General features: G+C 34.0%; 62 protein-coding genes, 1 tRNA gene and 1 other annotated feature (1 of these 64 cut by a window edge). Of the genes, 48 read left to right on the top strand and 15 right to left on the bottom strand.

Features of this window, described 5'->3' with window-relative positions; genetic code table 11:
• The 20 genes from HMPREF0367_RS07725 to HMPREF0367_RS07630 all read left to right on the top strand — a co-directional run.
• Nucleotides 1–1,071: the 3' portion of an aminopeptidase gene (locus tag HMPREF0367_RS07725; RefSeq protein WP_035402987.1), read on the top strand. It extends 168 nt beyond the left edge of the window; the window shows 1,071 of its 1,239 coding nt (coding positions 169–1,239); the start codon falls outside the window, past its left edge; the stop codon is at nt 1,069–1,071.
• A gap of 43 nt (nt 1,072–1,114) precedes the next feature.
• Nucleotides 1,115–2,425: a DUF2812 domain-containing protein gene (locus tag HMPREF0367_RS07720; RefSeq protein ID WP_022356504.1), complete on the top strand. Its 1,311-nt coding sequence runs from the start codon at nt 1,115–1,117 to the stop codon at nt 2,423–2,425.
• Between the two features lie 88 nt (nt 2,426–2,513).
• Nucleotides 2,514–2,750 (top strand) — a binding site (T-box leader).
• Between the two features lie 35 nt (nt 2,751–2,785).
• Nucleotides 2,786–3,937 (top strand): ATP phosphoribosyltransferase regulatory subunit, encoded by a 1,152-nt coding sequence (gene hisZ / locus HMPREF0367_RS07715; RefSeq protein ID WP_051335222.1) that lies wholly within the window; start codon nt 2,786–2,788, stop codon nt 3,935–3,937.
• Nucleotides 3,900–4,547: an ATP phosphoribosyltransferase gene (hisG, locus tag HMPREF0367_RS07710; protein WP_022356506.1), complete on the top strand. Its 648-nt coding sequence runs from the start codon at nt 3,900–3,902 to the stop codon at nt 4,545–4,547. Before hisZ ends, hisG begins: the two co-directional genes overlap by 38 nt.
• The gene (hisD, locus tag HMPREF0367_RS07705) at nt 4,528–5,814 is read left to right on the top strand and encodes a histidinol dehydrogenase (RefSeq protein WP_035402984.1); all 1,287 of its coding nucleotides are present in this window, start codon (nt 4,528–4,530) and stop codon (nt 5,812–5,814) included. The genes hisG and hisD overlap by 20 nt, the downstream gene beginning before the upstream one ends.
• Nucleotides 5,811–6,830 (top strand): pyridoxal phosphate-dependent aminotransferase, encoded by a 1,020-nt coding sequence (locus HMPREF0367_RS07700; protein WP_035402981.1) that lies wholly within the window; start codon nt 5,811–5,813, stop codon nt 6,828–6,830. Before hisD ends, HMPREF0367_RS07700 begins: the two co-directional genes overlap by 4 nt.
• A gap of 4 nt (nt 6,831–6,834) precedes the next feature.
• Complete coding sequence (gene hisB, locus HMPREF0367_RS07695; protein WP_022356509.1) at nt 6,835–7,419, top strand: imidazoleglycerol-phosphate dehydratase HisB; 585 nt, start codon at nt 6,835–6,837, stop codon at nt 7,417–7,419.
• Nucleotides 7,416–8,030, top strand: a complete 615-nt coding sequence (hisH, locus tag HMPREF0367_RS07690) for an imidazole glycerol phosphate synthase subunit HisH (RefSeq protein WP_035402979.1) — start codon at nt 7,416–7,418, stop codon at nt 8,028–8,030. The genes hisB and hisH overlap by 4 nt, the downstream gene beginning before the upstream one ends.
• The gene (hisA, locus tag HMPREF0367_RS07685) at nt 8,027–8,746 is read left to right on the top strand and encodes a 1-(5-phosphoribosyl)-5-[(5-phosphoribosylamino)methylideneamino]imidazole-4-carboxamide isomerase (RefSeq protein WP_035402976.1); all 720 of its coding nucleotides are present in this window, start codon (nt 8,027–8,029) and stop codon (nt 8,744–8,746) included. Before hisH ends, hisA begins: the two co-directional genes overlap by 4 nt.
• Nucleotide 8,747: 1 nt before the next feature.
• Nucleotides 8,748–9,509, top strand: coding sequence for an imidazole glycerol phosphate synthase subunit HisF (gene hisF / locus HMPREF0367_RS07680; RefSeq protein ID WP_035402973.1), 762 nt, complete (start codon nt 8,748–8,750; stop codon nt 9,507–9,509).
• A complete protein-coding gene (gene hisI, locus HMPREF0367_RS07675) occupies nt 9,506–9,835 on the top strand; it encodes a phosphoribosyl-AMP cyclohydrolase (RefSeq protein ID WP_022356513.1) in 330 nt (109 codons plus the stop codon). The genes hisF and hisI overlap by 4 nt, the downstream gene beginning before the upstream one ends.
• On the top strand, nt 9,832–10,155 hold the full coding sequence (hisE, locus tag HMPREF0367_RS07670; RefSeq protein WP_035402971.1) for a phosphoribosyl-ATP diphosphatase: 324 nt from the start codon (nt 9,832–9,834) through the stop codon (nt 10,153–10,155). The genes hisI and hisE overlap by 4 nt, the downstream gene beginning before the upstream one ends.
• 63 nt (nt 10,156–10,218) lie before the next feature.
• A complete protein-coding gene (locus tag HMPREF0367_RS07665) occupies nt 10,219–10,992 on the top strand; it encodes a methyltransferase domain-containing protein (RefSeq protein WP_035403003.1) in 774 nt (257 codons plus the stop codon).
• On the top strand, nt 10,989–12,278 hold the full coding sequence (gene rlmD / locus HMPREF0367_RS07660; protein ID WP_035402968.1) for a 23S rRNA (uracil(1939)-C(5))-methyltransferase RlmD: 1,290 nt from the start codon (nt 10,989–10,991) through the stop codon (nt 12,276–12,278). Before HMPREF0367_RS07665 ends, rlmD begins: the two co-directional genes overlap by 4 nt.
• Nucleotides 12,279–12,310: 32 nt before the next feature.
• A complete protein-coding gene (locus HMPREF0367_RS07655; protein ID WP_022356517.1) occupies nt 12,311–12,856 on the top strand; it encodes a VanZ family protein in 546 nt (181 codons plus the stop codon).
• Between the two features lie 175 nt (nt 12,857–13,031).
• The gene (locus tag HMPREF0367_RS07650) at nt 13,032–13,664 is read left to right on the top strand and encodes a helix-turn-helix domain-containing protein (RefSeq protein ID WP_035402965.1); all 633 of its coding nucleotides are present in this window, start codon (nt 13,032–13,034) and stop codon (nt 13,662–13,664) included.
• Between the two features lie 75 nt (nt 13,665–13,739).
• A complete protein-coding gene (locus tag HMPREF0367_RS07645; protein WP_035402962.1) occupies nt 13,740–14,639 on the top strand; it encodes an ROK family protein in 900 nt (299 codons plus the stop codon).
• A gap of 94 nt (nt 14,640–14,733) precedes the next feature.
• The gene (locus HMPREF0367_RS07640; protein ID WP_035402959.1) at nt 14,734–15,648 is read left to right on the top strand and encodes a Ppx/GppA phosphatase family protein; all 915 of its coding nucleotides are present in this window, start codon (nt 14,734–14,736) and stop codon (nt 15,646–15,648) included.
• The gene (gene ppk1, locus HMPREF0367_RS07635) at nt 15,641–17,752 is read left to right on the top strand and encodes a polyphosphate kinase 1 (RefSeq protein ID WP_035402957.1); all 2,112 of its coding nucleotides are present in this window, start codon (nt 15,641–15,643) and stop codon (nt 17,750–17,752) included. The genes HMPREF0367_RS07640 and ppk1 overlap by 8 nt, the downstream gene beginning before the upstream one ends.
• Nucleotides 17,753–17,820: 68 nt before the next feature.
• Nucleotides 17,821–18,186 carry a hypothetical protein gene (locus tag HMPREF0367_RS07630; RefSeq protein ID WP_035402954.1) on the top strand — a complete coding sequence of 122 codons (366 nt, stop codon included), beginning with the start codon at nt 17,821–17,823 and terminating at the stop codon, nt 18,184–18,186.
• A 10-nt stretch (nt 18,187–18,196) separates the two neighbouring features.
• Here HMPREF0367_RS07630 and HMPREF0367_RS07625 read toward each other — a convergent pair whose 3' ends face one another.
• The 3 genes from HMPREF0367_RS07625 to HMPREF0367_RS07615 are packed head-to-tail and all read right to left on the bottom strand — an operon-like array spanning nt 18,197 to nt 21,610.
• Complete coding sequence (locus HMPREF0367_RS07625) at nt 18,197–19,180, bottom strand: aspartate-semialdehyde dehydrogenase (RefSeq protein WP_035402952.1); 984 nt, start codon at nt 19,178–19,180, stop codon at nt 18,197–18,199.
• Nucleotides 19,177–20,499, bottom strand: a complete 1,323-nt coding sequence (locus HMPREF0367_RS07620; RefSeq protein WP_022356524.1) for an aspartate kinase — start codon at nt 20,497–20,499, stop codon at nt 19,177–19,179. The genes HMPREF0367_RS07625 and HMPREF0367_RS07620 overlap by 4 nt, the downstream gene beginning before the upstream one ends.
• A gap of 4 nt (nt 20,500–20,503) precedes the next feature.
• A complete protein-coding gene (locus tag HMPREF0367_RS07615; RefSeq protein ID WP_022356525.1) occupies nt 20,504–21,610 on the bottom strand; it encodes a homoserine dehydrogenase in 1,107 nt (368 codons plus the stop codon).
• Between the two features lie 93 nt (nt 21,611–21,703).
• Between HMPREF0367_RS07615 and thrC the strand changes: the two genes are divergently transcribed.
• The 5 genes from thrC to HMPREF0367_RS07590 are packed head-to-tail and all read left to right on the top strand — an operon-like array spanning nt 21,704 to nt 25,715.
• Nucleotides 21,704–23,173, top strand: coding sequence for a threonine synthase (gene thrC, locus HMPREF0367_RS07610; RefSeq protein WP_035402949.1), 1,470 nt, complete (start codon nt 21,704–21,706; stop codon nt 23,171–23,173).
• Nucleotides 23,170–24,039, top strand: coding sequence for a homoserine kinase (thrB, locus tag HMPREF0367_RS07605; RefSeq protein ID WP_051335220.1), 870 nt, complete (start codon nt 23,170–23,172; stop codon nt 24,037–24,039). The genes thrC and thrB overlap by 4 nt, the downstream gene beginning before the upstream one ends.
• The gene (locus HMPREF0367_RS07600; RefSeq protein ID WP_022356528.1) at nt 24,032–24,466 is read left to right on the top strand and encodes an ACT domain-containing protein; all 435 of its coding nucleotides are present in this window, start codon (nt 24,032–24,034) and stop codon (nt 24,464–24,466) included. Before thrB ends, HMPREF0367_RS07600 begins: the two co-directional genes overlap by 8 nt.
• The gene (locus tag HMPREF0367_RS07595) at nt 24,466–25,158 is read left to right on the top strand and encodes a TIGR01906 family membrane protein (protein ID WP_035402946.1); all 693 of its coding nucleotides are present in this window, start codon (nt 24,466–24,468) and stop codon (nt 25,156–25,158) included. Before HMPREF0367_RS07600 ends, HMPREF0367_RS07595 begins: the two co-directional genes overlap by 1 nt.
• On the top strand, nt 25,155–25,715 hold the full coding sequence (locus tag HMPREF0367_RS07590) for a Maf family protein (RefSeq protein WP_035402943.1): 561 nt from the start codon (nt 25,155–25,157) through the stop codon (nt 25,713–25,715). The genes HMPREF0367_RS07595 and HMPREF0367_RS07590 overlap by 4 nt, the downstream gene beginning before the upstream one ends.
• Here HMPREF0367_RS07590 and HMPREF0367_RS07585 read toward each other — a convergent pair.
• Genes HMPREF0367_RS07585 through HMPREF0367_RS07575 form a run of 3 tightly spaced genes read right to left on the bottom strand, consistent with a single transcriptional unit; the run spans nt 25,712 to nt 28,220 of the window.
• Nucleotides 25,712–26,575: an aldose 1-epimerase family protein gene (locus HMPREF0367_RS07585; protein WP_035402940.1), complete on the bottom strand. Its 864-nt coding sequence runs from the start codon at nt 26,573–26,575 to the stop codon at nt 25,712–25,714. The two genes, HMPREF0367_RS07590 and HMPREF0367_RS07585, sit on opposite strands and share 4 nt — an antisense overlap.
• Before the next feature lie 3 nt (nt 26,576–26,578).
• Entirely contained in the window at nt 26,579–27,361 is a 783-nt protein-coding gene (locus HMPREF0367_RS07580; protein WP_081683661.1) for a Cof-type HAD-IIB family hydrolase, read from the bottom strand.
• Between the two features lie 25 nt (nt 27,362–27,386).
• Nucleotides 27,387–28,220 (bottom strand): AraC family transcriptional regulator, encoded by an 834-nt coding sequence (locus HMPREF0367_RS07575; RefSeq protein ID WP_022356533.1) that lies wholly within the window; start codon nt 28,218–28,220, stop codon nt 27,387–27,389.
• A 178-nt stretch (nt 28,221–28,398) separates the two neighbouring features.
• Here HMPREF0367_RS07575 and HMPREF0367_RS07570 point away from each other — a divergent pair, with 178 nt between their 5' ends.
• From HMPREF0367_RS07570 to gnpA, 6 genes are all read left to right on the top strand, one after another.
• Nucleotides 28,399–29,727: a carbohydrate ABC transporter substrate-binding protein gene (locus HMPREF0367_RS07570; RefSeq protein WP_035402934.1), complete on the top strand. Its 1,329-nt coding sequence runs from the start codon at nt 28,399–28,401 to the stop codon at nt 29,725–29,727.
• A 77-nt stretch (nt 29,728–29,804) separates the two neighbouring features.
• Nucleotides 29,805–30,686: a carbohydrate ABC transporter permease gene (locus HMPREF0367_RS07565; protein ID WP_022356535.1), complete on the top strand. Its 882-nt coding sequence runs from the start codon at nt 29,805–29,807 to the stop codon at nt 30,684–30,686.
• An 11-nt stretch (nt 30,687–30,697) separates the two neighbouring features.
• The gene (locus HMPREF0367_RS07560; protein ID WP_035402931.1) at nt 30,698–31,558 is read left to right on the top strand and encodes a carbohydrate ABC transporter permease; all 861 of its coding nucleotides are present in this window, start codon (nt 30,698–30,700) and stop codon (nt 31,556–31,558) included.
• A 12-nt stretch (nt 31,559–31,570) separates the two neighbouring features.
• A complete protein-coding gene (locus HMPREF0367_RS10575) occupies nt 31,571–31,744 on the top strand; it encodes a DUF6903 family protein (protein ID WP_015536396.1) in 174 nt (57 codons plus the stop codon).
• Nucleotides 31,745–31,755: 11 nt separating this feature from the next.
• A complete protein-coding gene (locus HMPREF0367_RS07555; protein ID WP_035402929.1) occupies nt 31,756–32,847 on the top strand; it encodes an ABC transporter ATP-binding protein in 1,092 nt (363 codons plus the stop codon).
• Between the two features lie 16 nt (nt 32,848–32,863).
• Entirely contained in the window at nt 32,864–35,008 is a 2,145-nt protein-coding gene (gene gnpA, locus HMPREF0367_RS07550; protein WP_035402926.1) for a 1,3-beta-galactosyl-N-acetylhexosamine phosphorylase, read from the top strand.
• Between the two features lie 28 nt (nt 35,009–35,036).
• On the opposite strand, the gene HMPREF0367_RS10105 is transcribed toward gnpA, so the two are convergent.
• Complete coding sequence (locus HMPREF0367_RS10105) at nt 35,037–35,981, bottom strand: HNH endonuclease (RefSeq protein ID WP_051335219.1); 945 nt, start codon at nt 35,979–35,981, stop codon at nt 35,037–35,039.
• Between the two features lie 41 nt (nt 35,982–36,022).
• Nucleotides 36,023–37,348 (bottom strand): class II D-tagatose-bisphosphate aldolase, non-catalytic subunit, encoded by a 1,326-nt coding sequence (locus HMPREF0367_RS07540; protein WP_035402923.1) that lies wholly within the window; start codon nt 37,346–37,348, stop codon nt 36,023–36,025.
• 202 nt (nt 37,349–37,550) lie between these two features.
• Between HMPREF0367_RS07540 and nagB the strand changes: the two genes are divergently transcribed.
• From nagB to HMPREF0367_RS07470, 14 genes are all read left to right on the top strand, one after another.
• Complete coding sequence (gene nagB / locus HMPREF0367_RS07535; protein WP_035402920.1) at nt 37,551–38,273, top strand: glucosamine-6-phosphate deaminase; 723 nt, start codon at nt 37,551–37,553, stop codon at nt 38,271–38,273.
• Nucleotides 38,274–38,363: 90 nt separating this feature from the next.
• Nucleotides 38,364–39,095 (top strand): class B sortase, encoded by a 732-nt coding sequence (gene srtB / locus HMPREF0367_RS07530; RefSeq protein ID WP_035402917.1) that lies wholly within the window; start codon nt 38,364–38,366, stop codon nt 39,093–39,095.
• A 38-nt stretch (nt 39,096–39,133) separates the two neighbouring features.
• Nucleotides 39,134–40,210 carry an undecaprenyldiphospho-muramoylpentapeptide beta-N-acetylglucosaminyltransferase gene (murG, locus tag HMPREF0367_RS07525; RefSeq protein WP_035402914.1) on the top strand — a complete coding sequence of 359 codons (1,077 nt, stop codon included), beginning with the start codon at nt 39,134–39,136 and terminating at the stop codon, nt 40,208–40,210.
• Nucleotides 40,211–40,225: 15 nt separating this feature from the next.
• Nucleotides 40,226–41,125 carry a UDP-N-acetylmuramate dehydrogenase gene (gene murB / locus HMPREF0367_RS07520; protein ID WP_022356544.1) on the top strand — a complete coding sequence of 300 codons (900 nt, stop codon included), beginning with the start codon at nt 40,226–40,228 and terminating at the stop codon, nt 41,123–41,125.
• Nucleotides 41,119–42,129: an FtsQ-type POTRA domain-containing protein gene (locus HMPREF0367_RS07515; RefSeq protein ID WP_022356545.1), complete on the top strand. Its 1,011-nt coding sequence runs from the start codon at nt 41,119–41,121 to the stop codon at nt 42,127–42,129. The genes murB and HMPREF0367_RS07515 overlap by 7 nt, the downstream gene beginning before the upstream one ends.
• 56 nt (nt 42,130–42,185) lie before the next feature.
• Nucleotides 42,186–42,545 carry an Asp23/Gls24 family envelope stress response protein gene (locus HMPREF0367_RS07510; RefSeq protein WP_035402911.1) on the top strand — a complete coding sequence of 120 codons (360 nt, stop codon included), beginning with the start codon at nt 42,186–42,188 and terminating at the stop codon, nt 42,543–42,545.
• Nucleotides 42,546–42,554: 9 nt separating this feature from the next.
• Nucleotides 42,555–44,183: a DAK2 domain-containing protein gene (locus HMPREF0367_RS07505; protein WP_022356547.1), complete on the top strand. Its 1,629-nt coding sequence runs from the start codon at nt 42,555–42,557 to the stop codon at nt 44,181–44,183.
• 492 nt (nt 44,184–44,675) lie between these two features.
• Nucleotides 44,676–45,449, top strand: coding sequence for a glutamate racemase (gene murI / locus HMPREF0367_RS07500; RefSeq protein ID WP_035402908.1), 774 nt, complete (start codon nt 44,676–44,678; stop codon nt 45,447–45,449).
• Nucleotides 45,446–46,825 carry an aminopeptidase gene (locus HMPREF0367_RS07495; RefSeq protein ID WP_428829655.1) on the top strand — a complete coding sequence of 460 codons (1,380 nt, stop codon included), beginning with the start codon at nt 45,446–45,448 and terminating at the stop codon, nt 46,823–46,825. The genes murI and HMPREF0367_RS07495 overlap by 4 nt, the downstream gene beginning before the upstream one ends.
• Nucleotides 46,826–46,836: 11 nt before the next feature.
• Nucleotides 46,837–47,658 (top strand): Cof-type HAD-IIB family hydrolase, encoded by an 822-nt coding sequence (locus tag HMPREF0367_RS07490; protein ID WP_035402903.1) that lies wholly within the window; start codon nt 46,837–46,839, stop codon nt 47,656–47,658.
• A complete protein-coding gene (gene thyA / locus HMPREF0367_RS07485) occupies nt 47,658–48,530 on the top strand; it encodes a thymidylate synthase (protein WP_035402899.1) in 873 nt (290 codons plus the stop codon). Before HMPREF0367_RS07490 ends, thyA begins: the two co-directional genes overlap by 1 nt.
• Before the next feature lie 8 nt (nt 48,531–48,538).
• Nucleotides 48,539–49,021 carry a dihydrofolate reductase gene (locus tag HMPREF0367_RS07480; RefSeq protein WP_035402896.1) on the top strand — a complete coding sequence of 161 codons (483 nt, stop codon included), beginning with the start codon at nt 48,539–48,541 and terminating at the stop codon, nt 49,019–49,021.
• A 70-nt stretch (nt 49,022–49,091) separates the two neighbouring features.
• Nucleotides 49,092–49,928, top strand: coding sequence for a patatin-like phospholipase family protein (locus HMPREF0367_RS07475; RefSeq protein WP_035402894.1), 837 nt, complete (start codon nt 49,092–49,094; stop codon nt 49,926–49,928).
• A 103-nt stretch (nt 49,929–50,031) separates the two neighbouring features.
• Nucleotides 50,032–50,107, top strand: a tRNA-Lys gene (locus tag HMPREF0367_RS07470).
• A gap of 44 nt (nt 50,108–50,151) precedes the next feature.
• On the opposite strand, the gene HMPREF0367_RS07465 is transcribed toward HMPREF0367_RS07470, so the two are convergent.
• Together HMPREF0367_RS07465 and HMPREF0367_RS10100 are read right to left on the bottom strand one after the other, a co-directional pair.
• Nucleotides 50,152–51,294 (bottom strand): site-specific integrase, encoded by a 1,143-nt coding sequence (locus tag HMPREF0367_RS07465; RefSeq protein ID WP_035402892.1) that lies wholly within the window; start codon nt 51,292–51,294, stop codon nt 50,152–50,154.
• A 186-nt stretch (nt 51,295–51,480) separates the two neighbouring features.
• A complete protein-coding gene (locus tag HMPREF0367_RS10100) occupies nt 51,481–52,167 on the bottom strand; it encodes a helix-turn-helix domain-containing protein (RefSeq protein WP_051335218.1) in 687 nt (228 codons plus the stop codon).
• Between the two features lie 191 nt (nt 52,168–52,358).
• On the opposite strand from HMPREF0367_RS10100, the gene HMPREF0367_RS07455 reads away from it, so the two are divergent.
• The 3 genes from HMPREF0367_RS07455 to HMPREF0367_RS07445 are packed head-to-tail and all read left to right on the top strand — an operon-like array spanning nt 52,359 to nt 53,355.
• On the top strand, nt 52,359–52,547 hold the full coding sequence (locus tag HMPREF0367_RS07455; protein ID WP_022356556.1) for a hypothetical protein: 189 nt from the start codon (nt 52,359–52,361) through the stop codon (nt 52,545–52,547).
• 1 nt (nt 52,548) lies between these two features.
• Nucleotides 52,549–52,830, top strand: coding sequence for a MerR family transcriptional regulator (locus tag HMPREF0367_RS07450; RefSeq protein WP_051335217.1), 282 nt, complete (start codon nt 52,549–52,551; stop codon nt 52,828–52,830).
• Between the two features lie 6 nt (nt 52,831–52,836).
• Nucleotides 52,837–53,355: a hypothetical protein gene (locus tag HMPREF0367_RS07445; protein WP_035402891.1), complete on the top strand. Its 519-nt coding sequence runs from the start codon at nt 52,837–52,839 to the stop codon at nt 53,353–53,355.
• A gap of 931 nt (nt 53,356–54,286) precedes the next feature.
• On the opposite strand, the gene HMPREF0367_RS07440 is transcribed toward HMPREF0367_RS07445, so the two are convergent.
• From HMPREF0367_RS07440 to HMPREF0367_RS10485, 5 genes are all read right to left on the bottom strand, one after another.
• Nucleotides 54,287–54,646 (bottom strand): hypothetical protein, encoded by a 360-nt coding sequence (locus tag HMPREF0367_RS07440; protein WP_035402889.1) that lies wholly within the window; start codon nt 54,644–54,646, stop codon nt 54,287–54,289.
• 90 nt (nt 54,647–54,736) lie between these two features.
• Entirely contained in the window at nt 54,737–54,973 is a 237-nt protein-coding gene (locus HMPREF0367_RS07435) for a hypothetical protein (protein ID WP_035402887.1), read from the bottom strand.
• A gap of 18 nt (nt 54,974–54,991) precedes the next feature.
• Entirely contained in the window at nt 54,992–55,237 is a 246-nt protein-coding gene (locus HMPREF0367_RS07430; RefSeq protein ID WP_035402885.1) for a hypothetical protein, read from the bottom strand.
• Between the two features lie 151 nt (nt 55,238–55,388).
• A complete protein-coding gene (locus tag HMPREF0367_RS07425) occupies nt 55,389–55,589 on the bottom strand; it encodes a hypothetical protein (RefSeq protein WP_035402883.1) in 201 nt (66 codons plus the stop codon).
• Nucleotides 55,590–55,783: 194 nt separating this feature from the next.
• Entirely contained in the window at nt 55,784–55,957 is a 174-nt protein-coding gene (locus tag HMPREF0367_RS10485) for a hypothetical protein (RefSeq protein ID WP_154654096.1), read from the bottom strand.
• Nucleotides 55,958–56,839: the final 882 nt, after the last annotated feature.

Raw genomic sequence — 56,839 nt, 5'->3', positions numbered from 1 at the left:
TATCAAGATGAGATCATTACACATAAACGATATCTTTATTCAGACCCAGAGGTTTTTAAGGACGTACCAGATTATGATGCAGAGTTTTATAATCAAACTTCAAAAGAAAAAGCTTGTTATCTTACTTTGGTTGGAGATGATCCGGATTTAATGAAAGATGTAGATCCTTCTCGCATGATGGATTATCAAAAAGCCTTTCGAGCTAAAACGAAACCATATCGCAATCGTTTAGATTATATGGAGTGTCAATGGTGTATTGGGGCTGTACCATCCTTAAATTGGGCAAAAAAGATTTATCCTGATCTTGATGATGAAGTTGCTATTGAAAAGCTATGGGATGCGATTTTTAAAGTATGTCGTATTGATGAAAAGGATCCAGTCGAAAACTGGAATCGACATCGTGCTTCTTTTGAGAAAAATGTTCGTCTCTTAAATGAAATGGATATTGATCATTTCGTTTACACGAATTTGCTAGGAACCAATTTAAAAGTTGGTATGCCAGAAGATTATATGTTTTGTGGAGGAGGATCGTATTTAAACGATGGAACATATTATTTTCCAAATATACCGACGGAAGAAGTCTTTAGTATGCCGCATCGCTTACAAGTGAATGGGCGTTTAGTTGCTTCCATGCCTTTAGTGTATAATGGAAATCGTATTGAAGATTTCTGGTTTGAGTTTAAAGATGGAAAGGTTATAGATTTCGATGCCAAAATGGGAAAAGATGTATTAGAAAATCTTTTGAATGCAGATGAGGGAGCACGCTATCTAGGGGAAATTGCGTTAGTTCCATATTCATCTCCAATTAAGAGTTTAGATACATTGTTTTATGAGACTTTGATCGATGAAAATGCATCCTGTCATTTTGCCTTGGGCCAATCATATCCTGAATGTATTAAAGAAGGATTGAATCAAACAGATGAAGAATTAAAGGAAAGAGGAGCCAATCAATCTTTGATTCATGTTGATTTCATGGTTGGAACGAAAGATTTACAAATCAAGGCTATTACAAGAAACAATCAGGAAATAGATGTTTTTACGCAAGGGAATTTCAGTTTAGAATTTGACTAAACTGTAGAAAAACTATAATATAAATATATTAGGGGGAAGTGTCATGCCAAATGAAACAAAAGATAAAACAACATTGGAAAAACTAAAAGAATTGCAGGAAAACGATACGATATCTTCTCTTGACTTTGAAGAGCCAGAATTAAAAACATTTGATGTTACAAATATTTTTGAAATAGATGATGAACAAAAAAAGCCAGAGAAGAAAAAGTTTACTTTTGGCAAACGAGCAAATCGCCATGCAAGCCAAGTAAAAATCAAAACGAATGAGTTCGATAATACTCAGCCAATTATTGAAGATATACGATTCTCGCAAGAATTAAAAGATATAGAAGGCGATTCGCCATCAGAACCAGAAGAAGTTGTAGAAAACCAACCAGAACCTGTTCAAGAACAACCTCTTGAAAAAGAAAATATACCAGAAGAAACAGCCAAACCAGTTATTGAAGATAAAGAAGTGGTTGAAGAAGTTATCACTTCAGAAGTAGTCGAAACACCAGAAACTATTGAAGAAGATGTCGAAGAAGTAGAAGAATTTGAAGAAACTGAAGACATCGATGAAGAACTTGAAGAATATGATGAAGAAGACGAAGTAGAAGAGGAAGAAATCAATGATTCCGACGAAACAGAGGCAGTCTTTAATGAAGAGGAAGATGAACTTTTCATGGAAAAGAAAAAATTCCTTTTATCTCAATATCAAAAACAAGAAGCGTATTTGGAACAAAAATCCAAAGAAGGGTACCATTTTGTTCGTCATGTAGGAAAGAAATTCTATTTTATCCAAGGGGAACCGGCAGACTATTATTATTCGATCAATTATTTTGCCGAAGAACCTGATGCTGACCAGTGGCGTGAATGGGAACAGGATGGATGGAAACTAGTAAGTCGTTCACCAGCTAAGAAAAAACGTGAAGCTGGATGGTTTATCTTTAGAAATACAGAGCGTAAAGGGGAGTATCGCAAAGAAATTGATAATGAAGAGGAAAAATATCGATTCTATCGCAAATATTCAAATTCATGTCGTTCTACGATGTTCTTGATCTTTATGTGTATGGCAATGTGTGCAGTTGCTGCTTATCTGCAGTGGGTGTTTAGAGGATATCTATGGGGATTTGCCTTGTGTGGTGTTGTATTCCTGATTGCCTTCATTGTCTTCTGTATGTATGGAAGAATGCTTAGAAATTCAAAGAAAACCGCAAGAATGTTACAGGCAAAACTTCGTACTAAAGAAAGACGTGCTGCTTTTTATGCCCAGCATTCTTTTGAAACAGATGAAACAGAAGAAGAATTGGATACAGATTGGAATACTTTGGAACAAACTTCGCAAACACAGAAATTACGTAGAAGAAGCAAATAGATGGTCAATAGATCATCTTTTTTTTTGTATTATGAAAATATTTTTCATATTTACATTGACATTTTCATACATTTTCATTATATTATCCATATAGGCTGGGAAGAGAAATAGTAAGATAGTTATTTTTTTAAAGAGAGTTCTTGGCTGGTGAAAAAGAATAAAGAAGACTATCTGAACACATCTTGGAGCTGTATGGGTGAATTGAGTAATCCATATCGGTCGTCACCGTTAAAAGACAAGAGTATGTTAGTACTTGATGAGGCAGATACCGTGAGGTATTTGTGAAAAAAGGTGGAACCACGTAAGTTAAACTTTCGTCCTTAGGATGAAAGTTTTTTTGTATAAATGGAGGTCAAATACATGAAAAAGATCTATTTACCATCGGGAATGCGAGACAATATCCTATCTGAAGCAAAGACAAAAAAAGAACTTCAAGTTTGTTTTGAAAAAGTTTTTGAAAGCTATGGATATTCAAAAATCTACACTCCTTCGATTGAATTTTTTTCAACGTATCAAAACGCTTTTAGCAATCTAAATTCCAACAGCATGTACAAATTCTTTGATCAAGATGGAAATATCTTAAGTCTTAGAATGGATATGACAGTACCAATTGCCCGTGTTTGTGCAACAAAGTTTAAAGACTACCAACTCCCTCTTCGATTTTATTATTCCTGCAATGTTTTTAAAGTCAGAGAATCTTTTGCGGGAAAACGAAATGAAGTTACAGATTGTGGTGTTGAGTTGATCGGGCTGGATAAAAAAAGCGATGTAGAAGTCTTGATGTGTGCTTTTGATGCCATGAAGGCTTTAAATGTTAAGACATATGCTATTGAATGTGGCGATAGTGGCCTTTTTAAAAAGGCATGCAAATTATTAAATATGGAAGATGAAACCATCGAAAAACTAGCTGATTTGATCGATCGAAAATCAATGGTCGATCTAAAGCTCTTCTTAGATACTCTAAATTTAGAGCCGAATCAAAAACAATTTATGATGGAACTTCCATTGTTGAATGGGGATGTCTCCATATTATCAAAAGCTAAGAAACTTTGTTTTGATGAAAGCTTAAAAGAAAAAATCGAAGAATTAGAAGATATATATACTTTACTAAGTAAACTAGACTATCACCAACATCTACGATTTGATCTAGGAAAAATTGCCCATCTAGATTATTATACCGGTCTTATCTTTGAAGGGTTTGTTGAAGGAGTAGGTGTCAGTGTTTTAAGTGGTGGACGATATGATAAATTGCTTAGTAAGTTTGGAATGGATGTTCCAGCTTGCGGCTTTAGTATAAAGATTGATTACCTGCTTGATATCATCAAACATTCAAGTAAAAAATCTTGTAAATTATTCTATCCACAAGACAAAGAAGTAGAGGCATTATTGATGGCTGCCAACTTGCGAAAAGAAAAAAATGTGGAATTAATACCATGGCAGAAAGAAAATATTTGGATCAAGGAGGAAGAGACGGATGTCATTATCGATAGCGTTGACGAAAGGTCGTCTTGAGAAAAATACAGTTGCATTGTTAGAACAATGTGGATATGGAATTGAATCATTAAAAGATAAGGGGAGAGCCCTTGTATTTCAAGATACAAAAAAAGATGTTCGTTATTTTTTAGTAAAATCGAATGACTGCATCACATATGTTGTTCATGGTGTCGCTGATCTAGGTATTGTTGGAAAAGATACGATCTTAGAGAATCCTCAAGATTATTATGAGATGTTGGATCTAGAATGTGGTAAATGTAAGTTTATCGTTGCCAGTCTTCCTGAAAATGATTTATTTCATAAAGTAGGGCATATAAAAATTGGGACAAAATATCCAAGTGTGGCAAAAGATTACTTTTTAAAAAGAAATATGGATGTTGAGATCATAAAGATTGATGGCTCTGTGGAACTGGCACCTATTCTTGGCTTGTGCGATGGCATTGTTGATATCATGGAAACAGGTACGACATTAAAAGAGAATGGTTTGGTTGTGTTGGATACAGTTCATGAAATTAGTGCTCGAGTAATCGTAAATAAAGCAGCATATAAATTAAAACGTGAAGAAATCATGAATGTACTACAAGATCTACAAAGGATGGTGAATCAAAATGTTAAAAAGGATCGATAAAAATAATAAGGAGCAGCTGCAGTCTTATCTGCAGAGTCGAAGTCAGGAAATTGAAAGTGATATTTTGATCAAAGTGTCTGAAATCATAAATGAAGTAAGAATGAAAAAAGATGAAGCTTTAAAAAAATACACGTATCAATTTGATAAAATAAAGGTAGATACATTTAAAGTTACAGAAGAAGAAATTGATGAAGCGATAAAACAATGTGATCCTGCATTTATGGATGCCATGAAGCAGGCAAAAGAAAATATTACATTTTTCCATAAGGCACAGAAACAAAATGATTATATACTTCATAAAGAATATGGGATTTATCTGGGGCAGTGTATACGTCCGATCGAAAGTGTAGGAATTTATGTTCCTGGAGGAAGAGCACAATACCCAAGTTCTGTATTGATGAATGTAATTCCAGCTAAGGTAGCTGGTGTTCAAAGAATTGTAATGGTGACTCCACCGGATCCAAGTGGACAGATACATCCCAATATTGCCTATGCCGCAAAATTGGCCGGGGTTCATGAAATATATAAGGTAGGAGGAGCACAGGCGATAGCTGCTTTAGCTTATGGCACAAATGAAATTCCAAACGTTGATAAGATCGTAGGACCAGGGAATATCTATGTAGCTGCTGCCAAAAAATTGGTTTTTGGAAAAGTCGATATTGATATGATTGCTGGTCCAAGTGAAATCTTGGTCATTGCGGATAAAAATGCTGATCCAAAGTATGTTGCAGCGGATTTATTAAGCCAGGCAGAACACGATCCAATGGCCAGCTCAATTCTTTTAAGCAATGATGAAAATCTTATATCAAAGGTAAATTGCGAACTTGAAAATCAGATCGTAGGTCTTCCTAAAATGGATATTACTCAAAAAAGTCTTGAGAATTATGGAAAATCCATCCTTTGTGAATCAATAGAAGAATGCATTGAGATTGCGAATATGATTGCACCTGAACATTTAGAATTAATGGTTAATGAACCAATGAACTATCTATCGCAAATCAAAAATGCTGGATCGATTTTCTTAGGGTATTATACTTGTGAGAGCATAGGGGATTATTTTGGCGGAACCAATCATGTCTTACCTACAAATGGAACAGCTCGATTCTCAAGTGCTTTAGGAGTCGATAGTTTTATTAAAAAATCAAGCTTTCTACATTATTCAAAACAGGCAGTGCAAGCCTATGGACATCAAATTGAGACCATGGCTGTACAGGAAGGCTTACAGGCACATGCCAATGCGATCAAAGTAAGGATGAATAAATCATGAAAGATGTCAAGGAATATAAAACGCATACACAACAAGGTATCTTACTAAATGCCAATGAGATGTCAGATAATTTATCTTCATCTATTTTAAAAGAAATCCAGGAGAAAATCGTAAATTTAGACTTCAATCGATATCCTGATAATGACTGTATACGACTAAGAGAGGCTTATAGCGCTTTATTAAACGTTCAAATTGAAAATGTTCTGGCAGGAAATGGTTCGGATCAAATTCTTGGATTGTTGATTGGATATTTTCTAAAAGAGGGAAAAACGTTATTGACCTTGGATCCAGATTTTAGCATGTACGATTATTATTGTGGTACTTATGATGCCAATTTACTTAAATACCCAACTAGAGATGATGGTAGTTTTGATGTAGAAAACTTTATTCGCTATGCAATAGATAATAAGGTGGATATGATTCTTTTCAGCAACCCAAACAATCCTACAGGATTTCTGTTAACAAATGAAGAAATAAAAGTTATGTTGAAACAATTGAATACTATCCCTGTTGTCATTGATGAAGCGTATGCTGAATTTGCCAAAGAAAGTGCAACTGAGCTGATTGATCAGTTCGATAACCTGTATATTACCAGGACCTTGTCAAAAGCTTATGCGTTGGCTGGAGCCCGTGTAGGATTTCTAGTTTCTAATGAAAAAAATATTAAACAGATCCATAAAGCAAATGTTCCATATGTGCTCAATTGTGTTTCTCAAATGATTGCGATGCTTACCTTGAAACATGTTGAAGAATTTAGAAACAGGATCGAGTCTATAAAAAAGAAACGAGATGAATTAATTCATTCAAATTATAAATCCATTCATATTTATGATAGTCAGGCTAACTTTGTCAAAGTAAAGTGTAAAGATCTAAAAAAAATGTATGCATACTTTGATAAGAACAATGTGATCGTACGAAAATATGAAGGAAAAGATTATTTTCGTTTGACCATTGGAAATGATCAGGAATACAAGCTGATCAAAAATATTTTTGATCAATATGAAAAGGAGGTGTAAGACAATGCGAAAGGCGCATTTGGAAAGGAATACAAATGAAACAAAGATCAATTTAACATTAAATCTAGATGGAAGTGGTGAATCTCACATAGATACAGGAATCGGCTTTTTTGATCATATGTTGTCTTTGTTGGCTTTTCATTCAAACTTTGATATTGATTTAGTTGCTCAAGGGGATCTAGAGGTTTGTGATCATCATACGATTGAAGATTGTGGGATCGTTTTAGGTAAGGCTTTTAAGGAGGCTTTACAGGATAAAAAAGGAATTCGTCGTTATGGTTCTTTTACGATTCCAATGGATGAAACATTGTGCAATGTGACATTGGATTTAAGTTCTCGCAGTTATCTTGTTTATCATTGCGAACTTAAACGAGAAAGAGTGGGGAGTTTCTCCTGTGAAATGGTTGAAGAATTTTTAAGAGCGTTTGCGTTTAATGCGGGAATTACGTTACATGTTAATGTTTATTATGGAACCAATGATCATCATAAGATCGAAGCTATATTTAAAGCTCTTGGACAGGCTTTAAAACAAGCGGTTATCGTGGATGGTGATAAGATATTTAGTTCTAAAGGAGTGCTTGAAGGATGATTGCCATCATAGATTATGGAATGGGAAACTTGTATAACGTAAAAAATGCCTTGGATGCTCTAGGAGTAGATTCAATGATCACATCTAAAAAAGAAGATCTGCAAAAAGCAGATAAACTTATATTGCCCGGTGTAGGTGCCATGCAGGATTGTATGTTGAATCTAGAAAAAAGTGGTTTAAAAGAAACAATAATAGATTTCGTTTTACATCAAAAAAAGCCTTTATTAGGAATATGTTTAGGAATGCAGGCTTTGTTTGAATCAAGTGAAGAAAATGGACATATCAAAGGATTTGGGTTTATCAAAGGAAATGTGATCAGAATGGAGGATACCAATGTAAGAATTCCACATATTGGCTGGAATAATCTTCAGTTTGTAAAGGATATGCCTTTAAAAGATAAATTTTCAAAAGCACCTTTTGTCTATTATGTGCATTCTTATTATGCAAGTGATTATGACAAGGAAGATCTGGTCGCATATTCAGAATATGGAAATATGAAAATTTGTGGTGTGATCATGCATGGTCATGTTATGGGATGTCAATTTCATCCAGAAAAAAGTGCTGAAGATGGGTTAAAAATCCTAAAATATTTTGTGGAGGAATTTGTATGATAGTGATACCGGCAATTGATATTTTAGATGGTGTAGGTGTACGTTTATATCAAGGTAAGTATGAACAAAAAGATGTGGTAGCTTCCAGTGTTGAAGAGATGGCTTTATATTTTGCGAATATGCAAGCGCCTTATCTACATATGGTTGATTTAAATGGAGCCAAATCCGGAACCAGGGAGAATGCGAAGATCATTGTCGAATGCGCTAAGAAAATAGATATTCCCATTGAAGTAGGTGGAGGCATTCGCACGATGGAAGATATAGCTTTTTATCTGGAACAAGGAATTGCTCGTGTGATCCTTGGAACCTCCGCTTTAAAAGATAGGATGTTTTTAGAACAGGCTTTAAACCGTTATGCCGATCGTATCGTAGTGGGTATAGATTGTAAAGATGGATATGTACAAGCACAGGGATGGCTGGAGTCCAGTGATGTATATTATCTTGATTTTGCCAAAGAAATGGAAAAATTAAATGTTAAGACCATTATTGTTACTGATATATCAAAAGATGGTACATTGGCAGGTCCAAATTATGAAATGCTGAAAAAATTAAAGGAAACAGTCAAGATAGATATTATTGCCAGTGGAGGTATCAAGAATATTGAACATATCAAGCGTTTAAATTCAATGTGTTTATATGGAGCAATTACGGGCAAGGCAATCTATGCAAAGACCTTAGATTTAAATGAAGCCTGGAAGATCTGCAAGGAGGGATGATATGCATACAAAAAGAATTATTCCTTGTTTAGATGTCAAAGATGGAAAGGTCGTTAAAGGAATTAATTTTGTTGGATTAAAAGAAGTTGGAGATCCAGTCCAACTTGCTAAACAATATTATGAACAGGGAGCTGATGAATTGGTATTTCTTGATATTACCGCCACACATGAGGCAAGAGATACGATGGTGGATGTGGTAAAACAAGTAGCCAAGGAAATCTTTATACCTTTTACAGTAGGTGGAGGGATACGAACCCTTGAAGATATTCAAAAAATGTTACATTCTGGTGCAGATAAAGTAAGTGTGAACAGTGCCGCAATCAAGGATTCAAATTTAATCAAAGAAGGAGCACGACTTTTTGGCAGTCAATGTATCGTTTTGGCAGTAGATGCCAAGAAGAGAGAAGATCAAAGTGGGTGGAATGTCTTTATTCATGGTGGACGAATTGATACAGGCTTGGACTTGATTGACTGGGTAAAACAGGCAACTGATTTAGGTGCCGGAGAAATCTTGTTGACAAGCATGGATGCAGATGGTACCAAGAAAGGCTTTGATATTGAACTTTGTAAAGCAGTTTCTAAAGAGGTTTTAGTTCCTGTTATTGCCAGTGGAGGATGTGGATCTTTAGAGCATTTTAAAGATGTATTTAAAGAAGAAGCTGCCGATGCAGCTTTAGCAGCCAGCTTATTTCACTATAATGAATTAACGATTTCCCAAATTAAGACATATTTAAAAGAAGAAGGGATCCCGGTACGAATATGATACAGATCGATTTTAAAAAGAACAATGGATTGGTGCCTGTAATCGTACAGGATGTTCATACCAATCAAGTACTTATGCTGGCGTACATGAATGAAGAAAGCTTGCGTTTAAGTATAGAAACAAAACTTGCGACCTATTACAGTCGCTCTAGAAAATCTCTTTGGATCAAAGGCGAAACAAGTGGTCACTATCAACACATTCAAGATATTTTAGTAGATTGCGATAATGATACCTTGTTGTTGAAAGTAGAACAAGATGGTGCAGCTTGTCATACAGGTAAATACAGTTGTTTTTATCGAAATATTGAAGGAGATGAAATTTTATGAGTGAGTTAAAATCTTTATATGCTACGATTCAAGATCGTAAAGAAAATCCTGAACAAGGTAGTTATACTTCATACCTGTTTGATAAAGGACTAGATAAGATACTAAAAAAACTGGGTGAAGAAAACACCGAAGTTATTATTGCTTCTTTGATGCAGTCTAAAGAAGATCTTATCAATGAGATTGGAGATCTTTTATATCATTTGATCGTTTTGATGGTCGAAAAAGGGATCACCTTAGAAGAAGTTGAAACAGAATTAGAAAAACGTTCGAAAAAGAGTCACAATTTAAAACCAGAAAGAAGACCCATTGAAAATCTATAGACACAAGTGGTCTTTTTTCTTTTCTTCCTTGTAAATAAAACGTATTTTTTTTATACTTTACGTATGCTGATTTGTCCTAAGTGTAAAAAAGAGCTAAAAAAAGAAGATCATTGTTATAGATGTCCTGAAGGACATTCTTTTGATATTGCTAGACAAGGCTATGTTAATCTCTCTTTGAAACAAAAGAAAAATCAAGGAGATAACCGTCTTATGGTGTTGGCTCGATCTAAGTTTTTGGAAGAAGATCATTATGATTTTATGCGTCAGTTTGTAAAGGATAAATTAGTTGATCACAATATACACACTTTGATTGATGGTGGATGTGGACAAGGTTATTATACAAAAGAGTTTAAACAAGTCGTGGATACAGTATATGGTATTGATCTTAGTAAAGAAGCTATTCGATATGCGGCGGCACATGATAAACAAAGTCAGTATTTTGTTGCTGGTATCTTTGATATGCCATTTTCGGATCACTCAGCTGATTGTATCACTTCTATTTTTACACCATTACCACATGAAGAAGTTTATCGTGTGTTAAGAGAAAATGGTATTTGGATCGTGGTTGGTCCAGGGCCTGATCATTGTATTGAGTTAAAAGAACTGATGTATGATCGCCCATACAAAAATGACTGGCCAGATAAACATATGGATCATTTTGAATGTGTCTCACAGGATTTAATTTCAAATAAAGCTGTGGTAGAAGATGTATGGTCTTTGTTGGAAATGACACCATATCGATATAATTCACCATCTTCTTCTTTAGATAAAGTAAAAGCTTGTAAATCGTTAGATACGACATTTGAATTTGTCGTTAGTATATGGAGAAAAATATGAAATCGGTAATAAAAAAATGGGGAATCAATGGAGAGGGAATTGTTTTTAGAAATAAAAAACCAGTCTTTATTGTAGGGGCGATTCCTACGGAAAGAGTTTCTTATCACATCGTTCAGGAACATAAAGCCTACTGTATAGGCGAGCTTGAAAAAGTTGAACAAGAATCCAGTCTTCGCAGATACCCGGTCTGCCAATATGCAGATAGATGTTCAGGTTGTTCTTTGATGCATGTTAAATATAAAGGACAGTGCAAGATGAAAGAACAAATTTTGAAAGAATCTTTAAAAAAATATGCCCAATATGATGGGCCTATCGAACCAATACGAAAGAATATCAATAATTTAGGGTATCGAAATAGCTGTAAGCTACCTTTAAGAGTCATTCAAGGCAAATTAGTGAGTGGAATGTATAAAAAGAACTCGAATGATTTTGTGGCGATTGATCATTGTTTGATTCATTCAAAATATATTGAACACGTTCGAAAACAAATCTTAGAAGTAATCAATAACTATGGATCAGCTTTGGATAAGACTTTGTTTAAAAGCTTTGTCATTAAGGAATTTAATGAAAAAATACAGGTTATCTTAGTAAGTGGGCCAATGGATTTTCCACAAAAACTTATTGATCAAATCTGTAATATAGAAGGAATTGTTTCTTTGTGGCAGAGTATAAAAACAGATCGTTCTGTTGATGTTTTTGGAAGTGAGATGAAACATCTGGCTTTAGAGATGAATATTACTCTTAACATTGAAGATTTACAGCTTTCTTTATTGCCACGATCTTTTTTTCAGTTGAATACCACACAGGCTGTTGAGATGTATAAATATGTAAGTAGTTTAGTGGATTCATGTAATCTTTTGGTCGAGGCTTATTGTGGAATTGGGGCAATGTCTTTATTCTGTGCTAAAAAAGTTAAACAGGTTATAGGTATCGAATATATTGATGATGCCGTAAAGAATGCTAAAGAAAACGCGAAGATCAACCATATTAAAAACGCATCTTTTATTTGTGGAGATGCAGGGCAAGTATTAAGAAATATATCAAAAGATCATGAAATTGATACTCTGATCGTTGATCCGCCAAGAACTGGATTGGATCGAGTTATGATCGATACGATCTTGTCATCTAACATAAAAAATATCATCTATGTTTCATGTAATCCAAGTACCTTGGCTAAAAATATAGATGCTTTAAATAAACGATATCATTTGGTGCAGGTACAGCCTTTTGATTTATTTTCGCAGACACAACATATAGAAACTGTATGCTTGTTTAAACGATCATAAACTTTCCTTAAGTGCAATAAAGGGGGAATTGTATGCTTGGAAAAATATATCGTCTTTTGATTGCATGTCTAGCAGCTGTTCCAATACAGCTGTATGTCATGCCTGTTCTTTTACAATATGTTTATATGCCTTCTTCTTATGGACAGATTATCATGTATATCATGATTGCGATCGTTATTTATGAGTTTTTGGTTACTTATAAAAAATGGAAGAAATGGGATTGGCATATTCTAACGGGAATTTACTATATAACACTGATTTATATTTTGTTCGCAAGACCGGATATGGGATATTCTTTATATGAACTAGACCCTTTTCAATTGGTCAATAGTATTCGATATGGTTCCTATGATGAATGGATCATAGCTCTATTTAATATTTTGATCTTTATTCCAATGCCAATCATGAACCATTATTATTTTAAAAAAGATTTAAAAGTATTATTCTCCTGTGTTTCCATTGGATTTTTGATTGAACTGATCCAGGCTATATCAAGAAGGGGTGTTTTTGATATTGGTGATATTATCTTGTATGGTGTAGGTATCTTAATTGGATATATCATCGAAAAGCGATTATGAGAATTCAGGAAAGTTTACGATATTGGTATAAAAATAGGAGAGAATTTTTGTAAGAATCTGCATTTTCAAATTATGAAATATGTGCAAACCTAGATGCAGATATCAAACGATTATGATAATTACATAGCTAAAAATAAATATATAATAGTATTTAAAATAGAAAGCAAAGTTAGTTATGGTTATTAATAATGGTATAAAAGAAGCAAGAGAAAAGAAAATGATGACACAAAACGATTTGGCAAATCGCATGGGTGTAGATGTTAATGTCATCAAAGATTGGGAAGAGAATAATACGATGATTTCTTTAAAAGATGTTCGACGTTTAACGAAGTATCTAGATGCAACTAGTGATCAGCTATTATTAGGCTGTACGAAGCCTCCTATTGATTTATCAGGTTTAACAGAAGATCAAATCGAAGAGATTTTTTCTTTATTTATTACAAATTTAAAGAAATTAAACCGTCATCATCGAAAGATCAATATGAAGACAAATAGATCTACAGTACGAGACTTTGGCTCTAAAGTCTATTATATACGTGTACGTCTTTTAGGAATTTCTCAAGAGGAATTAAGTTATAAATTAAATATATCACGAACATCGGTTCAATCGTATGAAAGAAGCAGTGAGGTTGATTTGGTGAATCGAATCATCTCTTTATCTAAATTATCTAAGGTATCAACTGACTATTTGATCTTCAATGATTGTCCACTTCAACTTTCCAGTTATGAATTGGATAATGAAAGATATTCGATCTTAAAACAGTTGGTGCAATTTTATGTAAAATACAATACGATCCACAATCGATGACAACGCTTACATTTTTCGGTTGAGTTTCTTCTTCAATAATTCTACAATAGAGATGAGGATTGTGAGGATTTAGAAATGAAAACATTTATTGGTGTAGACCTTGGTGGAACGAATATTCGTGCAGCCAAAGTCGATGAAGAAGGAAATATTCTTCAAATGGTAAAAGATGTCAGTGAGCCGGATAAAGGGGCTGAACATGTGATGTCTAAGATGATCGAACTAATCGAGCGAATTGATGGATATGAAGAATGCGAAGGAATTGGAATGGGAATACCAGGCCCAATTGATACGATACATGGCAAGATCATTGTTTCAACCAATTTACCAAAACTTGTTGGCTATCCTATCGTAGAACATATTTCAAAACATTTTAATAAACCAACATTTATTGATAACGATGTAAAAGTGGCAACACTCGGAGAAGCGTGTTTAGGTGCTGGAAAAGAATATCCAATTGTTTATTATGTAACCATTTCTACTGGAATTGGTGGAGCTTTATCTATTGATAAAAAAGTATTGAGTGGACAAAATGGTCATGCGGGTGAAATTGGAAATATTTGTATTGATCGCAATCGAAACAAGTACAATATTTTAAATGTAGGTGCTGTAGAAAATGAGGCAAGTGGAACAGCCATTACAAGAAAAGGAAAAGAAGTATTTGGCGATACGATCCAGCATGCTGGAGATGTTTTTGAACTAGCTCGTCAAAAGGATGAAAAAGCTTTAGAAATTGTAGATAATATGGCTTATGATCTTGCGATGATGTTTAGTGCGATTGCTCATGTATGTGATCCTCATGTATTTGTCGTAGGTGGAGGAGTCATGAAAGGCAAAGATGTATTCTTTGATAAGATGGAGAAGTATTATCGTGATATGATCCATGTGGGAATGCAGCCAGTTGTATTTAAAGAAGCGATGTTAGAAGAACCTGGTATCATTGGCGCAGCTATGTTGCCAATGACAAAAATTGCGTAATCACTAACCTCTTTTATAGAGGTCTTTTTTACAATTAACAGAGAATTTACATTTATATAAGTTAGAAGAATTATAATAATATGGGGGTTTGAGTATGATACATGGAATCATTGATATCGGATCAAATACGATTCGATTAAATGTATATCAAATTAATGAAAATAATAATTTTGAAATCTTGTTTTCAAAAAAGGAAGCGGTTGGGATCGTTTCCTATGTTAAAAAGCGCATTATGTCTGAAGAAGGTATTCTAAAATTAGAACAGTGTTTAATGCGTTTTAAAGATATGATGCAAGCTTTAAATATTGGCTCTTTTTCAGCTTTTGCGACAGCTTCTTTACGAAATATTGATAACACACAAGAGGTATTGGATAGAGTTAAAAACGACTGTGATATCAAGATCAATTTACTTTCTGGTGCTCAGGAAGGTAGATTGAGTTTTAAAGGAGCTATTCACGGACTAGCCCATGACAATGGTATCTATGTGGATACAGGCGGAGGAAGTAGTGAGATCATTTTATATGATCATAACCAGATTGGGTATGTCGCCAGTTTACCGATTGGATCTTTAAACATGTTCAATAAATATGTAAAAGCCATTCTTCCTAAGGCAAAGGAAGTTAAATTGATGAAAGAACGTGTTATGAAAGAATTAAAAGATGCCGAGAAGGATAAAGGAACTTTTCGATGTCGATATCTTGCGGTGACTGGTGGTAGCATGCGAGCTTTACGCTCTGTGCTTGTGAGCTTGAAATGGATTGCCAAAGATTGTTATGAGTTTGACAGCAATCAATTAAAAGAACTTACAAAATATTTATTAGAAGATGAAGAGCGTTATGCGCATTTGTTTTTGAAAGTTAAACCAGACAGGATCCACACTCTTTTTTGTGGATTGGTGATCATTGATACGATTGCGCAATATACACAAGCTGAAAAAATTCAAGTATCAATGAATGGAGTTCGAGAAGGTTATTTGATTGAGAGAGTTATAGGAGAACAAAATGCATAAAAAATATCCGTTTACCCAAAATCGTGAACTATCTTGGCTGCGTTTTAATGAACGAGTTTTAGAAGAAGCAGCAGATCCAAGAGTTCCGTTATTGGAAAGATTAAAATTTATAGCTATTTTTACCAGCAATTTAGATGAATTTTACATGATTCGATGTGGTAGTTTATATGATTTATCTTTGATTGATAAAGATAATATTGATAAACGCAGTGGAATGACACCAGATGAACAGTTAGATGCGATTTATGAAATGAGTGAGAAACTATATGTTTTAAAAGATGAAACGTATAAAGATATCAATCGCACATTAAGATCTTTGCAGATGTCTTGTCTTTCATTTAAAGATCTATCTAAAAAGCAGTTAAAATATGTAACCCAATATTTTGATACACAGATTTTTCCTTTGTTGTCACCACAGATCATAGATGCAAGACATCCTTTTCCACATTTAATAAACAAAGGATTGTATATCATTGTTGAATTGGAACAAGGATACGGAATCATAAGTGTTCCTAATTTTATAGATCGAGTCTTATATGTTCCAGATACGGAGCATTGTTATTTGTTAGCAGAGCAAATTATCTGCCACTTCGCACAAAAGCTTTTTAATGAAGAAGTATTGTTTAAAACAGTCATTCGTGTCACTCGCAATGCCGATATCAACCTGGATGATAAAGCGATTGATGATGATGAAGATTATCGACAATCTATGAAGAAGATCTTAAAGTCTAGAAGTCGTTTGTCACCAATTCGATTAGAATTCTATAAAGATATTAAGGATGATGTCTGTGAATACTTATGCGATCATTTAAATTTGAAACGCAAGCAAGTTTTTGTTTCAAAAACTCCATTGGAAATGGAGCATGTCTATTCCGTTATTGATTCAGCTTCCTTGTCGTTAAAGACACCTTTATCTTATGAAGATTTTAATGCTCAGCCATCCATTGATCTAGATAGTAAGAAACCATTGATTCCACAAATCATTGATCATGATGCTTTATTGTTTTATCCATATCAGGATGTTGGAGTATTTCTTGATTTGTTAAAAGAAGCAAGTTCAGATCCAAATGTTGTTTCAATCAAGATTACGATCTATCGACTTGCGAAACATTCAAAGATTTTAAGATATTTATGTCGAGCTGCAGAGAACGGCAAAGAAGTTACGGTCTTGATGGAGCTTCGTGCTCGTTTCGATGAACAGAACAATATCAATGCAGCAGAAATCTTAGAAGATGCTGGATGTCGAATCTTATACGGTTTTGAAAACTATAAAGTTCATTCTAAGGTTTGTCTGATTACGTATAAAACAAGAAATACGATCAAGTATATTACTCAAATTGGAACAGGGAACTATAATGAAAAAACAAGCCATATGTATACGGATATTTCGTATATAACGGCAAAAGAAAGTATCGGTAAAGATGCAGTAGCTTTCTTTCAAAATATGGCAACATCGAATTTAAATGGATCTTATCAACATTTATGGGTTGCTCCTGCCAATCTAAAACAGGAAGTTCTATCGAATATCGATCTTTTGATCGAACATGCCAAGGCTGGCAAAGCGGCATCTATTAAGATCAAGATGAATTCAATGACCGATATGGATATCATGAAACGTCTTGTTGAAGCCAGCCAAGCAGGGGTAAAAATTACTATGGTTATTCGTGGTATTTGTTGTTTGTTACCAGAGCTTGAAGGCTATACGGATAATATTTGGATCATTAGTATAGTTGGACGTTTCTTGGAACATTCTCGAATTTACTGTTTTGAAACACAGGGTGTCAACAAGGTATATATATCCAGTGCGGATTTTATGACAAGAAATACTGAAAAACGTGTTGAAGTAGCTTGTCCAATTTATGATGAACGATTAAAAAAACGTATATTAGATTACTTTGATGATATTTTAAAAGATAATGTAAAAGCAAGATATCTAAAATCTAATGGACAATATGTACGTGTTGATTCTTCACGAGATCCTTATGATTCTCAAAAAATGAATATGGAAAAAGCGATTGAACTTGTCTCAAATAAAGAGGAAAAAGTGGAAAATAGACTATTTGATATATTAACTCAGTTGAAACAATCAATCTTTAAAAAATAGGCCTTCCTCCATGAAAAGTAGAAAAAAAACTAGAAATAAAGTACAATAGAGAAATCATGGAGGTATTTATGAAAAAAGAGAAGAATTTAACGAAGATTTTATATGTATTTGTTGTTTTATCCTTGGTTTACACTGGATACACATTATTTTCAACATATTCAGCACTTTCAACGTATATAGCTGCTGGAACGATCACAACAGCTCAGATCATTGAAACTTTAATTTCTTATTGTTTTAATCCGGTTATGTTAACTGTGATCCTTTATGCTCTTGCTTGTATGAATGAAACTTTGATCAAATTATTGGTACGTGATGAAGAATCAAAAGAAGAAAAAAAAGAGGCACCAGAACAAAAAGTTGAAGAAGATGAAACAGATACGATCGAATCCAAAGAAATTGTTGATAAAACAAACGAAGACCAGGCTGAAAAATAGCCTGGTCTTTTTAAAGAAGTTTTTCTAAAATTTGAACAGCGTTCGTAGCGGCTCCTTTGCGTATTTGATCGCCGCAGCAGAATAAGGATAAAGAGTGATTTGTAGGATCAGAAATATCTTTACGAACACGGCCTACATAAACAAGATCTTGATCTGTTGTTTCTAAAGGCATTGGATATTGTTTGTGTAAAGGATCGTCTTTTAATAGAACGCCTTGTGCTGATGATAGAAGTTCTCTAGCCTTGGTAATATCGATTTCTTTTTCGCATTCGATCGTGATACTTTCAGAATGGCTTCGTAAGATTGGAACACGAACGCAAGTGCAGTTTACCAAAAGGTTGTCATCGTGTAAGATTTTTCTGGATTCATTTTGTAGTTTCCATTCTTCTTTTGATATTCCTAGATCATCAAAGTCTCCGATTTGAGGGATTAGGTTGTAGGCAATTGGATAAGGAAATGCATTACAAGGTGCAGTAGGATCTTTTAATTGATTTTCTAAATCTTGAATACCTTTTACTCCAGCTCCACTAACAGCCTGAAATGTTGTGACAATCATGCGTTTGATCTTAAATTCTTTATGCAGAGCATTTAATGCGACCAGGGCAATGATAGTCGCACAGTTGGGATTGGCAATGATACCTTTGTTCTTGGCGATATCCTCCGGATTAATTTCAGGGATAACTAGAGGAACATCTTGGTCTAAGCGAAAGGCACTTGAATTATCGACGATGACCACATTGTTTTCTAACGCCCAGGGAATCCATGTTTTGGCAATATCGTTTTCAGTGGCACCAAGAGCAAAGTCAACATCTTTAAAACTATCTGGATTCAATTCTTCACAAATAATTTCTTGATCGAAGAATTTGAATTTTTTTCCTTTAGAGCGGGCACTTGCCAAAAGCTTTAAGTTGCATTGAATGTTTCTTTCTTCAAGGCATTTTAACATCTGTTGTCCTACAGCGCCTGTAGCGCCTACAATTGCAATTGTCTTCATGACTGTTTCTCCTTTGTGACAAATGTGTCATAAATAACTTGTATCGTTTTTTCAAAATCTTTTTTCTTTACACCAACCGTTATGTTGATTTCATCGCTGCCTTGGGCAATCATCACAATATTGATGTTGTTAGCTCCTAGAGAACCAAATAGTTTACCACTGGTACCTGGCTTATCAGACATGTTTTTACCCACGGTTGAAATCAATGAAATATCTTCCTGTGTTTTGATTTCATCTGGTTTTAATTCTGTCTTGATACGAGCAAGAATTTCATATAAGGAATCTTCAATGTCTTTTTTAGAGACAACGATACTGAAGGAATCAATTCCACTTGGAATATGTTCTACACTTATATGATATGCTTCAAGGATCGATAGAACTTTTCGGATAAATCCTATTTCGTTGGACATATGTTTTTTATAAATGTAAATGCTTAAGAAATCTGTCTTTCCAGCAATCCCTGTAATGGCATAAGGGTTGACGTAATTGTTATGTTCTTGAATGATCGTTCCTGCATCCTGTGGTCGATTTGTATTCAAGATATGAATGGGGATATTTGCTTCCTTGACAGGGAATATAGCTTCTTCATGAAGAACGCTGGCACCCATATAGCTTAACTCTCTTAGTTCTGAGTAGGTGATATGTGTAATTTGTTCTGGATCTTTTACGATTCTTGGATCTGCCATTAAAAATCCAGAGACATCGGTCCAGTTTTCATAGACATCTGCATTTAAACATCGTGCCAATATAGCTCCGGTAATATCTCCACCACCTCTAGGAAAAATTTGGATTTGTCCATTGGCACTGCCTCCATAGAAACCGGGAAAAACAAAGTTTTTATACTGAGCGCATTTTGCGGTTAGTTTGTTTGTTGTTGCCTGCCAGTCAATGGTTTTATCTAATCGAAAACGAATGATATCTTTGGCATCGACAAATCCATAGCCTAAATATTCTGCCATTAATTTGGCACAGAAATATTCTCCTCGTGAAACGATTTCGGCTTGGTTCATTTGATTTAAGTTCGTATAAAAACGATCTAATTCCTTTTCAATAGGTTGTTTTAAACCTAGTTCATTTTTTATTTCCAAGAAACGATCTTTGATCAAATTAAAAACATTTGAGGCATCTACGTGATATTGACGATGTGCATCTAATAAATAGAGCAGGTCGGTAATCTTATTGTCATTTCCGTTTCTTTTCCCAGGGGCACTCACTACAACATATTTTCGTGCAGGATCTGACATAACGATCTCTTTAACTTTTTTAAATTGAGAAGCACTGGCTACACTGCTTCCGCCAAATTTTGTGATTTTTAACATAAGCTTATCTCCATATTGCGATCATTGCATCTGTATCTTGTTTTTTGATTTTTTGAATGATTGTCTGATCCATTTGTTCGATCCAATAGTAAGAACCATCTTTTTTTGTATAGTTGATTGTAAGCTCTTTATTTGAACGAATGATCCAGTTTTCTTTGATCAGTGTTTCATCATATGTGTACGTATTGGTTAATATAATCGTACGTTCTTTGTTTTCCAATGTATCAATTGCATTTTGCATCATAGCTTGAGCGGTAGCTAATTGACCAGCCCCTTGACCTAGATAGCCAAGTGTTTCAAAGCTATGTGCATGGATCGTTTGTGCATTATAGTTGTTTTCAACATTGGCTAAGAAAGTTCCATTATCTAAAAATGCCGGTGCAATGATCGTACAAACTTTTTCATCTTTACAAACTGAAATTGCTAAATGGCGAATGATCTTCCCGTTTTCTTTTGCCAAGGCAATATCATTATTTGAAATTTTAGAAATACCAACAGGTTTTGGCAGCTCTAATTTTTTGTTTTTATAAGCCAGCATATTAGATATAACAGCCTTATAGTAAACATCAATTCCTTCCACATCATTCGTAGGATCTTTTTCAGCATATCCAAGGTCCTGTGCATTTTTTAAGGCAACTTCATAATCAAGAGCATTTTTAGTCATTTGATCTAGAATATAGTTACTGGTTCCATTAAAGATTCCTTCATATCCTTGAATTGGCTCCAAACGCTGTAGCTTTAATAGTGCATCTAAAAAAGGAATTCCACCCGCAACACAAGCTTCAATTTGAATGGTCGTATCATTATCTTTAGCTAGATCTAAATAATCTTCCAAATAGGTTGCGATAACTGCTTTATTGGATGTGATTACATGTTTTTTCGCTTTTAAAGCTTTACGAATCAATGTGTTAGCTGGTTCAAGACCATTCATACATTCCATGACAATATCAATGGATGGATCTTCAACGATATGTTCTTCGTTTGAAAAGCGGGGAAGATCTTCCTTTTCTTTTCGTACATATATATATTGGATATTGAGATCATTGGTTAATTCACAAAGTTTTTCAACACCTTTTCCTACAACACCGTATCCACATAAAGTAATGTTCATTTTATCCTCCTTATGTGTTTTTTTAAAAAACACTTGTTTTTAAATTGTGAACATTGTATCATATGAGATATAGTTTTTCAAGGAGGGATTCCCATGAACAATTTCTATGTTTCAACACGAGATAAACAGGTTCATCTGAAATCAAAAGAAGCAATTTTAAAAGGAATCAGTGATGATGGTGGATTGTTTGTCTGGCCTGATTTAGCTGATGTAAAAATTGATTTAAATAGAGTTTGTCAAAATAATTATAAAGAAAATGCTGTTTACATTTTGAGCAAACTTCTACATGATTTTACAAAAGAAGAATTAGAACAATGTGTAAATAATGCATATACAGATACTTTTGCCTCTAAAGACATTACCCCAGTTCGTAAGGTAGGGGATATCTATGTTCTGGAATTGTTTCATGGTCCAACCAGTGCTTTTAAGGATGTTGCCTTGACTTTATTACCACAGCTTATGTCTGTAGCTCTTGAAAAAACAGATCAGAAAGCTTTGATCTTGACGGCTACAAGTGGCGATACTGGAAAAGCAGCGTTAAATGGATTTAAAGATGTAAAAAATATCGGAATCGAAGTTTTTTATCCAGATCAAAAAGTGAGCCAGATGCAATATCGCCAAATGGCAAGTCAGACGGGTAACAATTTAAAAGTGTTGGCAATCAAAGGAAACTTTGACGATGCCCAAAGTAAAGTCAAAGAATTGTTTTTGGATAAAGATCTAAATGAATTTGCCGCTGAGCATAATGTCATGTTAACGAGTGCAAATTCGATTAATATAGGACGACTTGTTCCTCAGATCGTTTATTATTTTGAAAGTTATAAATATCTTGCGAATCATGATGTCATTAAAATGAATGATCCGGTTTGCTTTAGTGTTCCTACGGGAAATTTTGGAGATGTTTTGGCTGGGTATTATGCGTATTTAATGGGATTGCCGGTAAAGAAATTCTATGTAGCCAGCAATGCTAATCATGTTTTAACAGATTTTTTAACAACCGGAATCTACGATCGTAACCGCGATTTTATTCAGACAATCTCACCTAGCATGGATATCTTGATTTCATCCAATCTAGAAAGATTGTTGTATTATATGTCAAATCAAGATACAGAATTTGTCAAACAATGTATGGATGATCTAAATCAAAAAGGAAAATATCAAATTCCAGCACAGATGTTGGAAAAAATACAATCTTTATTTGGCTGTGGTTATATTGATGATGAAGACACAAAACAAGTCATAAAAGAAACTTATGATTCCAATCGTGTGATCTTAGATCCACATTCTGCCATTGCGTATAAGGTTGCCAAAGATGCCTGTGAAGATGTGATCGTTTCTTTAGCAACGGCATCACCTTATAAATTTCCTCAGGATGTATTGGATGCCTTGGGTATAGGAAGTACTTCTGAATTTGATGCGATGAACAAACTTGCAGAAATCTGTAGCGATCCAATTCCTGGCAATCTAGCAGCTTTACAAACCTCTAAGATCATTCATAAAGATGTGATCTCTGTCAAAGAGATGGAAGAAAGTGTTAAAGATATGGTGGAGAAGTTCGTATGATTTGTGTAAAGGTACCGGCAACAAGTGCAAATTGTTGTGTTGGGTTTGATACTTTAGGGATGGCTTTGGATTGGTTTGCGACATTTTACTTTGAACCAAATCCAGAGTTTGTAATTGAAGGCTGCCCAGATGAATTTAAAAATGAAGACAATCTAGTAATCGTGGGATTTAAAAAAACTTGTGATTATATGAAGGTAGATATGCCTACCTTAAAATTAAAAATCGATACAGATATACCTTCATCAAGAGGACTTGGTTCGAGTTCAACTTGTATCGTTGCGGGTATCATGGCAGCGGATGCATGGTTTCACGGTCAATTAAACAAGATGGAGATGCTAAAAATCGCAACCGAGATCGAAGGACATCCAGATAATGTCGCACCGGCAATATTTGGACAAGCATGCACAAGCTTCATGGATGATGGAGATGTTCGCATGATGATGATTCCTTGTCAAAACTTTAAAGGTTTGGCCATGATTCCGGATTATCCGATTCAAACATCTGAAGCCAGAAAGGTTTTACCACAGACCATTGACTATAAAGATGCCGTTAAACAGGTTGGTTATGCGTTAAGTTTTGTTCAATGTTTATCCAGTGGAAATGAATTGATCTTTCCTAAGACATGCCACGATTTTCTTCATGAACCCTATCGTGGTAAACTCATCAAGGAATATGCTGAAATTCATGACTACTGTAAGAGCATTGATTTAGCTATGTGGATTTCAGGAAGTGGCAGTACGATGCTGGCCATGAGTTTAGATGAGAAAAAGCTGGACATGTTACAAGAATGGATTGTAAAATATTGTGGCATGTCTTATAAGAAGGTATCGATTTCTACGAAAGGAGCATATATAGAGTATGAGTAAGTTCTTTGTTGTTTCAAGTGATATTTTGCCTGAAGTTCTTGAAAAAGTTATAGAAGCAAGAACGTTACTGATATCAGGCAAAGCAAAACGCATCTCAGAAGCAGTTAAAGAAGTAGGGATTTCGCGAGGAACTTTCTATAAATATAAAGATGCAGTATTCTCATTTGATCAGGATCAATCACGCCGTAACGCTGTAGTTTCTATGATCATTAAAAATGAAAAGGGAGCTTTGTCAAAAGTCTTGTCTTTAGTATCGGTAAAACAGGTCAACGTTCTGGCAATCAATCAAACGATTCCAATTAATGGTATTCATAACTTATCACTGACTTTAGATATAACGGATCTAGAAATCAGTATTCAAGCTTTGTTGAAATTAATGGAAGCTATGCCAATGGTTGATAAGGCGGAATTGGTTGCGGTTGAATAATGAAATCATTCATTTCTTTTATTTGGGGTCTAATGTTTATTGTATGTGCTGCCGTTTTCAGCATTCAATCAATCGCGTTGGATCCTGATTTTTATACAACTCGTTATGAACAAATGGAATTGGCTAGTGATTTAAATGTTTCCAATCAAGATCTCAATGACAGCATTATAGTCTTATTGGATTATATTCAAGATGAAAGACAGGATATGGACATTACGATAACTCGCAATGGACAGGCTGTTGAAGCGTTTAACACAAAAGAAAAGACGCATATGGTAGATGTAAAAGCGCTATATCAAAATGCGATTACTGTGGGTATCGTTTGTTTTGTTTTTATGATTGGTATCCTGGTCTATTTTTTTGTAAAAGAAAAGAAGCTCATGATCAGCTATCTTAGCAAAGGGATGATCCAAGCTTCAATATGTTTAGGAATTGTATTGTTATTTTTTGGAATGTGGATCGCATATGATTTTACAGGCTTTTGGACTTGGTTTCATACTGTGTTCTTCTCTAATGATTTATGGCTGTTAGATCCACGTACTGATTTTATGATCTGTATGTTGCCTGAGATTATTTTTAATCAGCTGGTCATTAGTATTATCATCGAATTTGTTTTGATGGTTGCAATTGCATTAGCGTTTTCAATATATTATCAATTTAAAAAAGCACCGATAGGATTTGATCGAAAATGAATTTAATATTAGCCTCTAAATCGCCAAGAAGAAAAGAGATTCTTTCTAAACTAGGTTATACATTTTGCGTGATTCCGGCCTTAAAAGATGAAGTTTTTAAAGGTCAGGATATTGATGCAGCTTTGAAGAATGTAGCTCTTTCAAAAGTAAAGGAAGTATTTGAAAAACACAATAATGATTGTATTATTGGTGCTGATACGATCGTTGTTTATGATGGGCAAATTCTTCAAAAACCAGCTTCGAAAACAGAAGCGTTTAAAACTTTGAAAATGCTGTCTGGTAAAGTTCATGAAGTCAAAACAGCGGTAGCTTTATGTAGTCCAAATCATGAAGTGGTTGATGTCGTTACGACAAAAGTCTATTTTAAAGAGTTAAGTGATGATAGGATCAACGACTATGTAAATAAAGGAACTTGTATGGATAAGGCGGGTTCTTATGGAATTCAGGAAGTGGATTTTGTAGAGCGTATTGAAGGTTCTTATTCAAATGTTGTAGGATTTCCAAAATATAAAGTGCAAGAATTTTTAGAAAAAGAAAAAGACCACTTGGGTCTTTAGAATAGTTCAATTTGATAACTGAATTGTGTTTCTTCACCAGGTTTTAATATCATCGTACCTTCACGATGGTAGAAATCTGGTGTTTCTTTTTCAAAATCACTGTGTCCATACCAAGGTTCAATGCAGATGAAGTTGCTTGGTGTAGGATGTGTCCAAAGAGCCAGGTATGGGAATCCGGCGAAGTGAACACGTAGACGAGGTTCACCTTGATGGCTGAGTGTTACATAGGAACTCTTGTAATCTTTGTATACCAATGTAGCATAATGGTTAATATCTTCACGAGATAACTTCCATGAATTTAGTTGAACTTTCTTTTCTTTGATGTTTTCGTTAAAACTTGGATCAAAGACAAGCTGTGTAGCTTCTTCATTGAATTCAAAATCAATGGAATAGTCTTCAAATTTTTCATTCTTGTATTGAGGGACTCTAAAAGCAGGATGAAGTCCAAATGAATATGGCATATCTTCTTTTGAAGTGTTTTTGATCGTGTAGTCGATATGTAAAGTCTTGCCTTCAAGAGAGTAAGCAATTTCAAACACAAAATCAAAAGGGTACTGTTTTAAAGTTTCTTCATCAGAGCAGAATGTAAAAATCAATTTGTCTTCAAGTTGTTCCCCTTTAAATGTAGCATAACGGGCAAGGCCATGATTTTTCATCGTATATTGTTTTCCGTGAATTTCATAATACTTTGAATATGTACTACCGATGATAGGGAAAAGACTTGGGTTTCTTCCAGACCAGCCTTCATCTCCTTGATACATGATTTCAACATTATTTGTCTTGTCGAAAAAAGAAGTAATTTCTGCAGCTTCCGGGATTACTTCCAAACGACAAAACTCATTTTCTAATTTAAATGGCATATTTTAGACCTCCTTTACCAGCTTTTCTTTAACTAGATATGTATATATACCATCTTCATCGACCGAGTCAGTGATATGATCGGCGATTTCTTTTACTTTATCACAACCATTTTTCATTGCGATTCCAATGTCCGCTTGTTTGATCATTTCAATATCATTTTCTCCATCACCAAAGCAGATGATACGATCAAGTTCAAAATGGTGTTTGATTTTTTGGATCGCAGTCGCCTTATCTATGTTATTGGCTCGGATCTCAACACATTCTGGATAAAAAACGATGCCACAATCACGTGCTATTTGACAAATTTCTTCTTTTTGTTTATTTGTTTCATAACAAATCAGCACATTATAGGCAATATCATTTTCATAGGGCTTATAATCTGGTGTGTTTAAATATAAAGAAAACTCTAATTCATAAAAGGCTTGTTTGACTTTGGTGCCAAAATAATTTCCATCTTTTGTACTGTATCGATAAAGAAGATCGTTGTTAAGACAATATGTTTCGATTTCCTTCATCAAAGTAGGTGAGATAGGAGTGTCTTCAATGATTTGATTGTTTGTATCTAAGATGAGTGCGCCGCCATCTAAGATTTTGGCATCAAAAGGGAAATTATACATTTCTCGTGGCAAGTGGTCGAGTTCTCTTAAACAACGGCTGGTTGCTAAAAAGAGCATATCTTTTTGATCCTTTAATTGATATAGAGCTTGAAATGTTTTATGTGAAATTGTATGGAAGGCGTTGTTATAGAGTGTGCCATCCATATCAAAAAAATATCCTGTTGTCATGTTCTTATTGTATCAAATATAGATCTTAATTACTATGATCTTTTCGGTATTGAAGGGGAGAGATGCCTACAGATTTTTTGAATGCCTGAGCAAAATAAGATTGGCTTGTAAATCCGACAATATAAGAAATTTCAGAAATCTGTAAATTGGTCGTAGACAAGAGAATCTTAGCTTCGTGTATTCTTTTTTGGATCATATAACTAATAGGAGAAATACCTTTATATTGTTTAAAGGCATGAACGATGTGGTATTTATTTAAAAATGTGAGTTCACTTAATTTGTCTAATGTGATATCCTCTTTAAAGTGTGCGTCAATATATTTTTCGATAAAGACACAATCTTTATTCGCTTTATTGACAGGGGAGACTTCCAGTTTAATTTGAGCGCGACGCATTAAATTGATGATCAAGACTTCCAGAAGATTTTGACAAAGTGATTGATATTCAACATCTTTTGTTTTTACCTCAAGTAACATCGTTCTTAAGTAGAATAAGACCTCGTGTTTATATTCATAATAGTTTGCGATACTGCAGCCTTGTTCTTCATCCTGTTCTTTAGAAAAAAATGTAATCCCTTCGATTCCCATAACGATATATTCAAAATTGACATTTTCAATACCTCGTTCGGTATGTGAAACCAGCGGATTCACGATGACTAGATCATCTTCTTTTACTGGATAGGTTTTGTTGTCTAGACTAAAAAGACCATGACCTTTTGTTACATAAAAGATTTCGGTACATAAGTGTGTATGTAAAGTAGAATTCCACTCATGGTCGAAACTAGATTCAGTAATGTACAAAAGCTTTGGCCTTGTTTTATCAAAATTTAGTTGTTCAAGTTGAAATCGATGTGTGCTCATAATAAATCCCTTTTCTACATAATTATATATTGTTTTCTTTGATTTATCAATTTTGTTTAGAACAAACAAAATCGCAATATATATAAAATAAACAACTATATAATTATGATAAAGCGCTTACAAATTCGATATACTGAATTTGTCAAAAAGATTCATACGAATTTATAGGAGGTAGAGTATGAAAAAAATTATAACTGCTGGACTATCATTTGCGATGGCAGCATCTATGTTGGTAGGATGCTCAAGCGCACCAGCTGAAGATGCAGATTCTGGAGATAAACGAGTTCTTAAATTCGATTCATTCTCTGGAGGAAACGGAGAAGAAGTATTTACAAAATTAGCTGAAGCTTTCGAAGCTGCTAACCCAGATGTAGATGTTCAACTTCGTTTCGAAAAAGAATTGCCTGATGTATTGAACAAAGAAAATGCACAAGGTGAATATTCAGATGTTGTTTATTACAATTTAGGACAACCTTCTGGATACACAGAAACTCAGTTAAACACAAATGAAGTATTGGATATTTCCGACGTTATCGAAAATATTAATATTGATGAAGAATACGCAAATAGCCGTATTGTACAGTACTATGGTGATGGAAAATCTTACTTGTTGCCATTAAAGACAACTCCAGCTGGATTCTTCTATAACACAGAATTGATCGGAGAAGGGAAGAAATATGAACTTCCAACAACTTGGGATGAATTCTGGGCATTAGGTGATCAGGCTAGAGAAGATGGAATTGCATTGTTTACTTATCCAACAAATGGTTACTTTGATAATACATTAAATGCATTATTGAAAGAAGCTGGTGGTGAAGAATTCTTATTCAACGTTTTGAATTATGAACCAGATGTTTGGAATTCTGAAGAAGGAAAAACAGTTATCGATATCATTAGTAAATTAGTAAGCCCTGATTACTTGTATGCTGATACAGTATCTAATGCAAACGCTAAAGATGGTTTCACAATGAACCAGCAAGCAGTAATTGATGGAAAAGCATTGTTTATGCCAAATGGTGACTGGGTAGTTAACGAAATGGCTGATACTACTCCTGAAGACTTCCATTGGGGACTTCTTCCTTTACCAGCTCTTGAAGAAGGTGGAGAACGTTTCGTTGGTTCTATGACTGAACAAGTTTGGATCCCTGCTCAGGCTAAAAACGTTGATGATGCAAAAGCATTCTTAGAATTTATCTATTCTGATGAAGGTGTACAGATCATGGCTGAAAGTGGAAACATCGTTCCTACAACAGATATGATGGATCGTGTAGCAGCTATGGAAGATGGATATACAAAAGAATTCTTCTCTGTATACAATGAAGCAACTCCAGCATTCGGTGCATTTGCTCCATATAACACAGAAAATTTACCTGATTTTGACCGTGCGGCTACAGTATTCGGTTCAATTGATTCTTTAGCTACTGGTGAAATCACAGCAGATGAATATCAGAGCACATTGGCTGATGCTTGGGTAAAATTATCAGAAAATAAATTAAATGCAGAATAATTAAACATTAAAATAGTTACAAATCGAAGCGATGAGCAAATTATTGCTCGTCGCTTTTTAAAGATTGGAGGTAAATTATGAATAAAAAGAAAGCACAAAGTCGTTTCGTATTTGCTTGTCTAGCACCGGCAGTTATCTTAGTATTCATTTTTATGGTCATTCCGACGATTGATGTATTTAAGACCGCATTCTTTAAAAAGAGCAATTTTGTCAGTGAAGCAACATTTGCCGGATTCTTTAACTTCAAAGTTCTTTTTAACGATATGCGATTTATCGAGGCTATGCAAAATACAATTCTTTATGTCGTATTGATCACGATCATAACATTGATATTGGCGGTTTTATTTGCAACCTTGTTAACACGTGAAAATTTTGTTGGAAAGAATTTCTTCCGTGTTATTTTCTATATTCCAAATATTTTGAGTATTGTTGTTATTGCAGGTATCTTTTCAGCCATCTATCAGCCTACAAATGGTATCTTGAATACATTCCTTGGTATGATTGGACTTGATTTCTTGCAGCAACAATGGATGGGTAATCCGGATATTATTAACTATTCAATTATTGCTGCTTTAATATGGCAGGCGATTGGTTATTATATGGTTATGTATATGTCAAGTATGACAAGTATTCCAGAAAACCTATATGAAGCAGCAAGCCTTGAAGGAGCAGGTAAAGTAAAACAGTTCTTTATGATCACTTTACCATTGATCTGGGATAATATTCGTACTACTTTGACATTCTTCGTTATTTCTACGATCAACTTATCATTCATGTTTGTACAGTTGACAAGTGAAGGTAATTTAGGTAGTGAAGTTGCCTTGAACTATATGTACAACAATGCATTTGCCGGTAAATATGGATTCGGTATGGCAATTGGTGTATGTATCTTCGTCTTCTCATTTGCTTTGTCAGCTATCATAAATAAGGTAACTGAACGTGAAGTTCTACAGTACTAGGAGGTTGGTTTATGAAAAAACGTAATTTTCCTATATATAAGATCTTTGTTTATGTAGCCTTGATCACATTGGCTATTTCAATCATTGTACCAATCGCATGGGTATTCTTGGCATCTTTGAAATCACAGTTGGAACTGGTTAGTGGAAATCCTTTTGATCTTCCTGCACAGATGTTATGGTCTAACTTTGCCGATGCCTTTGTAAAGGCAAGAATGGGTGATTACTTATTGAATACGGTAATCGTAACAGCTTTATCATTAGTTATTTTATTAGTTGTTGCTCTTCCTGCTTCCTATGTTTTGGCACGATTTGATTTTGTGGGCAAAAAATTCTTTAATGGATTGTTCATGGCAGGATTATTTGTTAATGTTAACTATATCGTATTACCAATTTTCTTGATGTTATTTAATGCGGATATTGCTCTTGGATTTGATTTCTTCTTGAACAATAAATTCTGGCTATCTGTTGTTTATGCAGCAACAGCTTTACCATTTACAATTTATTTGTTAACAGGATATTTTAAAACGTTGCCTAAAGCGTATGAAGAAGCTGCGCGAATTGATGGTTGTGGTTATTTCAAGACTATGTTAAAAATCATGATTCCAATGGCAAGACCAAGTATCATCACAGTTATCTTGTTCCAGTTTTTAGCATTCTGGAATGAATATGTTATCGCCTTTACTTTTATGGATAAAGAAAATGCAACATTGGCTGTTGGTGTTAAATACTTGATGGCAGATGCAAAATCACAGGCAAACTTTGGCGTTATGTATGCTGGTTTGGTAATCGTAATGATTCCAACATTGATTCTTTATATTTGTGTTCAAAAGAAGATCACTCAGGGTATGAGCATTGGTGGAATGAAAGAATAAGAGGTGTTTTTTATGAGAGATGACAATAAAGTAATGAACATAATTATGATCATTCTATTCTTTGTGTTTTTAGGATTGATCATCTGGGCACAGAAAACAGTAAGTGTTACCAATTTGATGATTGAAATCGTTGGCTTAATTGGTTTACTTACATTATTGTTCTTGTACAATAAAAAGCATAAATAGGAGGAAAGATTATGGCAGAGTTATCATTGCAGCATGTAGATAAAATATATGACAACAATGTCCAAGCTGTATTTGACTTTAATTTAGAAGTAAAAGATAAAGAATTTATTGTGTTTGTAGGACCTAGTGGTTGTGGTAAATCGACTACGCTACGTATGATTGCTGGATTGGAAGAAATTACTGCAGGTGATTTCTATATTGATGGTAAACGCATGAATGATGTTGAACCAAAAGATCGTGATATTGCGATGGTTTTCCAGTCCTATGCTTTATATCCTCATATGAGCGTTTATGAAAATATGGCATTTGGTTTGAAACTTCGTAAATTCAGTAAAGAAGAAATTGATAAACGAGTTCATGAAGCGGCACGTATCTTGGAAATTGAACAATATTTAGATCGTAAGCCAAAAGCTTTGTCTGGTGGACAAAGACAACGCGTTGCCCTGGGACGTGCTATTGTTCGTAACGCAAAGGTATTCTTGATGGATGAACCTTTATCTAACTTGGATGCAAAATTACGTGTACAGATGCGTTCTGAAATTATCAAACTTCACGAAAGAATTGGTGCAACTACCATTTATGTAACACATGATCAGACAGAAGCTATGACAATGGCGGATCGTATCGTTGTCATGAAAGGTGGCTATATCCAACAGATAGGTACACCAAAAGAAATTTATAATAATCCAGCAAACTTGTTTGTAGCCGGATTCTTAGGAGCACCAGCTACAAACTTTATCAAAGGTGTTTACAATAATGGAATCTTCAATATTGATGATATGAAAATTGAAATTCCGCAAATGTTCAAAGACAAACTTTCTGCATTTGAAGGAAAAGAAATTATCTTGGGTATTCGTCCAGAAGATTTGCATGGTGAAGGTATTGTAGCTGATACATATCCAACTGCTCATTTTGATTTTGAAATTGAAGTAGCTGAATTATTAGGACATGAATATATCTTACATGGTTCATTAAAAGGGCAGGATATGTGTGCAAAAGTTAATTCACGTTTAGAACCAGCAGCACATACAAGAATTAAATTAACAATGGATTTATCTAAAGTGCATTTCTTTGATCCAGAAACGGAAAACAGAATTGATTAGTTTAGGAGATAATAAGATGATTGAAAAAGGCCGAGTAACCGTACCGACAGATGTTGATGTGATTGATGCGACCATAGAAATCATTAATCGATGGAAAGCGGATGCGATCCGAGATTGTGATGGAACCGATATGCCAGACGAACTACGTAAAATGGATATCAAACAATACGCAACATACTACACGACAAGAAAAGATAATGAATGGGCAAAAGCAAATCCTGATGAAATACAACAAATGTATTTGATGAGTGATTTTGTAACAGCTCGCTCAAATGAACTTAGAATTAAAATCATGGAGCACTTTTATAAGGATCAGCTTAAGCCAAACACAAAAGATAATCACAGATGGTGGGAAATTATTGACCGTACAACAGATGAAGTGATGACCAACTGGGATTATGATGAAGAAACAATGGAAGTTATCATCCATGATGCTATCCCTTATCATGCTTATACTGTAAGCTTTTTGGCTTTTGTGATCTGGGATCCTGTGCATATGTATAATGCGATCACAAATGACTGGAAAGATGAAGAACATCAGATGACATATGATGTTAGACAGCCAAAAACCCAAAAGTATGTACTGGATAAATTTAGAAAATTCTGTCAGGAACGCAATGATGTAAATGTGGTTCGCTTTACAACATTTTTCCATCAGTTTACGTTGCAGTTTGATGAATTTGCACGTGAAAAATTTGTCGACTGGTTTGGATACAGTGCTTCTGTTTCACCATATATCTTGGAACAATTTGAAAAAGAAGTAGGATATCCATTTAGACCAGAATATATCATTAACAAGGGATTCAACAATTCTACTTTCTGTGTTCCTACAAAAGAGTATCGTGATTTTATGGATTTCCAGCAGCGTGAGGTTTGTAAGCTAGCTAAAAAATTCGTTGATATTTGTCATGAATACGGAAAAGAAGCTATGATGTTTTTAGGAGATCATTGGATTGGGACTGAACCATATGGTAAATATTTTGAATCTATTGGCTTGGATGCTGTTGTTGGTTCGGTTGGTTCTGGAACGACCCTTCGTATGATCTCAGATATAAAAGGGGTAAAATATACCGAAGGAAGATTCTTGCCATACTTTTTCCCAGATGTCTTCCATGAAAACGGCGATCCATTAAAAGAAGCTAAGATCAACTGGGTAACCGCACGAAGAGCCATCCTGCGTAGTCCAGTAGATCGTATTGGGTATGGAGGATACTTAAAGCTAGCCTTGGATTTCCCTGAATTTATTGACTATATCGAAAAGGTTTGTGATGAATTCAGAACTTTGTATTCTCATGTAAATCAACAAGTGCCACATAACTTATTAAAAGTAGCGGTGATCAATAGCTGGGGTGAGTTACGTCGCTGGGGAACACACTTAGTTCATCATGCCATCTGGTATAAACAGATTTATTCATATACAGGGGTAATGGAAGCTTTGAGTGGATATCCGTTTGATGTACGTTTTATCAGTTTTGATGAAATTCGTGAAGATGCTTCGATCTTGGATGATGTTGATGTAGTCTTGAATATTGGTTCTGCTTATACAAGTTTTAGCGGTGGAATCGAATTTGATGAAGCGATTATTACAGCATTACGTCGTTATGTTGATCAAGGCGGAGGCTTTATTGGAGTTGGTGAACCAACTGCCATCAGCAAAAATGGTAAATTCTTTACTCTTTATGATGTCTTAGGAGTCGATAAGGAATTGGGCTTCACAATGCATACAGATAAATACAATTGGGAAGCAGAAGAAAACCACTTCATTACAGAACAATTAGAACATGAGGACTGGGGGGAATGCATTAATGATGTATATGCATTGCCAGACACAAAGATTCTTTCTCAAAAAAATCTTCATGTAAATTTAGCGGTCAATGAATATGGTAAAGGCCGTGGTGTCTATATCAATGGACTTCCATTCAGCTTTGAAAACGCAAGACTTCTATATCGAGCAATCTTCTATGCTGCTCATAAAGAAGATCAGATGAAACGTTGGTATTCAGATAACTACAATGTGGATGTAAACGTATATCCATCTACAAACAGTTTCTGTGTCGTAAATAATACTTATGAGCCACAGAAAACGACCATCTATAAAGGAGATGGTTCAAACTTTGAAGTTGAATTGGATGAATGCGATATTCAATGGTTTGAAATGTAAAAAAAAGAGATGAGTTAATTTGATTAGCTCATCTTTTTAGTATGTTTTCACGATGGTATTTTAAAAATTTTCGACGATTCTTTGTCATATAAATAGGATCCAGTTGTGTATCAAAATTAAAGTGTTCTAAGTGTGGATCTTTTTCTATCAAAGCTTTGGAAATGATGATTGTACCATCATCGTTAAAACTTATATATCCTTGATCAAACAAAAAATCATGGTTGCGACATAACAGAAGTCCATTATCATGTGTTGCCGTTTCATAAATATGTGCACAATCGCGAAATGGTTTAATATGAGATGCAATCAAAAGCTGAGGCACTTTTATATGACATATTGGACAGGCATGATCAAATTCATGCATCTGTGTATCTTTAAAGAAGCTTTGAAGATCTTTTGTGGCTTCTCTAGAGACTGGGATGCCTCTTTGAGGCAGTCGTTCTAAAATAAAGTCTTGATTATCAAAGTTGATCATTTTACGATTTTGATTACGATATTCCAAATTTGATTTTCGTTTAATGATTGATTCAGTATAAATAATATTAAGTGTTTCAGAAACAATATCCTGATCAATTTCATTTTCAATTTGTTTTGCCATAGTACAAAGTTCTTTGCGAATATTTTCGTTTTCATCATAAAATGTGGTCAGTTTCAAGAAACTTTTCATAGGATCTTCATTCAGATCCAGATTGCTTCTTAGAGCTATTTCATAAGCAGCTAAAGCTTCTACATCTGAGTTAGGGTTTGCTTTTGAGAAGATGACTGTTGAAGGAAACATGTCCAAAGTGGTATCCAGCCATTCAAGAGCGTGGATTTTTTGCAGAAGGTGAATTACCTTGATGACATCCCCTTCACTCATGGAAGGATCTTGTCGTTTGATTTCTCTTACAGTTTGAGAAACTAAATCATGATCATCGTCTAAAGAAAACTCGTTTAAATAGATAATTGTTTGTTTTAAAAGGTGTTTATTCATATATTTATTTTATCAAAAAAAGGCTGAAAATTCAGCCTTTGTTATCGAACTAACTCTTCCTGATGAGAAGCAAATGTGTATTCTTCAATTGTGTATGCAATACGTGATTTAATTAATTCTTCAGGATCATTTTTTAATGTTCCTTCACGAACCATTGTATACTGCATTGGCATATATTGAGATAACAATGGAAGTGGTACAGGATGTTCTCTTAAATTACTGATCAATTTGTTTAAAGCATCTTGGACTTCTTTGACTGGGAAGTAGTAGCGGCAGCGATCTGAGAAAGAATATTGACGCTTAAAGGCAATTTCTTTTTCAGTACCATGATAATAAGGCTGCCATTTTCCAGGATTTGCCAACATAGCTTTATCTAATGCTTCTTTGAAATGACTTGTTTCAAAATCATATACTTTGGCAAGTTCTTCTTCGATAACACAAAGAGAGAAAATACCTTCACGTGCAGCATATGTCAATCCTGGACCTACTTTTAAGATTCCAACACCATCTTCAACCAATTCTCTCAATTTGTATTTTGTCTGGTAATCTGTTGAGTGTCCTTCAAATACAAGCTGGTCATATTCTTTGATGCTGGCCATCAAATCTTTAGCTCGTTCTCTATCATATTCTTCACAACCTGCATCTTTTTCTTCTACACCAGGTTGTACGACAGCGGCAATGACATGGTTCCAAGCTTCTTTGATTCCCATATCTTCAAAAGCTTTTTCAAATGCAGCTACAGTATTTCTGAAATCCTGAGGTTTAGTAACCTGCATTCCACTGGATTCTTCCTGAGCACCACCAGGGATTGGTACTTCACTACCAACGATATAGACTGGATGAATCGCTTCAGGGTTTTCTTCTAATAATTCCTGATAAGCTTCTTCGCATACTTTGGCAAGAGTAGCACCACGTCTTGCGATGATCTCATCGCTTAAACGTGTGTTTGGATCATCATCTGCTACTTTCATGCTTGTGTCAATATGGATCTTTGTAAATCCGGCTCTTACATAATCATGTACGAGTGTTTTGGCATATTCCATTGCTTCTTTTTCTGGTTTTGAGCTGACTGTTAAAGGACCTAAGTGATCGCCTCCAAGGAAAACACGATCTTTATCAAGACCTACATTTTCAGCTTCTTGTAGACAGAACTCATAAAAGTCTTTTGGTGTCATACCAGAATAACCGCCATTTTGATCAACCTGATTTGCGGTTGATTCGATCAAGACACATGAATTTTGTTTTTTTGCAGTTTCCATTGCGGCTTTGATTACAAAAGAATTGCTAGAGCAGCATGAATAAATAGCTACCGCTTTTCCTTGTTTCTGCAAGGAAACGATATTTAATAATGGATTTTGTTTTGGCATAAAATTCCTCCTATCGCTGTCTTTATTATACTCAAATATTTGTACAAAAATACAATTTTGATAAAAGTTACAAATAAAAAAGGCAAAAATGTAAACATAAAACTTTTTCCTATCAAAAGGTAAATAAATGGCGATTTTTGCCCTTTATTTAAACGCTTTCTGTGCTATAATTTTTTTAGTGAATAACGGAGGGTATAATATTATGAAAGTTATTATTTGCGAAAATTATGATGAATTATCATTAAAAGCTTTTGAAGTTATCAAAGAATTGGTTACATCTAAACCTGATTGTGTTCTAGGACTTGCAACAGGAAGTTCTCCAGTTGGTCTTTATAAAAACATGATCAAGGATCACAAGGAAAATGGAACAAGCTATAAAGATGTTAAATCTTATAACTTAGATGAATATGTAGGCATCGACCGCAATGATCCTCAATCATACTACACATTCATGAAAGAAAACTTGTTTGATGGTATCGATATCGATCCGGCAAATACACATGTACCTTATGGAAGTACAGCTGAAGATTGTGCAGCTTATGAAAAAGAACTTGAGAAAGTATCTGTTGATCTACAATTGTTAGGAATTGGTCAAAATGGACATATCGGTTTCAATGAACCTGGTACACCATTTGATATCTTGACACATATCGTGGATCTTACAGAAAACACACGTCAGGCGAATGCTCGTTTCTTTGATGATGATATCAACAAAGTTCCAACTCAGGCAATTTCTATGGGTATTGGTACGATCATGAAAGCTAAAAAAGTGTTATTAGTTGCCAATGGTGAAAATAAAGCTGATGCAGTAAAAGCAATGATCGAAGGACCAGTTGATACAGCATGTGCAGCATCTGCATTGCAGAATCATCCAGATGTAACAGTTGTTATTGATAAGGCAGCTGCATCTAAACTTTCTAAATAGCATTTATGTTGGTGTTTCCTAATTGGAGACACCTTTTTTTATTGGGTTTTTATATTGAAAAATACATAGGATTCATATTAAAATGTTTTTATGAAAAAATGGTTATATAGAATATTAATGTTGATTTGTGTAGGGGTGTTTGCTTTTAGTGCCTACCAGTTATATTTAATTTATTCATCTTCAAAACAAGTTGAAGATGAAACAGCTGCTTTACAAGAGTATGTAATAGAAGAAGACTATCTACAACCAGATTGGGCAAGCTTGCAGGCAGAAAATCCCGATATTATTGCCTGGGTCTATGTGCCTGGATGCAATATCAGTTTTCCAGTGGTCCAAGGTGATGACAATAGTTACTATTTAACACATACTACAAAAAATGAATATAATGAAAGAGGAGCTATCTTTCTAGACTATCAGGCAAACCCTTCTTTTACTGACAATAATTCCATTATTTACGGTCACTCTGTTGAAGGTGGAGGAATGTTTACGGATTTGAAAAACTATAGTGATCAGACATTCTTTAGTGAACATCCGGTGTTCTATCTTTTGACACCGAATGCGAATTATGAATGTCAAATCATGACATATGCAAAATCAAATGATGGTTCTGTATATTACACAACTTCATTTGGAGGATATCGAGATGATGTGATCAATCAAATGAAGACTAATGCATTGTATTATAACGATGTTGATACTACCGATAAATCATTGGTTACACTATCAACGTGTGATCTTGATTATGGTTTTAATTCAGATCGACGTTTAATTTTAACGGGTGTGTTGAACCAAATAACAGATCCAATTAAAATTATCGATTGATTTTATCGTTTTTATGGTATACTTGTATAGGTTTGCTTATGAAGATATGTTTTGTGACAGGTGGTACAGGAGGACATATTTATCCGGCATTAGCCTTGGCAGATAAAGTGAAACAGCTGTACCCAGATACTCAAATCTTATTTATTGGAAACAACGATCGTATGGAAGCAGATCTTATTCCTTCCTATGGTTATGATTTCAAATCTTTACATACTTCTGGTTTAGTCGGTTCAATCTTTTCTAAGTTAAGAGCCATAAGTCAGTTGTTTTTTGCGTATCGTAAAAGCAAGATGTATTTAAAAGAGTTTAAGCCGGATATCGTAATTGGCTTTGGTGGGTATGTGAGTGCGCCTGTAATCTTGGCAGGTCGTTCTATGCACATTAAAACGATGATCCATGAACAGAATTCGATCGTAGGAAAGGCAAACCAGTTGGTGATGAATAAAGTTGATAAGATCATTACTTGTTATACAAAGTGCGAGGAAGTTTTTCCTGGCGATAAAACGATCCTATTGGGAAACCCACGTGCAACCATCGCCAAAGAAGCTTCTTTTGATGAAATGTATTTTAAGTCATTAGGCTTATCATTAGATAAAAAAACGATATTGATCATGATGGGATCATTAGGGTCAAGCAGTGTAAATGCCTTGATGAAAGATTCTTTGACAGGCATGCCGAAAGATCTGCAGTTTTTGTATGTATGTGGAAAGAATAATTCGGATGATCTTCATCTATTTGATTCGCAGGAAAATGTATTTGTTGTGCCATATGTAGATACATTAAAGATCTATGCACATATTGATGGTATGATCTGCAGGGCTGGAGCAACGACGATTGCTGAATTAACGGGTCTTGGAATCCCTTCAATTATGATTCCTAGTCCTTATGTAGCCAATAATCATCAATATTACAATGCAAAAGTACTGGTGGATCAAAAGGCGGCATTTATGATCGAAGAGAAAGATTTAAATGCGACAAATCTAAAAAAAGCAATCAAAGAACTATTCATGAATGAAGAAATGATGAAACAAGTTCATCAAAATGCCCTTCGATTAGGAAAGCCTGATGCAGCTTATGACATCATCGATGAAATGGTAAAATTGATCAAAGAATAAATAAAGGGGAATTATATGTCTGTTTTAACACGATTAAAAGTATATGGAAAAGTATTGGAAAATGAACCAATGAAGAAACATACGACATACCACATTGGTGGAAATGTTGCTTATTATATAACACCACACAACGAAACGGCTTTGATGTGTATCCTGGATATACTACAAGATGAAAAAATTCCGTATCATGTAACTGGAAGAGGTTCAAATATCTTATGTGATGATACTGATTTTGATGGTGCGATCATTAATTTGGACGGTACATTAAACGATTACTATTTTGAACCGGATGGAACTCTAGTAGCTCAGGCAGGATGTTCAATTATCAATTTATCTGTGGAAGCTATGAAACGTTCTTTATCCGGGTTGGAATTTGCCTCTGGAATACCTGGTTCTGTAGGTGGTGGTCTATATATGAATGCAGGAGCTTATAGATCAAATCTTTCAAGTTTATTGATTGATGTTTGTGTATTAAAGGATGGACGTATTGAATGGATCAAAAAGGAAGATTTAGATTATGGATATAGACACTCTGCTTTTCAAGAACATAAAGATTGGACAATATTAGCTGGCCGCTTTAAACTTGAAAAAGCTGAACATGATGATATTCGAGATCTGATGGACTCAAGAAGAAAACGAAGAATGGATTCACAACCTCTGAATATGCCTTGTGCCGGAAGTGTGTTCAGAAATCCGGAAACGATCCCGGCATGGAAATTGATCGAAGAGATGGGATTAAGAGGGCATCAAATAGGTGGCGCTCAAGTCAGTACAAAGCATTGTAACTTTATTGTCAATGCGACTGGAGATGCTACAGCTTCCGATGTTCGTGCCTTGATCACAATGATCCAAGCCAAGGCAAAAGAACTGTATGATATTGATCTGATTCCAGAAGTGGAGCAGATGCATTGGTAAGAAAACAAAAAAAATCTAAAAAGAAACGTTCATTTTCAATTAGAACGTGTATCATCTTAAGCAGTATTGTTTTTGTTTTGGCTAGTTTGGTTGTTTATTATTTTTCATTTGATTCTAGGACACATGTTTTAAGCTCGAGCGGAAATTATTATTATACTGATAAACAGATTTATCAGATTGCTGATGTTAGTACGGATACCAGATTATGGCTAACACCTGGTTTTTTGATTGAGAATCGACTTGAAAGCAATCCTTTGATTGCCGATGCTACGGTACACAAATCACAAAACAAGATATCGTTTGAAATTGAAGAGAAGGTGGTCATCGGTTATTATGTACAGGACAATAAGAATTACTTGTTAACTATAGATAATGAATCGATTGAATTAGATACAAAGTACTTAAAAACGATTGTACATTTTCCACTTTTATCAGATTTTAACGAATCACAACGTAAAGAAATTGCGAAGCAGTTTAAGAAAAACGCAAAATCACTGTCTCGTTCTGTTATAGAAAAAATTGCGGAAATGGTCCCATTTCAAACTTCGTATGATGACAATATGATCAAGATGACAATGCAGGATGGTAACATTGTTTATACAAGTATGGATTCTTTAGTCATGATGGCAAATTATCAGGCGATGTTAACAGAACTTCATGGTCAGAATGCGTGTTTATTATTGGATGCACAACATTCAGCTATAGATAAGATCGACTGTGCTGATATAGGTAGTTTGATTGATGGCAGCACGAATGCCAAAGATGAAGCAAAAGAAGAAGATCAAAACCAAAATACAGAAGAAAATCAACAGGAAACGACTGATACATCACAAGAGATAACGGAAAATACCCAAAGTGTATATGATCAAGCCACAGACTGGACAATCAATAATGATCTAGGACTTGAATATTCAGCTAGTTTAGATGTTTATCGTGATCCTAATACAGGTTTACTGTATCGTTGGAATGCAGAGACAGCTTCTTATGATCAGATTGTTGAATAAGTTTGTTTTCATTGAATAGTTGCGATATAATTAGTTAATAACAGGAGGATTTTAATATGCCTATAAATAAATCAACCGAGTATGGTAATATCAGTATTTCTCTTGATGCGATCTCAAGTCTAGCTGGTGGAACGATCACAGAATGCTATGGTGTTGTCGGAATGGCATCACAGAAAGCAGTTCGTGATGGTTGGGCCGAATTATTAAAAAAAGAAAATTATGCTAAAGGCGTAGTTGTCCGTCAGGATGCAGAAGGCCTTGTTTTGGATCTTTACATCATTGCTTTACATGGCATTAAGCTACATGAAGTTGTTTATGAAGCACAGAAACGTGTTAAGTATGTTTTGGAAAAAACACTAGAAGTAAAATGTTCTCAGGTAAATATCTTCGTCCAGGGCGTAAGAGTATTGAAGTAGGTGAATCACATGGAGAGAATAAGTGGAAAGTTATTTAAAGATATGTTGGCTTCAGGTATGAATAATCTTACCAATCATTCGGCTGAAGTCGATTCTTTAAACGTATTCCCGGTACCGGATGGTGATACCGGAACAAATATGTCTTTGACTTTTTCTAGCGGAGTCAATGATGCAATCAAAGTAGAGGAAGATCATGTTGGCAAGGTGGCCAAAGTTTTATCTCGAGGATTATTGATGGGGGCTAGAGGAAACTCTGGTGTTATTACTTCTCAAATTTTTAGAGGCTTTTTTCAATCTGTTGAACATCTAGAAGACATGGATGCTTTACAGCTTGCTCAAGCCTTGGTGAATGGATCTAGAGTTGCTTATCGAGCTGTTATGCGTCCGGTTGAAGGAACGATCTTAACGGTAGTCAGAGAAGCAGCAGATTATACATATGCTTATACTGTGACAGAAGAAATCACAGACTGCATCAAAGTTATGGAGAAAATGGTGCTTGAGGCAAATGAATCGCTTCTTAGAACACCGGAACTTTTACCAGTTCTTGCTGAAGTTGGTGTTGTTGATAGTGGAGGTAAAGGACTTTGTATTATTTTGGAAGGCTTTTTGTCTGCGATGAAAGGTGAAGTGATTGCTCCATCGAATGATGCTTCCTCATATGATAGTGCTCAAACAAAAATTGAAGGGGGAGAAGAGGAATTTGGATTCTGTACGGAATTTATCCTTCATCTAACACCAACAGGAATTAAGCACTTTTCTGAAGAAGATTTCAAAAATGAATTAGCAACGATTGGAAATTCAATCGTTTGTGTACAAGATGATGATCTAGTTAAAGTTCATGTCCACACTTTAGAACCTCAGACAGCCATTAAAATGGGAAAACGTCGTGGACGTTTCATGAAATTAAAAATCGAAAATATGCAGGAACAGCATGACAACATCTTAGAAAAAGAAGAGGAAGAAGAAGTTGTTGCAGAGCATAAAAAATATGCAATCATCACTGTTGCTCCAGGCAAAGGTATCGATGCGATGTTTAAAGAATTAAGAGCGGATATCGTTGTCGGCGGAGGCCAAACAATGAACCCTAGTACAGAAGATTTTGTATCGGCTATTGGAAAAGTAAATGCAGATCACATTATTATTCTTCCAAATAACTCAAATATTGTTCTTGCGGCAAATCAGGCATGTCAAGTTTGTGAAGACAAGGATATTCATGTGCTTCCAACAAAGACGATTCCTCAAGGATTAAGTGCATGTATCATGTTCAATCCTGAAGTAGACATTGAAGATAACTTAGCCGAAATGCAGGAAGCTATCGATCATGTTAAATCCGGAGAAGTTACGTATGCCATTAAAGATACAACATACGAAGGCTTGGAAATCAAGAAAGATGAATATATGGGCATCTTTGGAAAAGCCATCGTTGTATCGGATCCAGATATGATGGCTTCAACAAAAGCTTTGTTAGACAAAATGTTAGATGAGGATTCTGAACTTGTAACATTAATTTATGGTGATACAGCAACACTGGAACAAGCTGAAGAGATTGCCGAATATATCGAAGATACTTCCGATGCTGAAGTAGAAATCCATGAAGGGAATCAACCGGTTTATTCTTTCATCATCGGTGTTGAATAGTAAAAAGTGCTTGTAGAAGCACTTTTTTTCTTTTTCTTATAAGAAATTCCATTATTGTGACCAACTTTTCCACTTGACTTGTAAGTAAGAATTTCTATGTTATTATATGAGTGTAAAAAGAAACAGGTTATAACATAGATAAAAAAATCTATGTAATATCCATAAAATTCTTGAACAAGGTAGAAGAAAGACAAAAATAAGAAAATCCTGAATAATGAGGATAAAATCTCAAGAAGAAGTATTAACTTCATGAAAGAGAAGATAGCGACTCAAATTAGAGGAGGAAGAAAAAACCTTTAAGAGAAAGTCTTCCAGAAAAGATGATAAAGGTAAATAGTTCAAGAAATTATGGAATATAACAAAGAAAAGAACTGGTGCAAAACTTATCATAATGAAAAAATAAGTTTTGAAAAGCCAGTTCTTTTCATGTATATAGCTAGAAATAATATATAAATAAGGGTATAATTTACAAAGTCAGGAGTTGATATATCTATGGATTTTTCCAGTAAGATCGGCGTTTTTGATTCAGGTCTAGGTGGTATCAGTGTTTTGCATACGATACATGATTTAATGCCTAAGGAAGATCTGATCTATTTTGGTGACAGTCTTCATAATCCATATGGAACAAAATCTAAGGAAGAGATTACAGAACGTTGTATTGAAATCTGCGATTTTTTTATGGCACAAGATGTAAAAGCCATTGTCATTGCATGCAATACGGCAACGAGTGCCTGTGTGAACTTATTAAGGGATAAATATCCAATTGATATTATCGGTATGGAGCCGGCTTTAAAAGTCGCTTGTGAAAAAGGTGAACATCAAAAAATAGCCGTTTGGGCAACAAACCTTACATTAAAAGAAAAAAAGTTTGCCCGTCTAATGGAACGCTTTGAAGATGAACATACGATTTACAAGATTCCTTGTCCAAAATTGGTTGAACTAGTTGAAACTGAAAAACTGCAGAATGCTGATTTAGTATATGCAGCATTGCATGAGTATTTACATCAGACACAAGGAGAAGAAATTGACAGTATTGTTTTAGGATGTACACATTTTGTCTTTTATAAAGAGCGCCTACAGGATATGCTGCCTTCATCTATTCAGCTGATTGACGGAAACTATGGCACAGCACATCATCTAAAAGATATATTGACTCATAAAAATCTTTTGAATGATTCGACGGGTACGATCGAGTGGCATAATACAGATGCCGATAAGATCAATCTATCTAAAAGATTATTAAAGCAATTGGAGGGTACATTATGAAAAATGCATGGACTACATATGATGAAACTCAGTTGAAAGAAGTTATGAGCTTATCAGATGACTATATGACATTTTTAAGCAAAGGAAAAACGGAACGAAAATGTGTTTCTTTGATCTTGGAAGAAGCTAAAAAACATGGATATAAAGATATTAACGAGATCATTAAAAATAAAGAATCTTTAAAACCTCAAGATAAAGTATACATGAATATGATGAATAAATCGGTTGCCTTGATGCATATTGGTAATAGACCCATAGAAGAGGGAATGAACATTTTAGGTGCACATATTGACTCACCGAGGTTGGATCTTAAACAAAATCCTTTATATGAAGATGGAGAAATTGCATATTTTGATACACACTATTATGGTGGTGTAAAGAAATATCAATGGGTAACGATTCCTTTGGCTATTTATGGAGTAGTTTGTTTAAAAGATGGATCGACTATTGAAATTGAAGTCGGTGATAAGGAAGATGATCCAGTTTTTGTGATTAGTGATCTTTTGGTTCATCTAAGTGCAGATCAAATGCAGAAAAAAGCTTCTGAGGTGATCGAAGGAGAGAACTTAAATGTTACGGTTGGTTCCATTCCTTTAAATGAAGAAGAAAAAGAACCAGTAAAAGCAAACATTCTTAAATTATTAAAGAATAAATATGGCTTTGAAGAAGAAGACTTCATCAGTGCTGAACTTGAAGTTGTACCGAGTGGTAAAGCTCGTTCATGTGGTTTTGATGAATCCATGATCTTAGGTTATGGGCATGATGATCGCATCTGTGCTTATACATCATTAAGAGCTCAATTAGAAGCTATAGACCTTGAAAGAACAGGAGTATGTCTTCTTGTAGATAAAGAGGAAGTAGGCTCTAATGGAGCTACTGGTATGAAATCAAAATTCTTTGAAAACTTTGTTGCCGAAGTTATGAATGCGATGAATTGTTACAACGAACTTGCACTAAAGCGTGCATTTATTAATTCAGATATGTTATCAAGCGATGTTTCTGCGGCACACGATCCAATTTATGCATCTGTCAGCAGTCCAAGAAATCAGGCTGAATTTGGAAAAGGATTGGTGTTCAATAAATACACAGGTTCTAGAGGAAAGAGCGGATGTAATGATGCCAATGCTGAATATCTAGCACAGTTAAGAGCTGTAATGGACAAAGACAATGTTATTTATCAAACGAGTGAACTTGGTAAGGTCGATCAAGGTGGAGGGGGAACAATTGCCTTCATCTTAGCTAATTATGGTATGCAGGTCATTGACTGTGGTATTGCCTTACACAATATGCATGCCCCATTTGAATTGGCTTCAAAAGCCGATATTTATGAAGCAAAGAAAGGGTATGCCGCTTTCTTAAAATACAATAAACAATAAGGAGAAATTTTATGAATACTGTAACTCTCGTTGCGACTGACTTAGATGGAACTTTCTTAAACAGTAAAAAGGAAGTATCTAAACTAAATCGCGAAGCGATTTCTGCTTTAAAACATAAAGGAATCTTATTTGGCATTGCCTCTGGAAGGCCTGTAGAAACAGTACACGCAATGTTGGAAGATTGGAAAATCGAAGATAGTGTCAGCTTCATTATGGGTATGAACGGCGGTGTCATATACGATATTCGTCGTCGTACAAAGGAAGAGTTTCACTTATTAGATGGTAAGATCATCTTGGATATCATCAACTTTTATAAAGATATGGATGTTATTTTCCATGTCTTAGTAGGTGATATTCGCTATACTAGTAAATCAACTGAAGAAACAAGAGCACATGCTAAACTGTTTGGAGAAACAGAAATAGAAGTCGATATGGAGTCTTTCTTAAAAGATCGTACTGTCAACAAACTAATCATTTATTGTGATCCAGCATATATGCCAAAAGTTGTAGAACGTTCTAAATTATTCAAAAGAGATGATTGTGTTGGATTTAATACTGCAAATAATTTATTTGAGTATTGTGATCCGGCCATCAATAAAGGATATGGAATTAAAAAACTTTGTAAGCACTTTGGAGTGAATCTTGAAAACTGCGTTGCCTTTGGTGATGAGGCTAACGACATTCAGATGCTTGATTATGTTGGAATGGGCGTATGTATGAAAAATGGATGTCAGGGAGCAAAAGATGTCGCAAATTATGTCAGTGAATACACCAATGATGAAGATGCATTAGGGCATTTCTTATTTGATCATGTACTTAAGGAGGACAAATAATGTCTGCTTGGGATAAGATTTATTGTGAACTTTGCGAAAATATTTTGACCAATGGTGTACAGGTAGCCAATCGTACAGGTATTGATACGATTAAATTACCAAGTGCTCATTTTCAATTAAATGTTGGAGAAGAATTTCCAATCTTGACCACAAAACAACTGTTTATTCGTCAAGCGGTCCTTGAGATGTTATGGATCTATCAAGCACAGTCAAATGATGTTCGATGGCTTCAGGAACGCAATGTGCATATATGGGATCTTTGGCAAATTGATGAAAACGGAGATTGGCGTGATGAAAAAACAGGAGAAGTACTTAAACATTTTGATCCTAAATTTGCCAATACGATTGGAACTGCTTATGGATATATCGTTAAGAGATTTAAATTGATGGATCGTTTGATTGATTCATTAAAAAATAATGTAAACGATCGAAGAAGAGTGATTTCCTTATGGCAGGATGAATATTTGGATACAGCTGTTTTACCTAGTTGTGTTTGGTCGAGTGAATGGGATGTGACAAATGGTACATTAAATGCATGGGTGCATCAAAGAAGTTGTGATGTTCCTTTAGGATTGCCATTCAATGTAACACAGTATGCAGTATTATTGAAAATGTTGGCACAAGTCACAGGATTAAAAGCAGGTACGATTGACTGGTCCATCAAAGATGCTCATATTTATGTGAATCAGGTTGATGGAATCAAAGAACAGTTGGAACGTTTTCATACAAAAGGTGATCTAAAAGCACCGGAATTATGGTTAAACCCTGAAATTAAAGATTTCTATGATTTTGATTCTTCTAAAGATATTAAAGATATTAAATTAATAGGGTATGAACATATGGGAAAAATTAAATTTCCATTAGCTCAATAGGAGATTTTATGAAACTAACAATGATCGCTGCAATTGGAAAAAATCGTGAATTAGGGAAAAATAATGATTTAATCTGGCATTTACCTACAGATCTTAAATTTTTTAGAGAACAAACAAAAGGACATACGATCATAATGGGTAGAAAAACTTTTGAATCTTTGCCCGGTATGTTGCCTAAAAGACATCATATTGTTATTTCTAGAAGTAATCCAGATTTGGATCAGCAAGTAGAAATATTCAGTGATATCAATGCTTTTATGGAAGCTTATCAAGATAAGGATGAGGAAATATTTGTGATTGGCGGGGCTCAGATTTATAGTCAAATGTTACCTTTTGCGTCAAAGTTGATCTTGACAGAAATCGATCAATCTTATGATGCAGATGTTTATTTCCCAGAGTTTGATAAATCAGAATATCATCGAAGCGTTATTAATGATATCTTTGAAAATGATATACATTATCAACATGTAGTATATGAACGTATAAATTAAGGAAAGAAAGCTTTCCTTAATTTTTTTTGTAAAACTTAACATTTATGAAAAAAGCGTTATAATACTTTGTATGAAAATTGGAATTATTGATGTAGGCGGTGGAATGCGCGATATATTTGGAGCCGGTGTATTTGATGCATGCCTAGAAAACAACATTACATTTGATTTAGGAATCGGTGTTTCGGCTGGAAGTGCAAATTTAGCAGGTTTTATGGCAAAACAGAAAGGAAGGAGCAAGCGATTTTATACAGAGTATGCATTCAGAAAAGAATATATGTCATTTAAAAACCTAGTTAAAAAAGGAAATTATGTAGACCTTGATTATATATACTCAGGTTTAAGCAATGCGAATGGGGAAGATCCAATTGATTATAGTACTTTTTCTTCAAACCCGATGCAATTAGAAGTTGTTAGTACAGAAGCAGAGACTGGAAATGCTGTGTATTTTTCTAAAAAAGATATGCCTATTAACTGTTACGACATATTAAAGGCTAGCAGCTGTCTACCTGTTCTTTGTAGGCCATATCCAATCGATGGAGAAGTTTATTTCGATGGTGGTATGTCGGATCCTATTCCTTTACAAAGAGCTTTAGATAAGGGATGCGACAAGATCGTTTTGATCTTAACTCGACCTAAGACATGGATGCGTGATCCTAAAAAAGATCTAGTCCCGGCAAAATTACTGGAACATTCTTATCCAGAATCATCAAAGAAACTGATGAACCGAGCTTATCTTTATAACGAACAGTTGGCAACAGCTTTAGAACTTGAAAGAAGTGGAAAAGTTTGTATTGTATCACCAGAACATATTGAGAATATGAAAACTTTAAATAAAGATAAAGAACAATTAGAGTCCTTATATGATCAAGGATATAAATTGATAGAGGATATAAAAAAGTTTATTTAAATGTAAGATCTCATAGGATATTCCTATGAAATTTTAATTGAATGGTATAAAAACTCTTGTTTCCGTCTTGAAAATATGCTAATATTATTAAGCACTGATTGATGGACTCTTAGCTCAGTTGGCAGAGCAACTGACTCTTAATCAGTGGGTCTAGGGTTCGAATCCCTAAGAGTCCACCATTTATGCTTATGAAAACTCTTGTAAGTCCTTTATATAAAGGGGATTATGCAAGAGTTTTTATTTTTTTATCCTCTTGCGACACTTTTGCGACACATTTTTCATTAGAAATGATTTCAATAGCTTCTCTTTTTCTAGATTCTTCTATATGCGTATAAATATTAGCGGTTGTGTTAATGCTTGAATGTCTAGCTAAATCTTTCATAACCATCATTGTTATTCCCTTGGCTTCTCCATTGGATATAAATGAATGTCTTAAATCATGGAAACGACCTTTAATTCCTAATTTTTTAAATACTTGTCGAATTGTGTTTGTCATAATTTCGGGTTGCATATAATTACCATCTTCATAACAGATAATTTTTTCATAAGGATTGATTTGATACCATTCCTTTAAAATGTTCGCTAATTCGTTTGAAATAGGTAGAACCGCTTTAGAATTTTTTGATTTCATTTCATGACTAACTGATACATCTTTTTTTCTTAAGCTTTTATAATTCATTTTTTTATTGATATTGATTGTCATTTTATCTAAATCAATATCTTTTTTTTCTAAAGCACATATCTCACTTAATCTTAGTCCTTGTAAATATGCTAGACTAACCGCGATTGAGAAAGAGTCGTGTTTAAAATCATTATAGTTTTTTAATTCGTCTTTAATCCTGTGATAATCGGCTTCAGAAATAACATGTTTTTCTTGATGTTTTTCAATGCCTTTAATTTTAATGTCTCTTAGAGGGTCGGTTGTAATGTATTCGCTTCTTCTAGCATGTTTAAATGTTGCGTTTAATGTTTTTCTGATATTTTTGTTTTGTTCAATACCATAATTTTTTCTTGATTCAAAGAAGCTTTGTAAATGTGAGTATCTAATCTCATCTATATACATTTTTCCAATATTGTCTTTAAAATGTTTATGCGAATATTTGAAAGTTCTAATACTGTTATATTGATATTCCATGTGTGCAACTTCCATAAATTCTTTATAAACTTCATTAAGTGTTTTCTTTTCTTTAGGTTTAGGCTTTCCATTTTTTAGTATTTCGTTTTTCATTTCTGTTTCATGTGCCTGTGCTTCTCTTTTAGTTTTAAAGCCTCCTTTTGAATATCTTTTTTTCAATCCGCAATCTTCATAATTAAAGTAAACTTGATAACTACCTCCATGTTTAAATTTTCTAAATCTTATTGACATGTTTTAACCTCCTATTAATTAATTTTCTTTTTGTACATGTCGTTTAATTTGCTATAATAGGAGCGTAAACGTGTACGCCAATACTGTTTACGCTTCTAGCCTCATGTTCGTAGCATGGGGTTTTTATTTTGCTATTCGCTTATTTATTTACATCACCTCCTTTAATTTTGTTATAAATTATTATTTTTAAATTAAAGAGTCTTTATCGTATTTCTTTAACTTATTGATTAAACTTTCTAATTCTTTAAATTGTTCCTCTGTTAGATTTTCTGTTGAAATTCTCCTTTCTAAATCGTTGATTTTCTTTTTTCTGTATTGTTCATCAAACTCATGTTTTAAATGAGATTTAAATAATTCTATAGTTTCCATGAGTTCTAACAAAGCTAATTTTTCTTGGTCGTAATCACTCATCATTCTACCTATTTCGTTAATATCTCCCCAACTTTCTCCAAAAGGATATATTTCGAAATAGTCATATAAATTTGATAAAAGATAATCACTATTTTCAAGAATGAGATTTAATGCTTTAATTTGTTTTTGTTCTTTTGAATTAAAGTATTGTAATTTATTGATACTTTTTCCGCTTAATCCTGTTATTTTAGAAATTTCGTTTTTTTCTATATTTCCTATATCTTGAACATTCGTAAGTCCAAGTAAGTAATCCGCAGAAACATTTAAAACATTACAAATTTTTATAAGGTTGTTACATTTCATAACTACACCTTGCTCTTTGTCGTATTCACTTCTGCTTATATCATTCATTGCATTACTTAAAGTAGTGGTACTTATGCCTGTAAGTTTACATAATTCTTTTTGCGTTATTTTTTTTTCTTCCATAATGTCTTTTAATCTTTCTCCAAAAGTTAATTTCATTTTAAACCTCCTAAAGTTGTTATTGGTATAATGCAACAACTATAAGATTTACTTTATATCGATTTTCATTTTCTTTGAATAAATAGTGATATAGTTGTTGTAGTTGTATTAAAGACAACTAAAGAATAATTCCGAATGAATGGATTGTCAACAACAATCTAAAAAAGTTACACAAGAGGAGGTATGAAATAATGAAAAAGAAATGTAACTTAGAAATCAGAAAAAAAGCAAAAAGCAAAGCGGTTTATTTATGGGAGATAGCGGAAAAGCTAGAAACAAGTGAATGTTATTTTATTCGTAAGTTGAGACATGAATTACCACAAGAAGAAAAAGATAAGATTTTTAATATTATTGATGAGATTGTAAAGGAGCGTGATTAATATGGATATTGAAAAAGAAGTCGAGAATGTTAATGATGTAAGAACATGTAACTATAATTCTTTAGCTATGCTATCTAGGGAAGAAGTAGCAAAACTTTGTTTATGTCATAAAGATATGGTTTCTATGTGGATTGGTTTAGGTATGTTACAAGCGACAAAAACAAGTAGAGGTTATGCAATATCACAAAAAGAGCTTGAACGCTTCCAAGAAGCCTATAAAGGGCAAGATATTTCTAATCCAGTTCACGCCAAAGAAGCGTTTATTAACATGAATAAGAGGTAATGAATTGTGGCAAAGCGTATTGTAAATGGCGTACAAGATTTAGTTTATATAAGAATATGGGTTAAAGATATGGTGCCTATGGTAAAGCATTTAAATAATGAAACCGTAGGTTTATTCTTTAAAGAAGTATTAAATTATGTTGAAAGTGGAGATATAAATAACTCTGTATCTCCTAATATCGCAAGTATTTATTATTATCAAATTGAAAAAGTAAATCACGATTTAGAAGATACAAAAAAAAGAAGTGAAACAGCTTCCGCAAACGCTAAATGTAGATGGAAAGAAAAGGATACAAATTTAGAAATTGATAAAAATTATAATGATTTAATGGATAAATTGGTAGAAATAAAAAAAAGCCAATGGAAAGGGGAAGATAGCTTTAACAAGATTGCTACAGTATCTCAAATAGAAAACGCAATAAAAAATTTCAATGAAGAAGAACAAGAAACTATTTTACAGATTGCTATTAAACGTCAAGGAAATTGGAATCAAGCGATTAAGGAATTTCAAGAAAGCACTTTTTAATATTTTAGTAAAAGTATCTTTATAACAGAGATACTTTTTTTATATTTAGAATCATATTAAATATACTAATATAATATATTTAGTTTTATCTAATAATATATAATTACATAATTAGTACTAATTATATATGAATAGAAATAATTATATATATAACTATTACTATCCCTAGAGATATAACTAAAACTATAACTAATTTGCATGTTTTGCATGCAATCGCATGCCATTCTATACAACATAATACAATCTAATTTTTATATTCCTTTTCTATAAAAATAGTGTGTATATATTTTTGAGTTTGTTTTTTAATAAGACAATTGAAAAAACTAACAAATGGGGTGGATGTAGTATATGAACGTTTGAAAATATTCATAGTTCCCAAAAGGGGTATTTAGATTTTTAGGGTTGCCTTTATTTCTGTTGCGTTTTTCAAATAATATAGGAATATCATATGATTAATCCATATCGCTAAAACGCTTATAAACGCACGCTAAGAGCAAACAACTAAAAGGATATAAAAGGACTAAGAAGAAACTAAAGAGCTTTAGAACGCATTTAAAAGGCTTATATAAAACAGTTCTATTTTATGCCATTCATTCAAGACATAAAAAAAGAGCCTTTAAGTAAAGGCTTTTCGAGCATAATTTATAAGTGGTTTAGATGTGCTATGTTAACACCGATAAAAAAAGAGCTAGTTTATTAATGTCTAGCTCTGTTAGCTAAGTAAATTATATATATAATAATTAATAATAATATCCATATTCCAACTTTTAAGAAGAAACCTAAACCAATTATAAACAATAATATTCTAATCATGGTTACATTTTAACCCCTTAAGCAATACTCTGCAACACTAAGAACAAGAAGAATAAGAGAAGCATAACCGATAATATTTAAGAAGATTTTACCTATAAAGGCATAAACATATATTTTATTATTCATGCTTTACACCTCTTTTAACAAGGTTTAGAAGTGGTTTAAACTCTTCCACCTGCTTTAGACATTCCAAGTTATCAAAACTTTCAAGCCTTCTTTCTTCTGCATTATAGCAAACGTAGTAATTCTCGGTATTGTATAAACCCTCAAGGGTTGAGAAGTAAACAACCTCAAACAATTCACTTTTATTAAATTGGTTTATAAGCTTGCTTGTTTCTTCTTCAATTAGGTTTCTATAGATTTTATATCCAGGCATTTTTTGATCTTCACAAAAGCGATTAAAGAGGTTTAAAACCTCTTTTGTTTTGGTGTATTCTTCTTTTTGATCCTGCCATGTTTTAGGTTTAATATAACTCATAAGTTATAAACCTCTCACTATAATCGAAAGAAGAACTTATAACATACGCCCCATTGTTACGTCTAATATATATGTTTCCTATGTACATATTTATGCCCCCGTTCTAATACACTCATCTAGCGGGATTTTATACCAGTGTAATTTTATGTAAGCATTTTCGCTTGTGTAATATATTTTCAATCGGTGGGGCTTTGGTTTCCCGTTCCACGCCCCACTAACACACAATACATAATCGTCTATGCCGTACTCTATGCCTTTTATCTCTAACCCATTAAAACCGCTATAGTATGCGATTGTTTCCATTTTTAATATGTCTTTTTTACTCATAATTTTAATATCCTCTCTTTATCTGCGTGTTGCCTGAATCATAAATATTAAGTTTTGCATTCCTGACAATGCGTCAATTAAATTATTGTAAGTGTCACAATATACAAGCTCATCAGCGCCCGCTCCTATTGTGTAAATATCTATGCCTTTAATGTTATAACTAAAGTGCGTCCTTAAAGTTTTATTTTCTTCCAGTACGCCCATTTCGTGCAGTGCGTTGTCTATGTGTTGCATTTTAATTTCGATCAGTTCAGTTTTTGTCATTTTCTTTTTTTAAGCCCCGTGATACAATTTTAAAGCACATACAAGGGGGCTTTTCTCCTATCTATTCTATTTAATATGTATGTGCTATTTTTTGGTGGTAGTCCTTTAAGTTTTTCAGGCTCTAAGAACTACCTTTTTTTAATTTCGTTTTTTAATACCTTGTCACCTCCTCAAGAATAAGATCGTAATCTTTGTTAACTCGAATTTCATAATCGTAATTTTCACCAAAGATACAATAACCGCCAGGGGCTTCTTTGTCCGTTGTCTCTTGCGTTTCTAGTAGTTCTGTTAACTCTTTTAAATTTTCAACAGTTAACCACATACCACCAATTTTGATTTTTCTTCTTTTCATTTTGTAAGCCTCCTTTTTTATGCCTTTTTTCTTAACGGGTTGCAACCTGCAATTGTTTTTGATTGGTGGTAGTTCTATGTGCTATCACTCACATCATGCATTATTCTATAAGCCGTGCATGATCAGCAATTAACTTTTACACCATTATAATACACGTACATACGTGTAAAATCAATCATGAAAAAAGGACTTTTTTAGTCCTGCTTTTTTATGTCTTTTCTTATTAGTTCTATAATGTATCCATTTTTATTATTTTGTTTTTCTAACCACTTTAAAACATCGCTATCTTTTCTAATCTTTAGCGTTATCTGTTTATACGTTTTTAAATCATATTTTTTATTAGCTCTTTTTTGTGCTTCTGATAACATTTTTAACCCCTCCAAATACAAAGTTTCTTAAATTTCTTTTGACAATCAAATGTTTTGATAATCAAATTAGTTTACATAACAATCTTCTTTTTACAACTTAAATATATCATTATGTACATATACAGTAAAGTACAAAATACAAAATCTAGTTTTTACAAAATGCAAAACCTAGAAATTACAAAATACAAATTTTATAAAATACAAAATCTAGAAAATAATTTTTTTATAAAGAAGAAAAAATCCCTATATATAGATATATATAATATATATAAATACTAATTAGATAATATTAGATATATTACTATTACAAGAAGATAAGAGATAAATATATATACTTAGAATATATATTCTACAAGTAGTAAATATTAACTACTTAAGTTTATTACATAGTATTACGTATATTATTTCTGCTAAGAAATAATATTAAGTAATACATATAGAATATGATCTAATAATAGTACTAAATATAAAAAAAGAATTTCTTGGCGAACCTCGAAATTCTAAAATATCCTCCGTATATGGTTATTTTAAACCGTACACATTCCCTGCCATATCTATTCTTCTGTAAAAAGGAGCTTCTTTCTGTATTCAAAAACGTAAAAAATGGAGGATTTATTCAATATGCCAGTCTGTTTTTGCGACTTAATTGGTGATGACTGAATTGTTGTTCTATGTGTCTGTGTACGGACGTTAGATATGGCACATTGCTATTCGCTTGTCGTAAGGCTTGATACAGGCTCGTTTTGTCTGCCTGAATGTATTTGCCTATCTTCGCTTACAATCGCTCTCTATATGCTCGTTTAATGCCCCTATATGTCTGTTGCACCCTAGGGGTAGTTTTTCTGTTGCGATTGGGCGTACTGCGATAGGGGGTAATTATTG

The sequence above is a fragment of the Faecalitalea cylindroides ATCC 27803 genome, from assembly GCF_000469305.1.
GTDB classification, from domain to species: domain Bacteria; phylum Bacillota_I; class Bacilli_A; order Erysipelotrichales; family Erysipelotrichaceae; genus Faecalitalea; species Faecalitalea cylindroides.
Note: the sequence above shows the minus strand (reverse complement) of the source record. Positions and strands in the feature narration are given on the sequence as shown.

What these genes read in the sequence shown, in the direction of transcription:
- HMPREF0367_RS07720 (WP_022356504.1), top strand. Translation starts at nt 1,115, where the DNA reads ATGCCAAATGAAACAAAAGATAAAACAACATTGGAAAAACTAAAAGAA.
- hisZ (WP_051335222.1), top strand. Translation starts at nt 2,786, where the DNA reads ATGAAAAAGATCTATTTACCATCGGGAATGCGAGACAATATCCTATCT.
- hisG (WP_022356506.1), top strand. Translation starts at nt 3,900, where the DNA reads ATGTCATTATCGATAGCGTTGACGAAAGGTCGTCTTGAGAAAAATACA.
- hisD (WP_035402984.1), top strand. Translation starts at nt 4,528, where the DNA reads ATGTTAAAAAGGATCGATAAAAATAATAAGGAGCAGCTGCAGTCTTAT.
- HMPREF0367_RS07700 (WP_035402981.1), top strand. Translation starts at nt 5,811, where the DNA reads ATGAAAGATGTCAAGGAATATAAAACGCATACACAACAAGGTATCTTA.
- hisB (WP_022356509.1), top strand. Translation starts at nt 6,835, where the DNA reads ATGCGAAAGGCGCATTTGGAAAGGAATACAAATGAAACAAAGATCAAT.
- hisH (WP_035402979.1), top strand. Translation starts at nt 7,416, where the DNA reads ATGATTGCCATCATAGATTATGGAATGGGAAACTTGTATAACGTAAAA.
- hisA (WP_035402976.1), top strand. Translation starts at nt 8,027, where the DNA reads ATGATAGTGATACCGGCAATTGATATTTTAGATGGTGTAGGTGTACGT.
- hisF (WP_035402973.1), top strand. Translation starts at nt 8,748, where the DNA reads ATGCATACAAAAAGAATTATTCCTTGTTTAGATGTCAAAGATGGAAAG.
- hisI (WP_022356513.1), top strand. Translation starts at nt 9,506, where the DNA reads ATGATACAGATCGATTTTAAAAAGAACAATGGATTGGTGCCTGTAATC.
- hisE (WP_035402971.1), top strand. Translation starts at nt 9,832, where the DNA reads ATGAGTGAGTTAAAATCTTTATATGCTACGATTCAAGATCGTAAAGAA.
- HMPREF0367_RS07665 (WP_035403003.1), top strand. Translation starts at nt 10,219, where the DNA reads ATGCTGATTTGTCCTAAGTGTAAAAAAGAGCTAAAAAAAGAAGATCAT.
- rlmD (WP_035402968.1), top strand. Translation starts at nt 10,989, where the DNA reads ATGAAATCGGTAATAAAAAAATGGGGAATCAATGGAGAGGGAATTGTT.
- HMPREF0367_RS07655 (WP_022356517.1), top strand. Translation starts at nt 12,311, where the DNA reads ATGCTTGGAAAAATATATCGTCTTTTGATTGCATGTCTAGCAGCTGTT.
- HMPREF0367_RS07650 (WP_035402965.1), top strand. Translation starts at nt 13,032, where the DNA reads ATGGTTATTAATAATGGTATAAAAGAAGCAAGAGAAAAGAAAATGATG.
- HMPREF0367_RS07645 (WP_035402962.1), top strand. Translation starts at nt 13,740, where the DNA reads ATGAAAACATTTATTGGTGTAGACCTTGGTGGAACGAATATTCGTGCA.
- HMPREF0367_RS07640 (WP_035402959.1), top strand. Translation starts at nt 14,734, where the DNA reads ATGATACATGGAATCATTGATATCGGATCAAATACGATTCGATTAAAT.
- ppk1 (WP_035402957.1), top strand. Translation starts at nt 15,641, where the DNA reads ATGCATAAAAAATATCCGTTTACCCAAAATCGTGAACTATCTTGGCTG.
- HMPREF0367_RS07630 (WP_035402954.1), top strand. Translation starts at nt 17,821, where the DNA reads ATGAAAAAAGAGAAGAATTTAACGAAGATTTTATATGTATTTGTTGTT.
- HMPREF0367_RS07625 (WP_035402952.1), bottom strand. Translation starts at nt 19,180, where the DNA reads ATGAAGACAATTGCAATTGTAGGCGCTACAGGCGCTGTAGGACAACAG.
- HMPREF0367_RS07620 (WP_022356524.1), bottom strand. Translation starts at nt 20,499, where the DNA reads ATGTTAAAAATCACAAAATTTGGCGGAAGCAGTGTAGCCAGTGCTTCT.
- HMPREF0367_RS07615 (WP_022356525.1), bottom strand. Translation starts at nt 21,610, where the DNA reads ATGAACATTACTTTATGTGGATACGGTGTTGTAGGAAAAGGTGTTGAA.
- thrC (WP_035402949.1), top strand. Translation starts at nt 21,704, where the DNA reads ATGAACAATTTCTATGTTTCAACACGAGATAAACAGGTTCATCTGAAA.
- thrB (WP_051335220.1), top strand. Translation starts at nt 23,170, where the DNA reads ATGATTTGTGTAAAGGTACCGGCAACAAGTGCAAATTGTTGTGTTGGG.
- HMPREF0367_RS07600 (WP_022356528.1), top strand. Translation starts at nt 24,032, where the DNA reads ATGAGTAAGTTCTTTGTTGTTTCAAGTGATATTTTGCCTGAAGTTCTT.
- HMPREF0367_RS07595 (WP_035402946.1), top strand. Translation starts at nt 24,466, where the DNA reads ATGAAATCATTCATTTCTTTTATTTGGGGTCTAATGTTTATTGTATGT.
- HMPREF0367_RS07590 (WP_035402943.1), top strand. Translation starts at nt 25,155, where the DNA reads ATGAATTTAATATTAGCCTCTAAATCGCCAAGAAGAAAAGAGATTCTT.
- HMPREF0367_RS07585 (WP_035402940.1), bottom strand. Translation starts at nt 26,575, where the DNA reads ATGCCATTTAAATTAGAAAATGAGTTTTGTCGTTTGGAAGTAATCCCG.
- HMPREF0367_RS07580 (WP_081683661.1), bottom strand. Translation starts at nt 27,361, where the DNA reads ATGACAACAGGATATTTTTTTGATATGGATGGCACACTCTATAACAAC.
- HMPREF0367_RS07575 (WP_022356533.1), bottom strand. Translation starts at nt 28,220, where the DNA reads ATGAGCACACATCGATTTCAACTTGAACAACTAAATTTTGATAAAACA.
- HMPREF0367_RS07570 (WP_035402934.1), top strand. Translation starts at nt 28,399, where the DNA reads ATGAAAAAAATTATAACTGCTGGACTATCATTTGCGATGGCAGCATCT.
- HMPREF0367_RS07565 (WP_022356535.1), top strand. Translation starts at nt 29,805, where the DNA reads ATGAATAAAAAGAAAGCACAAAGTCGTTTCGTATTTGCTTGTCTAGCA.
- HMPREF0367_RS07560 (WP_035402931.1), top strand. Translation starts at nt 30,698, where the DNA reads ATGAAAAAACGTAATTTTCCTATATATAAGATCTTTGTTTATGTAGCC.
- HMPREF0367_RS10575 (WP_015536396.1), top strand. Translation starts at nt 31,571, where the DNA reads ATGAGAGATGACAATAAAGTAATGAACATAATTATGATCATTCTATTC.
- HMPREF0367_RS07555 (WP_035402929.1), top strand. Translation starts at nt 31,756, where the DNA reads ATGGCAGAGTTATCATTGCAGCATGTAGATAAAATATATGACAACAAT.
- gnpA (WP_035402926.1), top strand. Translation starts at nt 32,864, where the DNA reads ATGATTGAAAAAGGCCGAGTAACCGTACCGACAGATGTTGATGTGATT.
- HMPREF0367_RS10105 (WP_051335219.1), bottom strand. Translation starts at nt 35,981, where the DNA reads ATGAATAAACACCTTTTAAAACAAACAATTATCTATTTAAACGAGTTT.
- HMPREF0367_RS07540 (WP_035402923.1), bottom strand. Translation starts at nt 37,348, where the DNA reads ATGCCAAAACAAAATCCATTATTAAATATCGTTTCCTTGCAGAAACAA.
- nagB (WP_035402920.1), top strand. Translation starts at nt 37,551, where the DNA reads ATGAAAGTTATTATTTGCGAAAATTATGATGAATTATCATTAAAAGCT.
- srtB (WP_035402917.1), top strand. Translation starts at nt 38,364, where the DNA reads ATGAAAAAATGGTTATATAGAATATTAATGTTGATTTGTGTAGGGGTG.
- murG (WP_035402914.1), top strand. Translation starts at nt 39,134, where the DNA reads ATGAAGATATGTTTTGTGACAGGTGGTACAGGAGGACATATTTATCCG.
- murB (WP_022356544.1), top strand. Translation starts at nt 40,226, where the DNA reads ATGTCTGTTTTAACACGATTAAAAGTATATGGAAAAGTATTGGAAAAT.
- HMPREF0367_RS07510 (WP_035402911.1), top strand. Translation starts at nt 42,186, where the DNA reads ATGCCTATAAATAAATCAACCGAGTATGGTAATATCAGTATTTCTCTT.
- HMPREF0367_RS07505 (WP_022356547.1), top strand. Translation starts at nt 42,555, where the DNA reads ATGGAGAGAATAAGTGGAAAGTTATTTAAAGATATGTTGGCTTCAGGT.
- murI (WP_035402908.1), top strand. Translation starts at nt 44,676, where the DNA reads ATGGATTTTTCCAGTAAGATCGGCGTTTTTGATTCAGGTCTAGGTGGT.
- HMPREF0367_RS07495 (WP_428829655.1), top strand. Translation starts at nt 45,446, where the DNA reads ATGAAAAATGCATGGACTACATATGATGAAACTCAGTTGAAAGAAGTT.
- HMPREF0367_RS07490 (WP_035402903.1), top strand. Translation starts at nt 46,837, where the DNA reads ATGAATACTGTAACTCTCGTTGCGACTGACTTAGATGGAACTTTCTTA.
- thyA (WP_035402899.1), top strand. Translation starts at nt 47,658, where the DNA reads ATGTCTGCTTGGGATAAGATTTATTGTGAACTTTGCGAAAATATTTTG.
- HMPREF0367_RS07480 (WP_035402896.1), top strand. Translation starts at nt 48,539, where the DNA reads ATGAAACTAACAATGATCGCTGCAATTGGAAAAAATCGTGAATTAGGG.
- HMPREF0367_RS07475 (WP_035402894.1), top strand. Translation starts at nt 49,092, where the DNA reads ATGAAAATTGGAATTATTGATGTAGGCGGTGGAATGCGCGATATATTT.
- HMPREF0367_RS07465 (WP_035402892.1), bottom strand. Translation starts at nt 51,294, where the DNA reads ATGTCAATAAGATTTAGAAAATTTAAACATGGAGGTAGTTATCAAGTT.
- HMPREF0367_RS10100 (WP_051335218.1), bottom strand. Translation starts at nt 52,167, where the DNA reads ATGAAATTAACTTTTGGAGAAAGATTAAAAGACATTATGGAAGAAAAA.
- HMPREF0367_RS07455 (WP_022356556.1), top strand. Translation starts at nt 52,359, where the DNA reads ATGAAAAAGAAATGTAACTTAGAAATCAGAAAAAAAGCAAAAAGCAAA.
- HMPREF0367_RS07450 (WP_051335217.1), top strand. Translation starts at nt 52,549, where the DNA reads ATGGATATTGAAAAAGAAGTCGAGAATGTTAATGATGTAAGAACATGT.
- HMPREF0367_RS07440 (WP_035402889.1), bottom strand. Translation starts at nt 54,646, where the DNA reads ATGAGTTATATTAAACCTAAAACATGGCAGGATCAAAAAGAAGAATAC.
- HMPREF0367_RS07435 (WP_035402887.1), bottom strand. Translation starts at nt 54,973, where the DNA reads ATGAGTAAAAAAGACATATTAAAAATGGAAACAATCGCATACTATAGC.
- HMPREF0367_RS07430 (WP_035402885.1), bottom strand. Translation starts at nt 55,237, where the DNA reads ATGACAAAAACTGAACTGATCGAAATTAAAATGCAACACATAGACAAC.
- HMPREF0367_RS07425 (WP_035402883.1), bottom strand. Translation starts at nt 55,589, where the DNA reads ATGAAAAGAAGAAAAATCAAAATTGGTGGTATGTGGTTAACTGTTGAA.
- HMPREF0367_RS10485 (WP_154654096.1), bottom strand. Translation starts at nt 55,957, where the DNA reads ATGTTATCAGAAGCACAAAAAAGAGCTAATAAAAAATATGATTTAAAA.